The 54879-nt window shown below is 69.6% G+C and carries 54 protein-coding genes and 1 pseudogene; 20 read left to right on the top strand and 35 right to left on the bottom strand.

Going from position 1 to position 54879, the window contains the following annotated elements; translation table 11 throughout:
* Positions 1-4: 4 nt before the first annotated feature.
* The 8 genes from ACODSY_RS23895 to ACODSY_RS23860 all read right to left on the bottom strand — a co-directional run bounded on the left by ACODSY_RS23895 (position 5) and on the right by ACODSY_RS23860 (position 5292).
* Positions 5-598, bottom strand: coding sequence for a TetR/AcrR family transcriptional regulator (locus ACODSY_RS23895; RefSeq protein WP_488954408.1), 594 nt, complete (start codon positions 596-598; stop codon positions 5-7).
* On the bottom strand, positions 595-1014 hold the full coding sequence (locus tag ACODSY_RS23890; protein WP_488954407.1) for an ester cyclase: 420 nt from the start codon (positions 1012-1014) through the stop codon (positions 595-597). Before ACODSY_RS23890 ends, ACODSY_RS23895 begins: the two co-directional genes overlap by 4 nt.
* A 71-nt stretch (positions 1015-1085) precedes the next feature.
* Positions 1086-1829 carry a peptidylprolyl isomerase gene (locus ACODSY_RS23885; protein WP_488954406.1) on the bottom strand — a complete coding sequence of 248 codons (744 nt, stop codon included), beginning with the start codon at positions 1827-1829 and terminating at the stop codon, positions 1086-1088.
* Between the two features lie 8 nt (positions 1830-1837).
* Entirely contained in the window at positions 1838-2434 is a 597-nt protein-coding gene (locus ACODSY_RS23880) for a hypothetical protein (RefSeq protein WP_488954405.1), read from the bottom strand.
* Positions 2422-2883 carry a nuclear transport factor 2-like protein gene (locus ACODSY_RS23875; protein ID WP_488954404.1) on the bottom strand — a complete coding sequence of 154 codons (462 nt, stop codon included), beginning with the start codon at positions 2881-2883 and terminating at the stop codon, positions 2422-2424. The genes ACODSY_RS23880 and ACODSY_RS23875 overlap by 13 nt, the downstream gene beginning before the upstream one ends.
* Before the next feature lie 144 nt (positions 2884-3027).
* Positions 3028-3708: an EcsC family protein gene (locus tag ACODSY_RS23870; protein ID WP_488954403.1), complete on the bottom strand. Its 681-nt coding sequence runs from the start codon at positions 3706-3708 to the stop codon at positions 3028-3030.
* Positions 3709-3770: 62 nt separating this feature from the next.
* A complete protein-coding gene (locus ACODSY_RS23865; RefSeq protein ID WP_488954402.1) occupies positions 3771-3920 on the bottom strand; it encodes a hypothetical protein in 150 nt (49 codons plus the stop codon).
* 85 nt (positions 3921-4005) lie between these two features.
* Positions 4006-5292: an MBL fold metallo-hydrolase gene (locus tag ACODSY_RS23860; protein ID WP_488954401.1), complete on the bottom strand. Its 1287-nt coding sequence runs from the start codon at positions 5290-5292 to the stop codon at positions 4006-4008.
* Between the two features lie 133 nt (positions 5293-5425).
* Here ACODSY_RS23860 and ACODSY_RS23855 point away from each other — a divergent pair, with 133 nt between their 5' ends.
* The 3 genes from ACODSY_RS23855 to ACODSY_RS23845 are packed head-to-tail and all read left to right on the top strand — an operon-like array spanning position 5426 to position 6344.
* Positions 5426-5797 (top strand): hypothetical protein, encoded by a 372-nt coding sequence (locus tag ACODSY_RS23855; protein ID WP_488954400.1) that lies wholly within the window; start codon positions 5426-5428, stop codon positions 5795-5797.
* Positions 5797-6069: a DUF5985 family protein gene (locus tag ACODSY_RS23850; protein WP_488954399.1), complete on the top strand. Its 273-nt coding sequence runs from the start codon at positions 5797-5799 to the stop codon at positions 6067-6069. The genes ACODSY_RS23855 and ACODSY_RS23850 overlap by 1 nt, the downstream gene beginning before the upstream one ends.
* On the top strand, positions 6066-6344 hold the full coding sequence (locus tag ACODSY_RS23845) for a DUF5985 family protein (protein WP_488954398.1): 279 nt from the start codon (positions 6066-6068) through the stop codon (positions 6342-6344). The genes ACODSY_RS23850 and ACODSY_RS23845 overlap by 4 nt, the downstream gene beginning before the upstream one ends.
* Positions 6345-6381: 37 nt before the next feature.
* Here ACODSY_RS23845 and ACODSY_RS23840 read toward each other — a convergent pair whose 3' ends face one another.
* From ACODSY_RS23840 to ACODSY_RS23825, 4 genes are all read right to left on the bottom strand, one after another.
* Positions 6382-6864 carry an SRPBCC family protein gene (locus ACODSY_RS23840; RefSeq protein ID WP_488954397.1) on the bottom strand — a complete coding sequence of 161 codons (483 nt, stop codon included), beginning with the start codon at positions 6862-6864 and terminating at the stop codon, positions 6382-6384.
* Between the two features lie 63 nt (positions 6865-6927).
* A complete protein-coding gene (locus tag ACODSY_RS23835) occupies positions 6928-7629 on the bottom strand; it encodes an MgtC/SapB family protein (protein WP_488954396.1) in 702 nt (233 codons plus the stop codon).
* Positions 7630-7644: 15 nt separating this feature from the next.
* On the bottom strand, positions 7645-7845 hold the full coding sequence (locus ACODSY_RS23830) for a hypothetical protein (protein WP_488954395.1): 201 nt from the start codon (positions 7843-7845) through the stop codon (positions 7645-7647).
* Entirely contained in the window at positions 7845-8591 is a 747-nt protein-coding gene (locus ACODSY_RS23825) for a YebC/PmpR family DNA-binding transcriptional regulator (RefSeq protein WP_488954394.1), read from the bottom strand. The genes ACODSY_RS23830 and ACODSY_RS23825 overlap by 1 nt, the downstream gene beginning before the upstream one ends.
* A gap of 113 nt (positions 8592-8704) precedes the next feature.
* On the opposite strand from ACODSY_RS23825, the gene ACODSY_RS23820 reads away from it, so the two are divergent.
* Positions 8705-8935 (top strand): hypothetical protein, encoded by a 231-nt coding sequence (locus tag ACODSY_RS23820; RefSeq protein WP_488954393.1) that lies wholly within the window; start codon positions 8705-8707, stop codon positions 8933-8935.
* Between the two features lie 107 nt (positions 8936-9042).
* Here the strand turns inward: ACODSY_RS23820 and ACODSY_RS23815 are convergent, their stop codons facing one another.
* The 12 genes from ACODSY_RS23815 to ACODSY_RS23760 form a co-directional block, all read right to left on the bottom strand.
* A complete protein-coding gene (locus tag ACODSY_RS23815; RefSeq protein ID WP_488954392.1) occupies positions 9043-10209 on the bottom strand; it encodes a choice-of-anchor A family protein in 1167 nt (388 codons plus the stop codon).
* Between the two features lie 274 nt (positions 10210-10483).
* Complete coding sequence (locus ACODSY_RS23810; protein ID WP_488954391.1) at positions 10484-11074, bottom strand: histidine phosphatase family protein; 591 nt, start codon at positions 11072-11074, stop codon at positions 10484-10486.
* Positions 11071-11856: an SDR family NAD(P)-dependent oxidoreductase gene (locus ACODSY_RS23805; RefSeq protein ID WP_488954390.1), complete on the bottom strand. Its 786-nt coding sequence runs from the start codon at positions 11854-11856 to the stop codon at positions 11071-11073. The genes ACODSY_RS23810 and ACODSY_RS23805 overlap by 4 nt, the downstream gene beginning before the upstream one ends.
* 16 nt (positions 11857-11872) lie before the next feature.
* Positions 11873-12712, bottom strand: a complete 840-nt coding sequence (locus tag ACODSY_RS23800; RefSeq protein ID WP_488954389.1) for an alpha/beta fold hydrolase — start codon at positions 12710-12712, stop codon at positions 11873-11875.
* Between the two features lie 244 nt (positions 12713-12956).
* Complete coding sequence (locus ACODSY_RS23795) at positions 12957-13922, bottom strand: quinone oxidoreductase family protein (protein WP_488954388.1); 966 nt, start codon at positions 13920-13922, stop codon at positions 12957-12959.
* A 75-nt stretch (positions 13923-13997) separates the two neighbouring features.
* Positions 13998-15401: a cytochrome P450 gene (locus ACODSY_RS23790; RefSeq protein WP_488954387.1), complete on the bottom strand. Its 1404-nt coding sequence runs from the start codon at positions 15399-15401 to the stop codon at positions 13998-14000.
* Between the two features lie 70 nt (positions 15402-15471).
* A complete protein-coding gene (locus ACODSY_RS23785; protein WP_488954386.1) occupies positions 15472-16632 on the bottom strand; it encodes a DegT/DnrJ/EryC1/StrS family aminotransferase in 1161 nt (386 codons plus the stop codon).
* Between the two features lie 70 nt (positions 16633-16702).
* Positions 16703-17992 (bottom strand): metal-dependent hydrolase family protein, encoded by a 1290-nt coding sequence (locus ACODSY_RS23780; RefSeq protein WP_488954424.1) that lies wholly within the window; start codon positions 17990-17992, stop codon positions 16703-16705.
* Positions 17993-18082: 90 nt separating this feature from the next.
* Positions 18083-19666 (bottom strand): AMP-binding protein, encoded by a 1584-nt coding sequence (locus ACODSY_RS23775; RefSeq protein ID WP_488954385.1) that lies wholly within the window; start codon positions 19664-19666, stop codon positions 18083-18085.
* Between the two features lie 81 nt (positions 19667-19747).
* Positions 19748-20149, bottom strand: a complete 402-nt coding sequence (locus ACODSY_RS23770) for a DUF2177 family protein (protein WP_488954384.1) — start codon at positions 20147-20149, stop codon at positions 19748-19750.
* Positions 20150-20160: 11 nt separating this feature from the next.
* Positions 20161-21186 (bottom strand): SAM-dependent methyltransferase, encoded by a 1026-nt coding sequence (locus ACODSY_RS23765; protein WP_488954383.1) that lies wholly within the window; start codon positions 21184-21186, stop codon positions 20161-20163.
* Positions 21183-21983 carry a DUF1295 domain-containing protein gene (locus tag ACODSY_RS23760; protein ID WP_488954382.1) on the bottom strand — a complete coding sequence of 267 codons (801 nt, stop codon included), beginning with the start codon at positions 21981-21983 and terminating at the stop codon, positions 21183-21185. The genes ACODSY_RS23765 and ACODSY_RS23760 overlap by 4 nt, the downstream gene beginning before the upstream one ends.
* 139 nt (positions 21984-22122) lie before the next feature.
* On the opposite strand from ACODSY_RS23760, the gene ACODSY_RS23755 reads away from it, so the two are divergent.
* The 3 genes from ACODSY_RS23755 to ACODSY_RS23745 are packed head-to-tail and all read left to right on the top strand — an operon-like array spanning position 22123 to position 25049.
* Complete coding sequence (locus ACODSY_RS23755; RefSeq protein ID WP_488954381.1) at positions 22123-23460, top strand: NAD(P)/FAD-dependent oxidoreductase; 1338 nt, start codon at positions 22123-22125, stop codon at positions 23458-23460.
* A 2-nt stretch (positions 23461-23462) separates the two neighbouring features.
* Positions 23463-24236: a DUF1365 domain-containing protein gene (locus ACODSY_RS23750; RefSeq protein WP_488954380.1), complete on the top strand. Its 774-nt coding sequence runs from the start codon at positions 23463-23465 to the stop codon at positions 24234-24236.
* Positions 24237-24245: 9 nt separating this feature from the next.
* Positions 24246-25049 (top strand): arginase family protein, encoded by an 804-nt coding sequence (locus ACODSY_RS23745; RefSeq protein ID WP_488954379.1) that lies wholly within the window; start codon positions 24246-24248, stop codon positions 25047-25049.
* On the opposite strand, the gene ACODSY_RS23740 is transcribed toward ACODSY_RS23745, so the two are convergent.
* Positions 25046-25768 (bottom strand): DoxX family membrane protein, encoded by a 723-nt coding sequence (locus ACODSY_RS23740; protein WP_488954378.1) that lies wholly within the window; start codon positions 25766-25768, stop codon positions 25046-25048. The two genes, ACODSY_RS23745 and ACODSY_RS23740, sit on opposite strands and share 4 nt — an antisense overlap.
* 88 nt (positions 25769-25856) lie before the next feature.
* Here ACODSY_RS23740 and ACODSY_RS23735 point away from each other — a divergent pair, with 88 nt between their 5' ends.
* From ACODSY_RS23735 to hisG, 4 genes are all read left to right on the top strand, one after another.
* The gene (locus tag ACODSY_RS23735) at positions 25857-26684 is read left to right on the top strand and encodes a helix-turn-helix transcriptional regulator (protein ID WP_488954377.1); all 828 of its coding nucleotides are present in this window, start codon (positions 25857-25859) and stop codon (positions 26682-26684) included.
* Positions 26685-26949: 265 nt separating this feature from the next.
* Positions 26950-28416 carry a histidine--tRNA ligase gene (gene hisS / locus ACODSY_RS23730; RefSeq protein ID WP_488954376.1) on the top strand — a complete coding sequence of 489 codons (1467 nt, stop codon included), beginning with the start codon at positions 26950-26952 and terminating at the stop codon, positions 28414-28416.
* Positions 28416-29543, top strand: a complete 1128-nt coding sequence (locus ACODSY_RS23725) for an ATP phosphoribosyltransferase regulatory subunit (protein ID WP_488954375.1) — start codon at positions 28416-28418, stop codon at positions 29541-29543. Before hisS ends, ACODSY_RS23725 begins: the two co-directional genes overlap by 1 nt.
* 87 nt (positions 29544-29630) lie before the next feature.
* Positions 29631-30581 (top strand): ATP phosphoribosyltransferase, encoded by a 951-nt coding sequence (gene hisG / locus ACODSY_RS23720; protein WP_488954374.1) that lies wholly within the window; start codon positions 29631-29633, stop codon positions 30579-30581.
* A 433-nt stretch (positions 30582-31014) separates the two neighbouring features.
* Here hisG and ACODSY_RS23715 read toward each other — a convergent pair whose 3' ends face one another.
* The 6 genes and pseudogenes from ACODSY_RS23715 to ACODSY_RS23690 form a co-directional block, all read right to left on the bottom strand.
* On the bottom strand, positions 31015-33087 hold the full coding sequence (locus tag ACODSY_RS23715) for a M13 family metallopeptidase (protein ID WP_488954373.1): 2073 nt from the start codon (positions 33085-33087) through the stop codon (positions 31015-31017).
* Positions 33088-33280: 193 nt separating this feature from the next.
* Positions 33281-33721, bottom strand: coding sequence for a copper chaperone PCu(A)C (locus tag ACODSY_RS23710; protein WP_488954372.1), 441 nt, complete (start codon positions 33719-33721; stop codon positions 33281-33283).
* A 10-nt stretch (positions 33722-33731) separates the two neighbouring features.
* Positions 33732-33914, bottom strand: a complete 183-nt coding sequence (locus tag ACODSY_RS23705; RefSeq protein WP_488954423.1) for a DUF1775 domain-containing protein — start codon at positions 33912-33914, stop codon at positions 33732-33734.
* Positions 33915-33987: 73 nt separating this feature from the next.
* Positions 33988-34218, bottom strand: a pseudogene (locus tag ACODSY_RS23700) (DUF1775 domain-containing protein); the annotation flags it as partial.
* Positions 34206-36281, bottom strand: a complete 2076-nt coding sequence (locus ACODSY_RS23695) for a TonB-dependent receptor family protein (protein ID WP_488954371.1) — start codon at positions 36279-36281, stop codon at positions 34206-34208. The gene ACODSY_RS23695 and the pseudogene ACODSY_RS23700, both read right to left, overlap by 13 nt.
* Positions 36282-36341: 60 nt before the next feature.
* Positions 36342-36728, bottom strand: coding sequence for a DUF2946 family protein (locus ACODSY_RS23690; protein ID WP_488954370.1), 387 nt, complete (start codon positions 36726-36728; stop codon positions 36342-36344).
* Positions 36729-36812: 84 nt separating this feature from the next.
* Between ACODSY_RS23690 and ACODSY_RS23685 the strand changes: the two genes are divergently transcribed.
* The 3 genes from ACODSY_RS23685 (at position 36813) to ACODSY_RS23675 (ending at position 40902) form a co-directional block, all read left to right on the top strand.
* Positions 36813-38594 carry a cation:proton antiporter domain-containing protein gene (locus ACODSY_RS23685; protein ID WP_488954369.1) on the top strand — a complete coding sequence of 594 codons (1782 nt, stop codon included), beginning with the start codon at positions 36813-36815 and terminating at the stop codon, positions 38592-38594.
* Positions 38595-39115: 521 nt separating this feature from the next.
* Positions 39116-40315, top strand: a complete 1200-nt coding sequence (locus ACODSY_RS23680; RefSeq protein WP_488954368.1) for an OmpA family protein — start codon at positions 39116-39118, stop codon at positions 40313-40315.
* Between the two features lie 143 nt (positions 40316-40458).
* Entirely contained in the window at positions 40459-40902 is a 444-nt protein-coding gene (locus ACODSY_RS23675) for an endonuclease domain-containing protein (protein WP_488954367.1), read from the top strand.
* A 56-nt stretch (positions 40903-40958) separates the two neighbouring features.
* On the opposite strand, the gene ACODSY_RS23670 is transcribed toward ACODSY_RS23675, so the two are convergent.
* Positions 40959-41429, bottom strand: coding sequence for an Lrp/AsnC ligand binding domain-containing protein (locus tag ACODSY_RS23670; protein WP_488954366.1), 471 nt, complete (start codon positions 41427-41429; stop codon positions 40959-40961).
* 90 nt (positions 41430-41519) lie between these two features.
* Between ACODSY_RS23670 and putA the strand changes: the two genes are divergently transcribed.
* Positions 41520-44627, top strand: coding sequence for a bifunctional proline dehydrogenase/L-glutamate gamma-semialdehyde dehydrogenase PutA (putA, locus tag ACODSY_RS23665; protein WP_488954365.1), 3108 nt, complete (start codon positions 41520-41522; stop codon positions 44625-44627).
* A 46-nt stretch (positions 44628-44673) separates the two neighbouring features.
* A complete protein-coding gene (locus tag ACODSY_RS23660) occupies positions 44674-45837 on the top strand; it encodes a tetratricopeptide repeat protein (protein WP_488954364.1) in 1164 nt (387 codons plus the stop codon).
* A 97-nt stretch (positions 45838-45934) separates the two neighbouring features.
* Here the strand turns inward: ACODSY_RS23660 and ACODSY_RS23655 are convergent, their stop codons facing one another.
* Positions 45935-48859, bottom strand: a complete 2925-nt coding sequence (locus tag ACODSY_RS23655) for a TonB-dependent receptor plug domain-containing protein (RefSeq protein ID WP_488954363.1) — start codon at positions 48857-48859, stop codon at positions 45935-45937.
* Between the two features lie 275 nt (positions 48860-49134).
* Here ACODSY_RS23655 and ACODSY_RS23650 point away from each other — a divergent pair, with 275 nt between their 5' ends.
* Together ACODSY_RS23650 and ACODSY_RS23645 are read left to right on the top strand one after the other, a co-directional pair.
* Positions 49135-49854 carry a 2OG-Fe(II) oxygenase gene (locus ACODSY_RS23650; protein WP_488954362.1) on the top strand — a complete coding sequence of 240 codons (720 nt, stop codon included), beginning with the start codon at positions 49135-49137 and terminating at the stop codon, positions 49852-49854.
* 3 nt (positions 49855-49857) lie between these two features.
* On the top strand, positions 49858-50607 hold the full coding sequence (locus tag ACODSY_RS23645) for a 2OG-Fe(II) oxygenase (RefSeq protein WP_488954361.1): 750 nt from the start codon (positions 49858-49860) through the stop codon (positions 50605-50607).
* On the opposite strand, the gene ACODSY_RS23640 is transcribed toward ACODSY_RS23645, so the two are convergent.
* On the bottom strand, positions 50543-51148 hold the full coding sequence (locus ACODSY_RS23640) for a hypothetical protein (RefSeq protein WP_488954360.1): 606 nt from the start codon (positions 51146-51148) through the stop codon (positions 50543-50545). The genes ACODSY_RS23645 and ACODSY_RS23640 overlap by 65 nt on opposite strands.
* A gap of 157 nt (positions 51149-51305) precedes the next feature.
* On the opposite strand from ACODSY_RS23640, the gene ACODSY_RS23635 reads away from it, so the two are divergent.
* Together ACODSY_RS23635 and ACODSY_RS23630 are read left to right on the top strand one after the other, a co-directional pair.
* The gene (locus tag ACODSY_RS23635; protein WP_488954359.1) at positions 51306-51830 is read left to right on the top strand and encodes a hypothetical protein; all 525 of its coding nucleotides are present in this window, start codon (positions 51306-51308) and stop codon (positions 51828-51830) included.
* Positions 51831-51978: 148 nt separating this feature from the next.
* The gene (locus tag ACODSY_RS23630; protein WP_488954358.1) at positions 51979-54303 is read left to right on the top strand and encodes a TonB-dependent receptor; all 2325 of its coding nucleotides are present in this window, start codon (positions 51979-51981) and stop codon (positions 54301-54303) included.
* 68 nt (positions 54304-54371) lie between these two features.
* Here ACODSY_RS23630 and ACODSY_RS23625 read toward each other — a convergent pair.
* Positions 54372-54879: sulfatase/phosphatase domain-containing protein (locus ACODSY_RS23625; RefSeq protein ID WP_488954357.1), on the bottom strand; the 508-nt coding region annotated here is incomplete at its 5' end.

Here is a 54879-nt window from a genome sequence, read left to right as displayed (position 1 = left end):
GACGCTAGCCCTTCCGGGCGGCCTCCACCAGGGCGCGGATCATCCAGCGGCGGACGCGCGCGGCCTCGGCGTCGTCGAGCTGGAGCACGTCCTTGAACACCACGCGGGTCTCGATGCCGAGCAGCAGCGGCAGGGCCTTGGCGAGCAGGTCGTGCTGGGCGGGGGGGAGCGGCGGATCGGCCGCCGCCAGGGCTGCGGCGACGAGCGGGCTGCGGCGGTTCTGGCGGACGGGGGTCTCGCCGGGCGGCTGCTGGACGGTGCGGGCCAGCAGCGCGCGCAGGGGCGCCTCGTTGGCGAGGACCAGGGCCGACAGCGCCGTCTCGACCTTCTCCACGCGGGCCAGCACGTCGGTCGAACGGTCGCCGCCGAACAGGCTGTCGGGCGTGGGCGTGTCCATGTGGACCGCCGCCTCGGACATCAAGGCGTCCAGACCGGGGAAGTAGCGATAGGCGGTGGCGCGCGAGACCAGGGCGGCCTCGGCGATCTCCTCGAAGCTTGGGGAATGCCCGCCGCGGCTCAGTCGGATGGCCGCCTCGAGGAGATCCCTGCGCGTGCGCAGGCGGCGGTTCTGGCGCGGGCCTCCCGGCGCGGGGCTCACTGCGGCAGCTGTTGGAGAATGGAAGCCAGGTCGATCCACACGTTCTCGCGCTTCATCCGGCCGTCATCGGCGTATTCGACCACGTGCAGCAGGCGGAATTCCAGCGGCCGGTCACGGCCTTCCAGACCGAAGGGGCGGCCGGGCGCGCGGCCCTTCCACAGGCTTTCGTCGACCAGGAAGTCGTCGCCGTACAGGCGGCGCAGGGTGGTGATCTTGCCGTCCGTGAGGTCGGCGAACAGGCCCTCGTAGAAGCCGCGCGCGCCATCGGGGCCTACGGTGGGGCCGGTGGGCGAACCGACGATGTCGTGCTCGCAGTCGGGCGTCAGGGTGGCCAGCACGCCGGCCACGTCGTCGGCCTGCTCGTAGCCGAAGTGCTCGTCGATGCGGGCGTCCATCTGGGCGCGGGTGAGGGGCATGGGGCGGCGCTCCGTCGTTCGTACGGTCGCGCTTATATCTGAGACTAAAGTCTCAAATCAAGACGAATGTCTCATTTCGGTGGCGGAGAGGTCGTCGGTGCGGCGGACGCCGGCGCTGGCGTCGTCGCGGGCGGTGCGGCCTCGGTCGTCGGCGGAGGGGCCGGCGCGGGGGCGGGCGGCGTGGCGGCCACGCGCGAGACGCGGACGATGCGCACCGGCTTGACCAGCATCTCCCCTTTCATGGCGCCCTCGCCGCGATTGGGATCGGTGGGCATGACGATGATCTTGCGCACCACGTCCAGCCCGTCCACCACCTGGCCGAAGGCGGCGAAGCCCGGGTTGGCCTTGGGGTTCTTGGGGTCGGCGTCGAGGTAGCTCATGTCCCCGAGCGTGATCGACCAGTCGGCCTGGGCAGAGCCCGGTGCGTGGCGGCCCATGGAGATCGTCCCGTCCGTCTTGTGGGTCAGGCCGGTCTTGATCGTCGACTCGTGGGCGATGGGCGGCAGCACCTTCTTTGGGTCGTTCTGCAGGCCGCCCTGCACCAGGCCGTAGTCGTTGCCGGCATAGCCCGGCGGCTTGGAGGCCCGGTAGAAGCTGGCCCCGTTGAACAGGCCGCGGTCCACGTACTTGAGGTAGTTGGCCACGGTGATCGGCGCCTTGTCGGCATAGAGCTCGACCACGATGTTCCCCTGCGCGGTCTCGATCTTCACGCGGGGGTTGGGCTTGGCGGCGGGCGCGGGGGATGGCCCCGGCTGGGCGTGCGCGGCGGAAACGGCGAGGGCGGCGGCGAGGCCGAGGAGGGTGCGGCGGAGCATGCGCGAGACTAACCCTCCGGGACGCGGCTCCGCCAGTCGGCGTCGCGGGTGATCGTGATGCCGATCAGTTGGAGGAAGCTGACGGCCGGGATCGACTTGCCGGTCAGGGGCTGGCGCGCCTCGATATAGAGGGGGACGACGGTCCAAGCGGGCGGGAAGGCCTTGAGGTCCTTGTCGGGCATGGCGCCCAGGTGCGGACAGCGCTGCAGCGAGGCGTTGGCGCAGCGGAAGTGCAGGGGCGCGATGGCGCCGCAATCCAGCACGACGCGGTCGTCATCGAGGTCGGCGGGCAGGGCGTGGGCGAAGCCGCGGGCGCGCAGCACGCCGGCGGCCTGAAAGCGGCCGGTCTGGCTCCACCGGTCGTTGTCGGGGGTGGGTTGGCCGCACATGGGACAGAGCAGGGCGCGCACCGAATCGCGCTGCCGGCGCAGGTGGTTGCGGGAATACATCGGCTTGCCGACGCCGGGCTTCCACGCCTGCAGCGCCGCGATCTGGCCGTCGACCGTGGGGCAGGGCCCGATCCCGCCTGGCTGTTCCTCGGACCAGCTGGTGACCCAAGGGACGTCGACGCCGACTTTGAGCCGGGAGGGGACTACGGGCTGCATTTGAAGAAGGTATCCGTCTGACCGGTCGAGAGAATTCGTCCGCCCCGCAGCACTAGGGCCTGACCGCGCGAGGCGCAAAGGCGGCGTGCCTTGCCGCCCGTGCTGACGGTGGCCTCGATGCGCGAGACGACCTGCGCCGAACGGCCGTCGGCTCCGATGCGAACGCTAACGATGCGGCCCGTCTCGCGCGCCGCGCCTCTGGCCCGGGCCTTACGGCTCTGCGCGTGCGCCTCGGCCAGGGTGGACGTGCCGTACGGCACAGGGGGCTTGTCGCCGACGTAGGCCTGGTCGGTGAAGCGGGCGTCGGGGGTGAAGGCGCCGAAGAAGCGGTCGAGCGCCCCGGCGTTCCAGGCATCCTGCTGGCGGGCGACGAACGCGCGGGCGGAAGCGTCGGTGATGGCGGTGTCGGCGCGCGCGGGGGTGGCCGCCAGGAATAAGCACGCAAACAAGGCTGCTATCCCGGCCGAAGCGCCGGGACCTAGGAAGGTTTGCGGTGCGGTCGCTGTTTGTCCCGGCTCTGCGCTTGGCTGCGGCCGGGATGACAGGCGTTCTATGAACATGGGGATCCGGACCGGCGCTTGGCTATCGTTCCTCTAACGCGCCAGCCAGCGCATGCGGTAGCCGTTGATGGCGGTGTCGCCCAGGCGTTCCAGCAGGCGCCAGTTGACGAAGGCGCCGATGGGAGCGCCGACGACGGGGATCATCTGGGCGAGTTTCGCCAGGTCGATGTAGTCGCGGTACTCGCGCTGGAACGCGCGCCAGTCGAAGTGCTCGAAATCCGTGGGGTGTTCGCGGTCGTCCCAGCCCTCCAGGCCCTGGAACACCTGGGCGCGGTGGTCGGCGCCCGAGAAGGCGAGCTGGAACAGCGCGAGGATGTAGAGCCGTTCCTCGAACCGGTCGGCCTGGTGGCCGTAAATGGCCGACAGGTCGAACAGGAGCTTGATCTTGATGACCAGCAGGGCCGGGAAATCGGCGAGGGCCAGCCAGAAGCCGCCCGCGCCCGCGACCCCGCCTTCGACGGCGGCGGTCTTGCGGTAGGCGTCGAGCGCGGCGAGCGCCCGGCGGTCGCGCTGGGCCAGGGACTCCCCGATCACGGGCGGGGCGGTGGTGAGGTCGGCGCCGGTCAGGATGGTCCGCGTCAGGCCCTCGATCACGCTCGTGACGGCGGCGTGGACCTTTTCGGGAATGATGCGGTTTATGCGACCCTGGACGCCGCGCGCGGCCCGATCCAGCGGGCCGGGCGGTTTCAGGACGCCGGCGCGCCAATGGGTCACCTCGCCCCGCGCCCAGGTCTCATAGGCCTGGTCGGTGAGACCGGCGGGTGGCGCCGCGCGGGCTATCGGACGTTCACCAGCTGCACGATCCAGGCGGCGAGCGCCGTGAGGACGATGCCTGTGAGCAGGCCGCGGACGAACGCGCCGTTGCGCTCCCACCAGATCCGGCGCGCGCGCATGCGCTGGGCCCGATCGACCTTCCGTCTCTGCATGGCGTTCCGTTTCCCCCCGACTGGCGGCTGTTCTAGCTCACCGGGCGGCAGGCGGTCGAATCCGGAACTTCGGTCGGCGACCGCACTATCTGGCGGCGGCGTCGACCTGACGCAGGGCGGCGTTCAGCCAGCCGCTCTCGTTGGAATTGCCCGACTTCGCCAGCAGCGCCTTCAGGGCGTCGCGGCGGGCGGCGAGGGCGGCGGGGTTCGTCGGTTCGGCGGCCAGGGCGGCGCTGGTCAGGCGCAGCGCCAGGGCGGGCTGGCCCTGAGCGTTCAGCTCGGCGGCGCGGGCGGCGATGGGAGCCGCCCCGCCCGCCAGTTTCGCCAGCTCGCCCTGCGCCTCGGTGGGCGAGACCGGGTACATGGTGGCCGCGTCGCCGTCGAACCAGCCGGCGTAGCCCTCGTAGATGCCGCGCACCGACCAGGCGACCTGGCCGTAGCCCTCGCCGATGTCGAGCTGGGGCGGCAGCTTGATGGTCTTCATCAGCGTGAAGACGTCCTTGCCCTCGTTCATGCCCTTCACCGTCGCGTCGTGAACGAAGAGGATGGCGTCGCGGTACTTGGTGAGGGCGGCGCGCACGTTGTCGGCGCCGACCACGGGTTCGCCGTGGCTGGGGAAGACCACCTCGGGGTTCAGGGCCATCACCCTGTTCAGCGAGTCGACGTACTCCAGCGCCTTGCGCTGCTCGGTGCCGCGCAGGGTGTAGAGGTTGGGGAACGAGCCGTAGAAATTGTCGCCGATGAAGGCGGCCTTCAATTCCGGGACCCAGACGGTGAGGTGGTCGGGGGTCTCGCCCGGCGTGGCCATCAGCCGGAAGGTGAGGTCGCCCACCTTCAGGGTCATCTCCTTCTCGAACAGGATGTCGGCCAGCTTTGGCGCGGCGTGGTTGCCGGGGTTTGGGTTGGGGACCGCGCGCCCAGCGGAATTGTCGTACTGGGCGGCGTTGCGCAGGGCGTAGAAGCCGGCGAGGCGGGTCTGGTAGTCCAGGAACTCCACCTCGTGCGCCTGGCCCACCACCTTCGTGCCCGCGCCCTTCCAGAGCGGCACGCCGCCGGTGTGGTCGCCGTGGCCATGGGTGAGGATGATGTATTTCACCGGGGCGTTCGACACGGCGGTCAGCAGCCTGTGATGGCGCTGGGCGGGGCCGGGCATGGAAGTGTCGACGATGACGTTCCCGGCCTTGGTGGTGACCATGTAGGTGTTGCCGAAGCCGATCGCCTGGTGGACGCGACCGCCCGCGAAATGCAGCGCCTCGGTCTGCTCCGCCCCGGCGCGGGTCGGCTGGGCGGCCGTCAGCGGCTGGGCCTGCGAGGCCGTCGCCCACAGGGACGCGAGAAGCGAAGCGGCGGCGGCCAGGGCGAAGGTGCGCATTGCGGGAAGTCCTTGAATTCAGAGCCGCGCAAGCTCGACCGGCCAGGAACTTCGGTCAATCGCGCGTCAAGGGTTGATCCGATGGCCGAGGGCTATAGGTTCGCCGCGTCGGGGGGTCGTTCCGGAGCGTGTATTGGCGGACGACCAAGAGCTCGCTGCCTTCGCGCGCGAGCACATCAGATCCGTCTGGGCGGTCGAGCTTCTGCTGCTGCTGCGACGGGACGTCGAGCGCTGTTGGGCGCCGGACGAGCTTGTGCGCGAGCTGCGCGCCAGCACGACACTCGTGCGCGACAACCTGTCGAGGTTCGAGAAGAGCGGCCTGGCCGTCGAGGACGACACCGGCTGCTGGCGCTATGCCCCGGCGAATGGCGTGATGGATGATCTGGCCCGCCGGCTCGAGGCGGCCTACCGTGAGCGGCCCGTGGCGATCATCAACCTCATCTCGGCCCCGCCCGACCCCATCCAGGGCTTGGCCGACGCGTTCAAGTGGCGAGGGGAGAAGTGATGTCAGAGCTCGGCCCCTCCCTGGTCTATGCGCTGTGCCTGGTCGCCAGCCTGGCCTGCGCCGTCCTGCTGTTGAACGCGTGGCGGCACACCCGCTCCCGCCTGTTGTTCTGGACCGCCCTCGGCTTCGGCTTCCTGGCGGCGAACAACCTGTTCCTGGTGGGCGACCTGGTGCTGTTCCCGACGATCGACCTCTGGCTCTGGCGGCAGGCGGCGTCGGGCTGCGCGGTGGCGGTGCTGCTGTACGGCTTCGTCTGGGAGGCCGAACGGTGACGCACCCGGATCCGATCCTCGCCGCCTACGCCGCCGGCATCCTGACGCTGGGCTTCCTGGCGGTCGGGCTGTTCTTCCTGAAGTTCTGGCGACGTACGCGCGATGGGCTGTTCCTGGCCTTCTCGGTGGCCTTCGCCCTCCTTGCCTTGAACCAGGCGGCCCCGGTTCTGCTCGACATCCCGAGCGAGAACCAGGGCTATATCTACCTGCTCCGCCTCGCCGCCTTCGTGCTGATCATCGCGGCGATCCTGCGGAAGAACTTCGGGCGGCGCTAGCCTCCTCGCCCCTCTCGCTTCGCGGGGGGGAGGAGGGCTACTTCGCTTCGGCCTGGCCCTTCATCGTGGCCATGACTCCGGCGAACATCTGCTGGCGGCGGGTCTTGTTGGCGTCGCGCTGCTCGGCCGGCACCGTCGTCTGGTCGAAGAACAGGCTGTAGACGAGCTTCGAGGTCGTTTTGCTCACCGGGCGGATCTCGACCGTGCCGTGGTAGAAGATCTTCGGGTCGACGTCGGCGTAGGTGTAGGACAGCGGCGTCACCGCCACGATCACCTCCTCGATGCGGCCGGCGATCTTGCGCACCGCGCCCAGCTCGCCGTCCTTGCCCGAGGTGATCTCGCAGGTCGTCTTCAGCCAGGGGCCGATGTCGCAGTACTTGTTGAGCTTGGCCCAGGCGGTCTCGGCCGGGACGTTCAGCGCCGTCTCCTGGACGATCGAGACGTAGTCGCCGGCGGCGTGGGCCGCGCTGGACAGGCCGAGCGCGGCGGCGCAGGCCGCGAGGCCGGTGACGATCTTCATTCTGGGCTCCCCATTTGGTTTATGCGGGGACCATACCGAAGCTTCCGTTCCGGCGCCTATCGCTCAATCGTCACGCGACTCGATCGAGAAGCTGAGGACCCGCGGATCGGCGGCGAGTCGGCGGGCGAGCTCGTTGGCGCGGTCGCCGGGCGGCGCGCGCAAGGTGGCCCCGAACTCGATGCCATTTTCCCGCCCCTTCAGCCGGTGGTCGAGCCGGCTGGCCCGCAGGCCCACCTCCGCCAGGAGGTCATGGAACCCCTGTTCCGGAAATTCCCCTTCGCGCCGATAGCAGACGTCGACGTCCACGACGGTGAGGCGGGGCAGGTGCGAATCGACCCATCGAAGCGCGATGAGGACGAGCAGGGTCGCCACCGTTCCGCCGGCGGCGAGGCCATAGGCGCCGACGCCATAGAGGATGCCCAGCGAGGCCACCATCCAGAGGGAGGCCGCCGTGGTCAGGCCGTGCACGGAGAACCCCTGGCGGAAGATCACGCCGCCGCAGAGGAAGCCGATGCCGGTGAGGATGCCGTGCGCCATCCGGACGGGATCGAACCGGATCATGTCGCGCGGGATGTCTGCGGGGATCCAGTTGGCCTGGTGGGCGGCGCCCAGCATCAGCAGCGCGCACGACAGGCTGACCAGGGTGTGGGTGCGCAGCCCGGCGGGGTGGCCGCGCAGCTCGCGCTCCAGCCCCACCAGGGCGCCGGCGGCGGTCGCGGCCAGCGGCGGCAGGACGTACACGGTGAAGAGGTCGACCAGCGGCATGGCCCCGACCATAGCTCAGAGGAAGCGCGGACCGAGGTAGAGAAGCGCCAGGATCACCACCGCCGCCACCAGGATGAGGCCGGCCCTGGGGTTGGAGCCCAGGAGCGACTCGCGGGGCCGGTTGGGCTTGGGCGGCGGCGTCCTGGCGGCCTTCTCGCGCTCCTTGCGGTAGGCGCGAAGGTCGGTGACGCGCGGATCTTCCGGAGGCTTGGCCATCAGCCCGCGAGCTTCTCCAGGTCCTCGGCCGAGATGTCGGCGTTGGAGTAGACGTTCTGGACGTCGTCGTCGTCCTCCAGCGTCTCGATCAGCTTCATCAGCGTGGCGACCGCATCGCCGGACAGCGGGGTCAGCGCCTTGGGCTTCCAGGCCAGCTTGGTCGACTGGGCCGGGCCCAGGCTCGCCTCGAGGGCCGCCGAGACGTCGGAGAGCTGCTCGAAGGCGGTGTAGATGGTGTGACCGTCCTCGTCGGACTCCACGTCGTCGGCGCCGGCCTCGATCGCCGCCTCCATGACCTTGTCCTCGGAGCCGGCTTCGGCGCCGTAGACGATCTGGCCCACGCGGTCCCACATGAACGAGACCGAGCCGGTTTCGCCCAGGTTGCCGCCGCACTTGGTGAAGGTGGAGCGCACGGTGGAGGCCGAGCGGTTGCGGTTGTCGGTCAGCACCTCGACGATCACGCCGACGCCGCCCGGGCCGAAGCCCTCGTAGCGGATTTCATCGTAGGACTCTGCGTCGCCGCCGGAGGCCTTCTTGATCGCCCGGTCGATGACGTCCTTGGGCAGGGACTCACTCTTGGCGTTGTTCACCGCGAGCCGCAGCCGCGCGTTCATCGCGGGGTCGGGCAGGCCCATCTTGGCCGCGACCGTGATTTCGCGCGAGAGCTTGGAGAACAACTTGGACCGCACGCTGTCGGCGCGGCCCTTGCGGTGCATGATGTTCTTGAATTTTGAGTGTCCGGCCATGATCCCGCGCGGCAGTCGTGGAAAGCGAGCGCGCCTTCTACCCCACGCGGGGGGCGGCGCGGAACCCCTGGCGACGGTGCGGGTTAGGCTGCGTGGTGACCGGAGTGCATCCCATGACCCTGCCGACTGAGGATTTCGCGCCCGACGAGCCGCCGGGCGATCTGGTGCATTGGATGGAGCCCGGGCCGCTGCGGTTCGGGACCGCCGGCGTCTCGGCGGCCGCAGTGGCCGCCTTCGCCCTGGGCGTCGCCACGGCGTTCGGCGCGCTGGCGGCGTTCCGCTGGCTGGCCCCGCGGCGAGAGGGCCTGCCACCGTGGAAGTGGCGCCGCGGCGCCCTGCACTAGAGCCTGTCCGGTTCGGATGGCTTCATCTGAACCGGATAAACGGGCCCTAGCTCAAAAGTGTAGAGCGCGCCGGGCCGGTCAACCGGCTCAACCCTCACGAGCTTTCGCTAGAGCGCCACGGCCGTACGGCGGCGGCGCAGCAGCGTGCCCACGGCGCCGAAGCCCAGGATCATCATGGCCCAGGTGGCCGGTTCCGGCACGGCGGTGACGACCTCGGCGCCGAGCTTCGTCACGCCCGGGACCGTCAGGCCGCCGCCATAGCCGCCCATCTTCATGACGCCCTTCTGGTCCAGGGTGTCGAACACGGCGGAGCCCTGGATGAAGTTGCCGATCCGGGCGTCGGCGTTGGGCGCCAGCACCGAGCCGTAGAAGACCTTGCTGCCGAAATCGAGGGTCTCGGCCTCGTAGAAGTTCCATATGACCTTCGCGCCCAGGGCGGTGTTCTGCTGGAAGTTGATCGTGTTGCCGAGCGAGATGTTCGTGCCGGCGACATTCACGATGACGGTGTCGTAGGTCGAGGGCGTGGCGAACTCGAGCCGGCTGCGGTTCTTGAACAGCTGGTCGAGGTTCGAGAGGTTGAACACCGCGACGCCCGTGCCGGCGCCGGCGTTGAAGATCGCGGCCTGGCCGTCCGCCGAGTAGGTCATGGCGCTGGTGGCCGTCAGCGTGGACAGATAGGTCGACAGGTTGTCGAAGTCGGTGACGTAGCCGTCCGCCTGCGCCTGCAGGCTGGTCTGCAGCCCCGAGACGGTGTGGTCGCCCTTGACCACCTTGCCGTTCACGTAGCCCTTGGTCCCGCCGCCGACGTAGACCGTTCCGCCGTTCACGTTCTGGGCGTCGCCGTCGATATAGACCAGAGCGCCGCCGTTGATGTTCTTGCCGTTCCCGTCGACCTCGATCCGGCCACTGGCGTTGACGCCGCTGTCGAGATTGCCCCCGACCTGCACGCCGCCGCCGTTGCCGATGTTCTTCGCGCCGCTCGTGACGTTGCCGACGACGGTCAACGCCGTGCCGGTCTGGCCCTGCGGGTTGGTGAAGTAGTTGCTGGACCCGCCCGAGAGATTGCCGCCGACGAAGGCGCGGCCCTCGACCGTCTGGTTCGACTTCAGATCGCCCAGGGTGATCAGGTTGTAGGTCTGCATCGCCGCCAGCGCGCTGTTGATCGACGCGGCGTCGGAGGAGCCGGGCAGGATCTGCGCGGCGCCCGCGGGCGTGGCGGCGGCGATCAGCGCCAGGGCGCTCAGGGCGGTCGGGAGGCGGTGGAGCTTGTGCATCATCGGCCTTTACGCACGACAGGAGTTAAGGGACGCCTAGGCGATCCCCGCTGGCTTCGATCGGCCGGTCGTATGCCCGAGCCTTCTTGTGCGGTGCAGCATGCGCGGTGTCGCAGGGGCCACCGCAGCTACTCAATCTGGGGTATCCGGAAGGCGGCCGCCTGCGCCGCTGAGAGAGCGAGGCAGGCCCACCGCGGGTTGCAGTTCCCATGTCGAGGCGGCGTGCTCGGCATGGACTGCCACGCGCCCCAAATTGGGTAGCTGGCTAGCGAGGCTAGAGCACCGGCTCGCAGTCGAAGCGGTCGATCTGGCCGTTCAACAGGCGATAGACCGCGTCCTGCGGCACGTCCTGGTCGAGCGTCTGCTGGCGGCTCAGCCCCGCGTAGGCGCCGCGTGCGAGACGGCCCCACACGCCGTGGCTGACGGCGATCACTCGCCGCTCGGGTTCGGGTGGCAGCGAGGCCAGCCAGTCCGCCGCGCGGGCGGTGACGTCCTCGAAGGTCTCGCCGCCCGGCGCGCCGAAGAACCACTCCCGCGTCGCGAAGATATCGGGGTGATGGTGGGCGATGTCGGCGCGCAGCTTGCCCTCCCAGTCGCCGCAGCAGATCTCCGCCAGCCGGCCGTCGGTCTCGACGGCGAGGCCTGTGGCGTCGGCCACCATGCCGGCCGTGCGCTGGGCGCGGCCGATGGGGCTGGCCACCAGCCGCCAGCCGTCGCGGCCGTCACGCCGCACGAGATCCGCGGCGAGCTCCGCCATGGCGGCCGCCTGACGTTCGCCCAGCGGCGTCAGGTCGGACTCCATGTGTCCCTGTATGCGGGCCTCGCGGTTCCAGAAGGTCTCGCCGTGGCGCAGCAGGATGATCATTTCTTGCGGCGGACCACCGGGTGCGAGGTGGACAGGCCCCCGTCCACCGCCAGGGTCTGGCCGTTGACGTACGAGGCGTCGTCCGAGGCCAGGAACAGGGCCGCGGCGGCGATCTCTTCCGGCACGCCGTAGCGGGTGGTGGGGTTGAGCTGGCCGATCCTGTCCTCATTGCCGCGGGCCCGGGCGCCGTCGAAGATCGGCTTGGTCATGCCGGTCTCGATCAGGCCGGGGGCGATGGCGTTCACGCGCACGCCCGTCCCGTAGAGCTCGTTGCAGGCCGTCTGCACCAGGCTGATGACGCCGGCCTTCGATGCGGAATAGGCCGGGCCGCCGGCGCCCGAGCGGATGCCCGCCACCGAGGCCGTGCAGATGATGGAGCCCTTGCCGTTCGGGATCATGGCCTCGGACGCGTACTTCACGCCCAGGAACCCGCCGATCAGGTTGATGCGCAGGATCTCGGCCCAGTAGTCGGCGGTCTGCTCGTGCAGGGGCGTGAAGCCGCCCGAGATGCCGGCGTTGGCCCAGAAGATGTCCAGCCCGCCGAACTCCGACTTGGCCCGGTCCACCAGCGACTTCACGAAGGCGTCGTCGCCGGCGTCGCCCTTCAGGGCCACCACCTTGCCGCCCGCCGCGGTGATGGCGGCGGCGGTCTCGTCGACGGCGTCGGCGCGGTCGGCGATGACCAGGCTGGCCCCCTCGGCGGCGAACAGCTTGGCCGAGGCGCGGCCGATGCCGCTGGCCGCGCCGGTGATGACGGCCACGCGGCCGGAGAGACGTCCCATGGTGCTTCCTTAAGGTCTAGGCGGTGGTCTTGGCTTTCGTCGCGGCCGCCACGATGGCGTCGACGATCGTGTCGTAGAGGGCGGGCGGCAGGTCGTGGCCCATGCCCGGGATCAGCCGCAGCTCGGCGCCCGGGATCGCCGCGGCGGTCTCGCGGCCGCCCACGGGCTGCACCAGCGGGTCGTCCTCACCGTGCAGGACGACGGTGGGGACCTTGAGCTTGCGCAGTTCCTCGGTGCGGTCGCCGTCGGCGCCGATGGCCTGGCGCTGGCGGCCGACGCCGGCGGGGTTGAAGGCCCGCGCATGCTCGGCGACGACGCGAGCGCGGAGCTCCGCGTCGGTCCAGGGATAGGCAGGGCTGCCGATGGTGCGCGCGTTGCGCATCCCGTGCGCCACGAAGGCCTCGAAGTCGGCGGCCGGGTCCGGCGGCGGATTGCTGATCACCGCCATGGCCTCGGGCGTGGCGACCACGTCGCCCGAAGTGGCGGACATGATCGAGGTGAGGGACTTGACCCGCGCGGGGTAGTCGATGGCGATCCGCTGGACGATCATCCCGCCCATGGACACGCCCGCGATGTGGGCCTGCTTCACGCCGGCCGCGTCGAGCACGGCCATAGCGTCGGCCGCCATGTCCTTCAGCGTGTAGCGCTCACCGGCCTTGAACCAGGTGGAGAGGCCCGTATCTCGGTTGTCGAACCGGATCGCGCGGTAGCCGCGGGCGACCAGTTTCTCGCAGAAGGCCTCGGGCCAGCGGGTCATCTGCGAGCCCAGGCCGTTGACCAAGAGGACGGCTTCCGGGCGGTCGTCGCCGAACGTCTGGTATTCGAGTTCGACGGCGCCGTTACGGGCTTTTGGCATGGCTTATGTCTCCTTCGTCGTCCCCTGTCGGTTGCGCGACATAGGGTGTGACGATCCTGACGCGTGAATCGGCTGGTCTTCCCAGAACTTGTGGGCCAATCATGGCCCAAGAGTCGCCTTGGGGGAGGGGCCGAGCGAAGGTATGCGTGTGATCGTTCCCCTATTGCTGTCCCTGGCGATGTGGGCGTTCATCCTGCTCGGCCTCGCGGGCCTGTGGCTGAAGATCTTTGGCCGCGGCTGAGCCCTAGGGGATCAGCAGCACGCGGCCCACGGCCTGGCGGCTTTCGATATAGCGGTGGGCCTCCGCCGCCTGGGACAGCGGAAATTCCCGGTCGATCAACACCTTGAGCTCGCCCTTGGCCACGTCGGCGATGAGGCGCTCGATGTTCTTCTGAACGCGGTCCGTTCCGATCTCGGCGCCGAGGAAGACGCCCGACAGGCTGCGGTTGCCGCCCATCATGCTGCCCACGTCTACCTTCATTTCCTCGCGCCCGGCGGCGCCCACCATCGACACGCGGCCGCGATAGGCGAGGCTGAGGATCGAGGACTGCAGGGTGGGCCCGCCAACCGAATCGACGATCACGTCGCAACCCTTGCGGTCGGTGAGGCGCATGACCTCCTTCACCACGTCGTGGGTCTTGTAGTTGATGCCGTGGGTGAGGCCGTAGGCCTTCAGCTTCTCCAGCCGCTCGTCAGACGAGGCGGTGGCCAGCACCATCGAGGCCCCGGCGCGCGCCGCGAGCTGGATGGCCGCCACGCCCACGCCCGAGGCGCCGGCCTGGACCAGGACCACGTCGCCCTTCTTCATCCGGCCGAACTCGAACAGGCAGTCGTCGGCGGTGCCGAACGTGACCGGGATCACCGCCGCTTCCTTGGTGCTCAGGCCCTGCGGCACTTTCCAGGCGGTCATGGCGGGCACGGCGCGCAGCTCGGCGTGGCTGCCGAAGGCGCCGGTCGTGCACACCTTGTCGCCCACCTTGAACTTCGTGACCTCGGCGCCGACCTCGATCACCTCACCGGCGGCCTGGTAGCCCACCACGTGCGGGTTGGTCATCAGCGCGCCGCGGAAGCGGTTCAGGGTGTCGCCGCCTTCGATCGAGACCGCTTCGACGCGGATCACGATCCCCTTGGGGTGGCACTCGGGGTCGGGGAAATCCTCGTACTTGAGAACCTCGGGCGGACCGTTTTCGTAATAGACCGCGGCTTTCATCAGCCCCTCCCTCAAACGCTTGTTTGACGCAACCCATTCCATGGGTGCGGACGGGAGGCAAGCTGGAACCGGTGGCTACTCCGCCGCGACGGCGGCCAGGGGCCGCTGACGCCGACGGACCCGCATCGGCAGACCCCCGGCTGGCCGCAGGGTGACGTTGTGGCGCAGCTCGACCGGCGCGTCCGTCGCCAGATCCAGTTCGAACTGCTGGGCCAGGGTCGCTAGGATGAGCAGGATCTCGTTCACCGCCAGCGACTGCCCGATGCAGACCCGCGGCCCCGCCCCGAACGGCAGGGCGGCCAGGCGGTGGCGGCCCTGGCTCCGCTCGGGCAGGAACCGGTCCGGGTCGAAGCGCTCGGGCTCTTCCCAGTTCAGCCGGCTGCGGTGCAGCACCCAGGGCAGGATCAGCATGAAGGCGCCCTTGCGCACCGGCACGCCGCCCAGCACGTCGTCCTTGGCGGCGACGCGGGTGGAGATGCCGGGCGTCGGCGGCAGGACGCGCAGCGCCTCGTCCACGAAGCGGCGGGCGTAGGCGAGCCGCGGCAGGTCGTCCTGGGTGGGCGTGCGACCGCCGAGAACGGCGTCCAGCTCGGCGCGGAGGCGCGCCGCCTCGACGGGCTGCCGGGCCAGCAGGTACCAGATCCAGGTCATGGCCGTGGCGGTGGTCTCGTGGCCGGCCACGAAGATGGTCACCACCTCGTCGCGGACCTCCTGGGGCGTGAGGCCGACTCCCGTCTCGGCGTCGCGCGCCGCCATCAATCGCGACAGCAGGTCGTCGGGCGGATTGGCCGACGCCTCGCGGGTCGCGGCCATCCGGGCGATCGCTTCGTCCAGCGGGCGGAAGATGGCGGCGAAGCGCTTGATCCGCGCGCGCATGCGCAGCTGGGCGGCTCCCGGCACGAGGTCCAGCAGGTTGATGTCGTTCAGGTCGCCCGCCGCCTGCATTGCCTGAGCGACGGCGGGCTCGGCGGCGGCGCCGTCCTCCGAGAACATGGTGCGGGCGATGATGGTAAGGGTCAGCCCGTTCATCGCCTCGGACACGTCCACCACCGCGTGCTCGGGCAGCCGGCGCCAGCCGTCGGCGAAGGCTTCCGACGCGGCGGCCATGGCCGCCGCGTAGCTGGCCACGCTGGACGGCGTGAAAGTGGCCGCCATGGTGCGGCGGTGCTTGCGCCAGAGGTCGCCGTCGATGCCCACCAGACCCTGGCCGAACAGCGCCTGGAAGAGCTGCAACTCGAGCGCCGCCTTCGGATAGTCGGACGCGTGGTCGACCAGTACGTGCTTGGCGAGGGCAGGGTCGGCGATCCAGAACAGGTCGCCGACGACGGACCGCTGTTTCAGAAGCGGCTGGTGGAGCGCCGCGTCCGGGATCGCCCAGGGCATCCGCAAGCGCTTGCCGCGCAGGCGGTCGGTCAGGCTGAGCGTCGGCTTGTCGGCCAGGGCGCCGGGGAGAGCGGGGTAAGCGTCACGGTCGGGCATTGCAGCCTCCAGGGACGATGGCTCAGCGTCACCATACCCTAGTCGCCGCCGAACGGCCTATCGGTTGCGCTTAGCCGTTCCGCTTCACGTAGTTGCGGATCGCCGAGACGATGCGGTCCTGGTCGGGCTCGGTCAGGTAGGCGTGCATAGGCAGCGCCAGCACCTTGTGCGCGGCCGCCTCGGTGACCGGCAGGCCGCCCGGCTGCGGGTAGTGCTTGTAGGGCGCCTGCTGGTGCAGCGGGACGGGGTAGTAGACGGCGGTCGGCACGCCCTCGCCCTTCAGGTGGGCGGCCAGGCCGTCGCGGTCGTCGGTCTCGATGACGTACTGGGCCCAGACCGAGACGCTGTCCGCGATCACCGGCGGGGCGCGGACCACGTCGCCCAGGCCCTCGGCATAGCGGGCGGCGACCTTGTTCCGGGCCGCGATCTCATCGGCGAAGATGGTCAGCTTCTGCAGCAGGACGGCGGCCTGGAGGGTGTCCATCCGGCTGTTCATGCCGACGCGCATGTTCAGGTACTTGGGGTCGTGGTCGAAGGTGCGGCCTTCCAGGTCGGACTTCACCGCCTGGCCGTGGACGCGCAGGCTGACCAGCAGGTCGTGGAAGCGCGCATCCTTGGAAAGCACCGCCCCGCCGTCGCCGTAGCAGCCCAAGGGCTTGGCCGGGAAGAACGAGGTGGTGGTGACATCGGCCCAGTGGATCGGGTGCTGGCCGCCCAGCGTGCAGCCGAAGCCCTGGGCGGAATCCGAGATCAGCTTCAGGCCGTGCTTCGCGCAGATCGCGGCGATGGCGGGGTAATCGGCGGGCTGGCCGAACAGGTCGACGGCGATGACCGCGCGCGGCGTGAGCTTGCCATCGGCCTTCACGGCCTGGATCGCGGCTTCGAGCTTCGCGGGGTCGAGGTTATAGGTGTCGGGCAGCACGTCGACGAACACCGGCGAGGCGCCCACCAGCGGCATGGCCTCCGCGGTCGCGGCGAAGGTGAAGGAGGGGCAGAAGACTGCGTCGCCCGGCCCGATCCCCCAGGCCATCAGCGGCAGCACCAGGGCCTCGGTCCCCGACCCGCACGACAGGGCGTAGGGCGCCTGGCCGAAGGCGGCGAGCTCGGCCTCGAACTGGGCGATCTCGGGGCCCATGACGTAGGCGCCCGACCGCACCACCTTGAGGATCGCGTCCTCGAGAGGCTGGCCCAGGCGCTGGCGCTGCGACTGCAGGTCGATGAAGGGGATCATGGCGGCGGCTTATGCCCTGCGTCGGCGGGCGGGGCCAAACACGCTTGGTTTCCCTTCTTTTCCCGTCCGATCAGGGGCGGGAGGCATCCTTGTAGACGGCGCCCCCCTTCATCACGAAGCCCACCTTCTCCAGGACCGCGACGTCCTTCAGCGGGTCGCCCTGGACCGCGATCAGGTCGGCGGCGTGGCCGGGGGTCAGGCTGCCCGCGACGGCTGAGATCTGCAGGTGGTCGGCGGCGTTGACCGTGGCGGCCTGGATCGCCTCCAGCGGACTGAGGCCCGCCTTCACCAGCAAGCCGAACTCGCCGGCGTTGTCGCCGTGGGCCGATACGCCGGTGTCGGTGCCGAAGGCGATCTTCACGCCGGCGTCATGGGCGCGGCGCGCCATGGCCAGCATCTTGGGGCCGGCCTCCAGCGCCTTGGCCGACTGGGCGGGCGTCAGGAAGTTGTTCGGCCCCGAGGCCACGCGATAGACGAAGTCGCCGGCCATCAGGGTGGGGACCAGATAGGCGCCGTTCTTCTTCATCAGGGCGATGCCCTCGGCGTCCAGATAGGTGCCGTGCTCGATGGAATCGCCGCCGGCCTTCAGGAAGCTATCAATGCCGTCGGCGCCGTGGGCATGGGCGGTGACGCGGCGGCCCATGCGGTGGGCGCTCTCCACGATCGCCTTCAGCTCCTCGTCCGAGAACTGCTGGGCCAGGCCCGCGGCGGTGTTGGACAGCACGCCGCCCGTCGCGGTGATCTTGATGACGTCGGCGCCCTTCCAGACCTGCTCGCGCACGGCGCGGCTACAGTCGGCGGGGCCCGAGCAGACCGAGCCCGGCCGCAGCACGTGCATCACGTCCTCGCGGAAGCCGTTGACGTCGCCGTGGCCGCCGTGGACCGAGATGGCCGAGCCGGCGGCGACGATGCGCGGGCCGGGGACATCGCCGAGCGCCGTCGCCTTGCGCAGGGCGAAGACGGCGTCGTTGTCGCCGCCCAGGTCGGCGACCGTGGTGAAGCCGGCCATCAGGGTGCGCTTCGCATAGCGCGCGCCGATCAGGGCCTGTTCGGCCGAGGACTCGGTCACTTCGTCGAGGCGCGAGGTGGGGCCCTGCTGGCTGGTGATGTGAACGTGGCTGTCGATCAGGCCGGGCAGGACGAAGGCGTTCTTGAGGTCGACGACCTGGCCGCCCGGCTCGGAGACGAAGCCATCGGCGATGCGGACGACCTTCCCCGCCTGGACCACCAGCGTCTTGTTGGTCTCGACCTTGCCCGAAGCGGGGTCGACCAGCACGCGCCCGGCCTGGACGAAGGTGGTGGCGGGCTGCTGCGCCAGCGCGGGCGCGACGAGGGCGGCGGCGAGCGCCGCGCCGAGGATGAAGGCCTTCACGGATGTCCCCCAGAAACACAACTGGCGGGACCGTAGGTTCGAAGGCCGGAAAGCGCCAGTGCGGAACCGGCGCCTTCGTCAGATCTGGCGGGCGCGGCCTTCCCAGTAGGGGGCGCGCACCTTGCCACGCTGGATCTTGCCGGCTTCCGAGCGGGGCAGGCTGGTGACGAAGTCCAGGCTGCGGGGCACCTTGAAGCTGGGCAGGCTGTCACGGGCGAAGGCGAGGATCTCCTGCGCCAGCAGGTCGGACGGCTCGTAACCGGGCTTGAGCAGGATCACCGCCTTGACCTGTTCGCCCCACTCGTCGTGCGGCACGCCGACGGTGGAACTGTCGGCCACGGCCTCATGCTTGATCAGCTCGTTGTCGATCTCCTGCGGGTAGATGTTCACCCCGCCCGAGATGATCGTCTCGGCGCTGCGGCCGGTGAGGAACAGGTAGCCGTCCTCGTCGAAGTAGCCCATGTCGCCCATGGTGAAGTAGTCGCCGACGCGCGAGGCCTGGGTCTTCTTCTCGTCCTTGTAGTAGGTGAAGCCGCCGCCGGGCGGCAGCTGGTGGTAGATGGTCCCCGAGACGTTGGGCGGACACTCGTTCCCCGCCTCGTCGAGGATCTTGGAGCCTAGCAGCTCGGGCTTCTTGCCCACCGAGCCCGGCTTGCGCAGCCATTCCTCGGAATTGATCATGAAGCCCGCGCCGCCTTCCGAGCCGGCGTAGTACTCGCTGAGCACCGGGCCGAACCACTCGATCATCGCGTGCTTCACTTCGGGCGGGCAGGGCGCCGCGCCGTGGACGATGTACTTCACGCTGGAGATGTCGTGGCGGGCCTTCACCTCGGGCGACAGCGCCAGCAGCCGCTGGAACATGATCGGCACCAGGTGCATGTGGGTAACCCGGTGCGCGGCGATGGTGCGCAGGGTGTGCTCGCTGTCCCACTTGTCGAGGAACACCAGGGTGGCGCCGGCCCCCATGGCGGCGCGGACGTCGAACGCCAGCGGAGCGGCGTGATAGGCCGGACCCGCGCAAAGCTGCACCGAGTCCGCATCGTAGCCGCGCAGGGCGTACATGGCCTGGGGCGTGACGACCGGCGTCGGACGGAAGACGCCCTTGGGTCGGCCCGTGGTGCCCGAGGTGTAGAGCATCTGGTTGCCGAGCACCGGGTCGTCGATGTCGGACGGATCCACGCCCGCCAGCGCCTGGTCGTAGTTCACGAAGCCGTCGATATCCCCGCCGACCGCCACCTTGATCTTGAGGCTGGGTGCAAGGGCCGCGGCCTGGACGCCGGCGCCGATGCGGGCCTCGACGAACACGGCCTGAGCCTCGCAGTCGTTGAGGATGTAGGCGATCTCGTCGACGGTGAGGTGCCAGTTGATCGGCGTGATGCGGAAGCCGGCCCGAAGCGTCGCCGACTGGATTTCGAGGAACTCGTGACGGTTCGACATCGCCAGCGCCACCGCGTCGCCGGCCTTCAGTCCCGCGCCGCGCAGCAGCCGCACGAGCCGGTTGGCGTTGGCGTTCACCTCGGCGAAGGAACGGCTGGTCCCGTCGGGATCGACGACCGCGGCCTTGTTCGGCTGGGCGTCGGCCCATACCGCCATGGTCATCCCGTTGAGCGACGCCGCTTCCAGGCGCGCCGACAGGTCCTGCCGTTCGAGCACCGCATCCATCCCGTGTCCTCCGCGTACAGATTTACACTGTATCGTGATCTATCTTCGAAAACGACAATGGCACGCGGAGGCGGGGCGCGACTAGGCCTTCATGCGTCGGATCACCAGTCCGCCGACGGTTGCGCCCACCGCGGTAAGGAACGTGCCCCAAGTGATGTCGATCAGGGTGATCTGGGTGGACCAGACCTTCAGCGTCGCCTGGTTGGTGAGGTCGTAGGTGGCGTAGCAGAGCCCGCCCAGCATGGCGCCCGTCACCGTCGTAGCCCGGAGCGGCTTGTCGCGGGTAGGCCAGACGGCCAGCGCCAGGATGCCGGCGATGTAGATGAAGTAGAACACCGCGGCGGGTGCGATCCGCGCCATGGGCATGGCGACGGGATCCAGGGTCGGGAAATAGACCTTCGGCCCGAACTGGGTGAGCCAGACGATGTCCAGCGCCAGGACGGCCAGCGCCGTGGCGACGTAGGTGGCGATCAGTCGGATCATTCTTCCCCCGTTCAGGCCGGCTTCAAGCGATAGTGGCTCACGCCCCATTCCGTGCCGCCACGGTGGCCGAAGAGGCCGGCGGTGGCGAGGAAGAACAGGCGCCAGCGCCTGTGCCAGAGCGTGGCGTCGGCGCCGTAGGTCGCCTCCAGCACCGGCCGGATCTTCGGCAGGTTGCGGTCGTAGGCGTCGAGCCAGTGCAGCGCGGTCTTCTCGTAGTGGGTCCCGCTCCAGCGCCAATCCTGCTCGACGGTGAACAGGTCGGGGAACTGGGCCATCAGGCCATGGCTGGGCATGACGCCGCCCGAGAAGAAGTATTTCCCGATCCAGTCCGCGTCGTCGTTGAGGTCGAACCGGTAGGGCGTGGTCTTGTGCGTGAAGACGTGGATGAAGAGGCGGCCATCCGGCTTCAGCCACGTCTTCACCCGGCCCAGCAGGGCGCGCCAGTTCGACATGTGCTCGAACATCTCGACCGAGACCACGCGGTCGAATTCGCCGGGCGCCTCGAAGTCGTTCATGTCGCAGGTGATGACCTCGAGGTTCGACAGGCCGCGTTCCTGGGCGCGGGCCATGATGAAGGCCTTCTGGCTGGCCGAGTTCGAAACCGAGGTGATCCTCGCGTCGGGATAGGCCTTGGCCATCCACAGCGACAGCGAGCCCCAGCCGCAGCCCAGTTCCAGGATCCGCTGGCCGTCCCGAAGGTCGGCGTGCTCGGCCGTCTCTTTCAGCGCGTGCTCCTCGGCCTCGGCGATGGTGTCGCCGGGGTTCCGGTAGAGGCAGGACGAATATTTCAGCTGCGGGCCGAGGCAGTTGAGGAAGAACTCCGCCGGCACCTCGTAGTGCTGGGCGTTGGCCGCGTCGGTGTGAGCGGCGATCGGGTGCTCGGCCATGTCGCGGGCGAAGGCGGCCTCGGTCCCCGGACCCGCCTTGGAATGCTCCCGCCGCGCATTGGCCACCAGCAGGTGGATCGCGGTCTTGCGGACGGTGTCGGGAAGCGGCGCGCCTTCGAACGTATCGATGATGGCGGAGGTGAAGCTCATGCGGACTCAGGATGCTTGGGTGGCAGGGGGAAGAAGACGCTGACGCGCTTCTGGTAGGCGCGGAATGCGTCGCCGCGCGATTTCAGCATGGCTTCCTCCAGGGGCGGGACGCCGGAGACGTAGCGAAGCAGGCCATACATGACCGCCGGCGCGACGAGGGTGAGGAAGGCGACCGGGCGGGAAGGATCCAGGGCCATGATGGGATAGGCCATCCAGCCCAGCCACTGGAAGAAGTAGTTCGGGTGGCGCGACCAGGCCCAGAGGCCGGTCTCGATGACCTTGCCCTTGTTGGCCGGGTCGGCGCGGAAGCGCTTCATCTGGGAGTCGGAGACCGTCTCGCCGATGATGGCTGCGAGGTAGACCAGCGCGGCCAGGGCGTCGCGGACGTCGAGGTCCGGCGCCGGACGCTGGGCGGCGGTTACGACGGAGAGCGCCAGCAGGGCGGTGGCGGGCGCCTGGGGCAGGCTCACCCACAGCATGGTCAGCGGATAGTTCTTCGCCGACCTCCGGAACGCGGCGTAGCGCGGATCCTCGGGATGGCCGGCCACGCGCGGCGCCAGGTAGAGGCCGAGGCGCAGGCCCCAGACCAGCATGAAGGCCACGATCAGCCATCGGCGCGCCGGGCTGGCGTCGACGCCGGTGGAGACGAAGGCGGCGCCTGCCAGCAGCAGGCCGGTCCCGAAGCTCCAGAACACGTCGGTCCAGCCGCCGTTCTTCGCGGCAAGCCCGAAGGCCCACGCCGCGACCATCACCGCGAGCATGGCGACCAGGACGCCCAGGACAATTTGCAGCAGCATCGCGCGAACCCCCTGCTCATACGATCATGATCCGGCCGGAGACGCATCCGGCGCTGTGAGGAGGCCGTAGCATTTGCTAAGCACTCCAGGCGCCGCGCGGGCCGGGGGTCGCGCGCGCAGACAGAGGTTGGGAGTCCAGATGAGCAGCGTCGAGCGGCTGAGCGTAGCCGTGGTCGGAGGGGGCATAGCCGGGCTTTCGGCGGCCTGGCTGCTATCGGAGACGCACGACGTCACCCTGTTCGAGGCCGACCCGCGGGTCGGCGGCCATGCCAACACCGCCGAAGCGCCCGGCCATCACGGTCCGGTGCCGGTGGACACCGGCTTCATCGTCTACAACGAAGGCAACTATCCGAACTTCACGGCGCTGCTGAAGCACCTGGGCGTGCCGAGCCTGAACGCCGACATGAGCCTGTCGGTGAGCCTGGACGACGGCGACTTCGAATATTCCAGCTACGGCGCGCTCGGCGTGTTCGCCCAGAAGCGCAACCTGTTCTCGGCGCGGTTCTGGGGAATGCTGCGGGACATCACCCGCTTCTACCGGCACGCGCCGAAGGATCTGGCTCGGCTGGAGACGCCGCTGACCTCGCTCGAGGCCTATCTGGAAGAGAAGGGCTACTGCCAGGCGTTCCGCGACGACCATCTGCTGCCGCAGGCGGCCGCCATCTGGTCGACGCCGCTGAAGGAGATCGGCCAGTACCCCGCCGCCTCGCTGATCCGGTTCTTCCTGAACCACGGCATGATGAGCATCGTGGGGCGCGGCCTTTGGCGGACCGTGAAGGGCGGCTCGCGCGAATACGTCGAGAAGCTGACGGCGGCGTTCCGGGGCGAGGTGCGCAAGGGCGTGCGGGTCGCCGGCGTGCGCCGCGACGCCAACGGAGCCGAGGTGCGGCTGGCCGGCGGTGGTCGCGAACGGTTCGACCAGGTGGTGATCGCCACCCACGGCGACACGGCGCTCGGCCTGCTGGAGGATCCGACCCCGGAGGAGAAGCGGCTGCTGGGCTGCTTCCGCTACAGCCGCAACCTCGTGGCGCTGCACACCGACCCGGTGCTGATGCCCAAGCGCCGGCGCGCCTGGTGCAGCTGGAACCACATCGGCCACCGGAACGCCCCGGGCGAGGGGGCGGTCAGCTACTGGATGAACCGGCTGCAAAGCCTGAAGGACGCGCCGGACCTGTTCGTGACCCTGAACCCGAACAAGGAAATCGCCGCGGACAAGCTGATCCGCACCGAGATCTACGAGCACCCGCTGTTCGACGCCGGCGCGATCGCCGCGCAGACCGAGTTCTGGGACATCCAGGGCGTGCGGCGCACCTGGTTCTGCGGATCGTACCTGGGCCACGGCTTCCACGAGGACGCCCTGCAATCGGGCCTGGCCGTCGCCGAGCAGCTGGGCGGCGTGCGCCGGCCCTGGACGGTGGCGGACGAGAACGGCCGCATCCATGTGCGCGAGCCGCTGCTGGCGGACGAGGCCGCCTGACCATGCGCTCCGGGCTCTATCCCGGGATCGTCTCCCACACGCGGATGAAGCCCCGGCGCCATGCGCTGCGCTATCGGATCTTCATGTTGCTGCTGGACCTGGACGAGCTGGACGCGCTCGACCGCGGCCTGAAGCTGTTTTCCCTCCGGCGCTTCAACCTGACCGGCTTCGACCCGCGCCGGCATGGCGACGGTTCGGCGACGCCGCTGAAACAGCAGGTGGAGGCCCAACTCGCCGCGGCGGGGATCGCCCATGGCGGGCCGGTGCGGATGCTGGCCATGCCGCGCATCCTGGGCATGGGGTTCAACCCGCTGACGGTCTATTTCTGCTACGCGGCCGACGGGGCGCTGAGCGCCATCCTCTACGAGGTCAACAACACCTTCGGCGAACGGCACAGCTACCTGATCCCGGCGGAAGACGCCCCGATCGTGAAACAGGCCTGCGAGAAGGGGTTTTACGTCTCGCCCTTCATGGACATGGATCTCTCGTACGCCTTCCGGGTGCGGCCGCCCGGCGACCAGGTGCAGGTGCTGGTGGACGTCGACGACGCCGAGGGGCGGGTGCTGGCGACGGGGTTCGCCGCCGAACGGCAGGCGCTGACCGACCGCAATCTGCTGCGCGCCTGGCTGACCCATCCCTGGATGACCGTGGGCGTCATGGGCGCCATCCACTGGGAGGCGCTGTTCATCTGGCTGAAGGGCGAGAAGATCCGCCGCCGGCCGGCGAAGCCCGGATGGGCGGTGACGGTGGTGACGCCGGCGAAGCTGGCGGCGTAGCTTCGCCGCATGACTCGCGTCTCCCTCCTGGGTCTCCCCACAGACCAGCATTCCTCCTTCCTGCGCGGCCCGGCCAAGGCGCCGTCGGCGATCCGCGAGGCGCTGAATTCCCCGCACGCGCACCTGACAGCCACCAACGGGATGGTGCTGGACGAGGGCCTGCTCAACGACCTCGGCGACGCGCCCCTGCGCGAGGACGACGGCGATTTCGACAGGATGGTCGAGGCCGTGCGCGCGGCGTTTGCGGCGGGCCCGGCGGTGGTGCTGGGCGGCGACCATGCGGTGACCTATCCGGTTCTCGCCGGGCTGGCCGCGGCCGGGATTTCTCCGCCGCAGATCGTGCACATCGACGCCCATTCCGACCTCTATGAGAACTTCGAGGGCGACCCGCTGAGCCACGCCTCGCCCTTCGCGCGGATCATGGAGAACGGCTTGGCGGCCGGGATCACCCAGCTCGGCATCCGAACGCCGAACGCCCACCTGGTCGCCCAGGCGAAACGCTACGGCGTGAAGGTGTTCGCCCCGCACGAGCATGACGCGGGCCTGGCGGCCCTGCCGGCCGGGTCGACCTACATCTCCATCGACCTGGACGGGCTGGACCCGGCCTATGCGCCGGGCGTCTCGCACCACGAGCCGGGTGGCAAGACGACCCGCGAGGTGCTGGACGTGATCTGGCAGACGCCAGGTCCGGTGATCGGCGGCGACATCGTCGAGCTGAACCCCGACCGCGATGTAAACGGCATGACCGCGGTGGTGGCGGCGAAGCTGCTGAAGGAACTGGTGGCCAGGATCGCCGCCGACGCGGGGATTTAGGCCTCCCGGGCCGCGCGCAGGTTGCAGGCGGCGCCGGCGAGCGACAGGGCGATGAACAGCATGGTCCACTCGATGCGCTGGTCCGGCGCGGCGATCACGCGCGGCAGGTGCAGGATCAGGGCGAACAGGCCGTACATCGCCGCCAGCAGGCTCGCGGCGAGGCGCGGAACGACGCCGGCGATCAAGGCCAGGCCGCCGGCCAGGTGGCAGGCGCCGGTGAAATACGCCCAGAACAGCGGCGCGGGCAGCCAGCCAGGCACCATCGAGGCGGTGAACTTCGCGTAGCCGAAGTGGGCTAGGGCGAAGATCACGGCGCACAGGCCGAACAGCCGCCGGCCCGCTGGCGCGAGGTCCGGCCGCCGCATCGCCGCCCAGGCGACCAGGCCGCCCAGGCTGAGGGCGAGGGCCTCTGCGACCGCGTTCCACGATCCGATGTCGCTCGTCTTGCCGGCGAGCGCGACGGGCAGGTGGAGTACGACAACCCAGACGCCGTACATCGCGCCAAGGCCCAGGGCGCCCCAGGCCGCGACGGGCCGCCAGATCGTCGCCAAGCCGCCCGCGATGAGGAGGAAGGCGCTGAGGTAGGCCAGCGCCTCGCGGGCGGGAACGTCCTTGGGCACGGGCTGCCACTGGAGGGCGAAGTCGCCGACGACCAGCCCCAGCACGCCCAGACCCACGGCGCCCAGGCCGTATGGCAACGTCTTGCGGTTCAACCCCATTCGCGGGGTAGGTTACGCCCCGGAGCACGCCGGGACTTGGGGTTTATTGCTGTTGCCAAGCCGGCGGCGCCCGCCGCACGATCGGGGCATGCGCGCGCCTGTGTCGGCATTCCGGATCGAGGTGGCGGGGCCCGAGTTGCCGTCGCACGCGGGCCTCTATGGCGCGGGCGACGCGCGGTGCCACAGCGCGCCCTTCGAAGGGCGGCGCGAGAGCCAGTACGCCTGCCCGTCCATCGGCGTGATCGTGTCGGGCCAGTTCGATTATCGATCGCCGATCGGGGTCGCCGAGGCGCGGCCCGGCAGCCTGCTGTTCGGCAATGCTGGCGAGGAGTTCACCTACAGCTATCTCGACACCCGCGACGTGCGGCGCTCGGTGGTCGCGCTGGACGAGGGTTTGCTGGCCGAGGTGGCCAACGACGTCGGCTGCGATCTGGCCGCCTTCCCGGTCGCGGGGTTGGCGGCGGGGCGGACGACGGCGCCGCTCTACGCCGCCGTTCGCCGCCTGGCATCGGTCGGCCGGCCGGACGAGGAAGCGGTGGTGCGCCTGACGGGCGCGGCGCTGCGGCCGGGCCGCGGGGTGAGGCCGATCTCCAACGGCGAACGCCATAGGGTGCGCGACGTGGCCGCCCTGATCGACGCCGACTATGCCGAGCCGCTGGGCCTGTCGGAGATGGCGGGGCTCGCCGGACTCAGCCGATACCACTTCATCCGCGCCTTCCGGTCGGTCACCGGCGAGACGCCGCGCCAGTACCTGATCGGCGCCCGTCTGCGCGCCGCCGCCGACCGGCTGCTGGACACCCGCGAGAGCGTGACCGAAATCGCGTTCGGCGTCGGCTTCAACGACGTCTCCCACTTCAACGCGACCTTCCGCACGGCCTTCGGCGCCTCGCCGCGGAGCTTCCGCCGGGCGGCGTGAGCGTTCGTGACTCGGTCACGAAGTTCCGCTAAGAGCCCCGCCGTCATGACGCGGTTCGCGCACCATCACGGCCATCACCATCCGACCCAAGCGGGATCGGCTGGCGGGCTCGTGGCTTAAGCGAACCCCCTCCGAGCCCCGCACCAGCGGACGGGGCTCGAACCTTCTCAGCTTCGTCCGTCGACCTCCTTCCGAGAGACGACCGATGAGCCTTTCCCAAAGCACTTCCTTGAGTGATGTTCCCTCAGCCGCTAATCGCGCGGCCATGAGCAGCGACCAGACCCGCCCCGAAGCCCGCGCCCCCCGTGGGTTCAACGACCGCCGCGCGCGGGATGTCGTGTCGGAGCGGGCGATCCTCGCCGCCGTCAGCGGCGTCTACGAGCGCTGGGGTTTCGAGCCGCTGGAGACCGGAGCGTTCGAATACGCCGACGCCCTGGGCAAGTTCCTGCCCGACGCCGACCGTCCGAACGAGGGCGTCTTCGCCCTGCAGGACGACGACGAGCAGTGGATGGCGCTGCGCTACGACCTGACCGCGCCGCTGGCCCGGTTCGCGGCGCAAAATTGGGAGACCCTGCCCAAGCCGTTCCGCCGCTACGCCTTCGGGCCGGTGTGGCGTAACGAGAAGCCGGGGCCGGGCCGTTTCCGCGAGTTCGTGCAGTGCGACGCCGACACGGTGGGCTCGGCCCGGCCGGAGGCGGACGCGGAGATCATCGCCATGGCGGTGGAGGGGCTGGAAGCCGCGGGCCTGCCGGCCGGCGCGGCGCTGATCAAGATAAACAACCGCAAGCTCCTGAACGGGCTGATGACCGCCGCCGGGGTGGCCGACGAGGGCCAGAAGCTGGCCGTTCTGCGGGCCGTGGACAAGCTGGACCGACTGGGCCCGGACGGCGTGCGCCTGTTGCTGGGCGAGGGCCGCAAGGACGAGAGCGGCGACTTCACCAAGGGCGCGGGGCTGAACGCGGCGGCCGCCGAGCGGGTGCTGGCTTTCACGGCGGCGGGGGCGGGCGACCGGGCTTCGACCCTGGCGAAACTGTCGGACGTGGTCGGCGGCTCGGCCGAGGGCGACGAAGGACTGGCGGAACTGGCCGCCATCGACGCGGCCCTGACCGGACTGGGCGTCGCGGCCGACCGCGCCACCTTCGACCCGTCGGTGGTGCGGGGCCTTGAGTACTACACCGGCGCGGTCTTCGAGGCCGAACTCCTGCTCTCCACCCTGGACGAGAAGGGCCAGCCGATGCGCTTTGGCTCCATCGGCGGGGGCGGGCGCTATGACGACCTGGTGGCGCGGTTCACCGGCGAGCGGACGCCGGCCACGGGCTTTTCGTTTGGGGTGTCGCGATTGGCGGCGGCGCTGCGCGCGGCGGGCCGGGCCCAGGCGGCGGCGCGGGGGCCGGTGGTGGTGATCGCCTTCGACCAGACTCGCATGGCCGACTATTTCGCCGTCGCCCGGGAAATCCGCGCGGCGGGCATCCCGGCCGAAGTCTACCTCGGCTCGTCCGGCATGAAGGCCCAGATGAAGTACGCCGACCGCCGCCTGTCGCCTGCCGCGGTGATCGTGGGCGAGGACGAGCTGGCGGCCGGGACCGTCACCGTGAAGGACCTGGACCTGGGCCGCGAGCTGGCGGGCAAGGTGACCGACAACGCCGAGTGGCGCGAGCAACGGCCGGGCCAGCAGACGATCCCGCGTGGCGAGCTGACGTCCGCCCTGCGCCGCATCCTGGACGCCGGCTGATGCGCGTCGAACCGGCTGTTTCCGCTGAAGCGCTGGCCTCCATCCGGGCGCCGCTGGAGGCCTCCGGCGCCGAGCGCGCCGACGCGCCGCTGCTGCAGCCGCTGAACCTGTTGCTGGACCTGGCCGGCGAGGCCATGCGTGCGCGCCTGTTCGTGGTTCAGGCCGAGGGCGGGACCGAGAGCTGCCTGCGGCCCGACTTCACCGTCGCCATCGCGCGCCAGCACATCGAGAGCGCGCGGGCGGCGGGGCTCTACTGGTACCAAGGCGCTGCGTTCCGCTCGGCCGGCGGCGACGACCGGCCCGAGGAGTTCGTGCAACTGGGCCTGGAGATGTTCTCGCCCGGCGGCGGAGCCGTCGAGGCCGCCGACGCCGAGATCGCCGCTCTGGCGTGGCGCGCGGCCGAGGCGGGCGGACGCAAGGACCTTTCGCTTTGGCTGGGCGACGTGGCGCTGTTCGGCGCCTTCATCGAAAGCCTGGACCTGCCGGAGACGCTGGCGGGGCGGCTGAAGCGGGTGGCGGGCCGGCCCCGCCTGCTGTGGGCCGAGCTGTCGCGCACCGGCGAGACGGCCGCGGCCGGGGGCACGCTGGCCGGGCTGTTGGCCGGGCTATCGGAGGCTCAGGCGGCGGCGTTGCTGGAAGAGGTCTGGGCGCTGGCGGGCGTGGAGCCGGTGGGCGGGCGCGGGCCGGCCGAGATCGCCGCGCGCCTCGTGCGCAAGGCGGAGGCGGCGCACGCGCCGTCGCTGACCGAGGCCCAGGCCGAGGCGATCCGCGCCTTCATGGCGATCGACGACACGCCGGCCTACGCCTTCGCCCGCATGCGCGACCTGGCGGGCGCCAATGACGGCGCGCTGAAGGCGGCGCTGGCGGGATGGGAGACGCGGCTGCTGGAGCTGACGCGCACCGCCCCGGCCGACCGGATGCGGTTCACCCCCGCCCTGGGGCACGCCTTCGACTACTACGACGGCGTCACCTTCGAGGTGCGCAGCGACGCGCTGGGCCCCGACCGGGCCGTGGCGGTGGGCGGACGTTACGATGGCCTGCTGGCCCGCCTCGGCGGTCAGAGCGACGCGCGCGCGGTGGGCTGCATGGTCCGGCCCTGGCGGGCCTGGACGGGAGGCGAGCAATGATCCTCGTTCGCGAAGGCTTCGGAGGATGCGCCCTCCTTTCAGTAACCGCAGGCTCGATCCTGCGAAGCTCCGAAGGAGCATAGGAGGATGAGCGGTCTCATCATCGCGGTCCCCTCGAAAGGACGGCTGAAGGAGCAGGTCGAGGGCTGGCTGGCCGACAGCGGGCTGAAGCTGGAGGTCACCGGCGGGGCGCGCGGCTACATGGCCAGCCTGAAGGGTGTGGCCGGCGCGCAGGTGCGGCTGCTCTCGGCCGCCGACATCGCCGACGCGCTCGACGCGGGCGAGGTGCACCTGGGGGTCACCGGCGAGGACCTGCTGCGCGAGCGGGGCGAGGACCTGGATTCGCGCGTCCTGCTGCTGCGCGCCCTGGGCTTCGGCCGCGCCGACCTGGTCACCGCCGTGCCGAAGAGCTGGCTGGACGTCGACTCGATGGCCGACCTCGAGGAGGTGGCGCACGACTACCTGCGGCGCACCGGCCGGCGGATGCGCGTGGCCACCAAATACCTCACCCAGACGCGCAGCTTCTTCGCGCGGCACGGGATCGCCGACTACCGGATCGCCGAGTCGGGCGGCGCCACGGAGGGCGCGCCGGCGGCCGGCTCCGCGGAACTGGTGGTCGACATCACGACGACCGGGGCGACCCTGCAGGCCAACGGGCTGAAGGTGCTGGCCGACGGCGTCATGCTGAAGAGCCAGGCACAGCTCGCGGCGTCGCTGCGCGCCAGTTGGGACGCTGCGGCCATCGCACAGGCGGAACGGTTGCTGCGGATCGTCGAGGCGCGGGCCGCGGCGCTGCGCAGTTCGACCCTGACCTGGCCCGTCGGCGGCGACGCGGTGGAGGTTGCGACGGTGAATTCCCTGGTCGCGGCCGGCGCGACACGACGGCCCAACGGCCTGCTGGTCGATTCGGCGAAGGTGGCCGATGCGTCCCTGGCGTTGACCGCCGCGGGCGTGGGACCGGTAACGGCATCCAAGCCCGATTTCGTCTTCGATGTCAGGTGCCCGCCATTCGAAACGCTCAAAGCACAGGTTATTTGACGCTGGCGTCAAAAGACGCCGTAAATTTCCTGCGTGCTCGCGATTTTCTGATCAGGACGCCCCGTTTCAGGGGGTTTCGCCCGTTGACTCGGGTAGAAAATTGCCGTTCTGTCATCAGGCGAGAGACATGAAGGCGCTAGTCCCGAGGTCTCCGGCGTTTCGGGGAGGAAACGCCCGCTCAATCAGAGCGACTGCTCAAGGCGGCCCGCAGCGACTATCCCCCGCTGCGGGCCGATTCTTTTTCCGGACATCGGTATTTTTGACGAGAGCGTCAAAACCTGGTTGCTCCCCTGGCGGGGGAGCTGTCAGCGAAGCTGACTGAGGGGGCTTCCACTCAAACGCTTCAGCTTGGCGATAGCCAAACCGTGCGGGAGGAAACCCCCTCCGTCGCCTATGGCGACACCTCCCCCGACGGGGGAGGAACTTCAGCGCCCTACCAGATCCGCACCCGCTGTTCCGGCGGGACGTACATCGGGTCGCCGGGCTTGATGCCGAAGGCGTCGTAGAAGGCGTCGATGTTGCGCATCGGCACGTCGACGCGGGCGACCGGCGGCGAGTGCGGGTCGCTAACCAGGATCTGCTTCATGAAATCGTCGCGGTACTTGCCGCGCCAAACCTGGGCCCAGCCCAGGAAGACGCGCTGGTCGCCGGTCAGCCCCTCGATCACCGGCGCGGGCTGGCCGTTCAGCGACAGGTGGTAGGCGTCGAGCGCCAGCAGCAGGCCGCCGAGGTCGGCGATGTTCTCGCCCATGGTCAGTTCGCCGTTGATCTTCGCCCCCGGCAGGATCTCCGTGGCCGAGTACTGCTGGCCCAGCCGCTCGGCCTGGACGTTGAACTTCTCCTCGTCGGACTTGGTCCACCACTCGGACAGCCGGCCGTCGCCGTCCGACTTGCGGCCCTGGTCGTCGAAGCCGTGGGTGATCTCGTGGCCGATCACGCCGCCGATCCCGCCATAGTTCACGGCCGGGTCGCCCTCGGGATCGAAGAACGGGGGCTGCAGGATCGCGGCCGGGAAGACGATCTCGTTCTTGGTGGACGAGTAGTAGGCGTTGATGGTGGCGGGCGTCATCTCCCACTCGGTGCGATCCACCGGCTGGTTCAGGCGCGCGACGCGGAAATTCCAGTCGAAGGCCGCCGCCCGCTCCACGTTGCCGTAGAGATCTCCGTCGACGATCCGCAGGGCGGAGTAGTCGCGCCACTTGTCGGGATAGCCGATCTTGACGGTGAACTTGCCGAGCTTCTCCAGCGCCTTGGTCTTGGTCTCGGGGCTCATCCATTCGAGCTTCTGGATGCGCGCCCTCAGCGCCGTCTGGATGTTGGCCACCAGGGCCTCCATCCGCGCCTTGTTCTCGGGCGGGAAATAGGCGTCGACGTAGAGCTTCCCGACCGCCTCGCCGAGGTTGCCGTCCACGAGGTTCACGCCGCGCTTCCAGCGCGGCGGCTGGGCCTGGACGCCCGACAGGGTCTTGGAGCGGAAGTCGAACCGGGCCTGGTCGAAGTCCTTGGAAAGGTAGCTGGCCGCCTGGTCGATCGTCGTGAAGGCGAGCCAGGCCTTCAGGGTCTCGACGTCGGTCTTGCCGTAGATCGCGGCGATCTTCGGGAAGGCGGTGTTCTCGGCCACGATCACGCGCTTGGCGGCGGTGAGCTGCGCGCCGGCCAGGAAGGCCTTCCAGTCGAAGCCCGGCGCGAAGGCCGCCAGATTCGCGGTCTCGACGGGGTTGTAGGTCTTGTCGTCGTCTCGCCGCTCGGCGCGGGTCCAGGAAACCTTGGCGACCTCGGTCTCCATGGCGACGATGGCCTTGGCCTTGGCTTCGGGGTTGGCCCAGCCGGCCAGGCCGAGCATCTTGGCGACGTAGGCCTCGTAGGCCTTGCGCTGGGGTTCGAACTTGGCGTCGAGGTAGTAGTCGCGGTCGGGCAGGGTGAGGCCGCCCTGGCTGAGGTAGACCGCGTACTTCAGCGGATCCTTGGCGTCGTCATAGACCTGCGGGTTGAAGAAGCTCTGGCCGAAGCCGGCGGCGGTGGCGCCCATCAACCTGGCCACGTCGGCGCGGGTCCTGGCGCCGCGCACGCGGTCGAGGTCGGCCTGCAGCGGCTTCGCGCCCAGCGCCTCGACCTTCGCCTCGTCCATGAAGCTGCGGTACAGCGCGCCGACCTGGGCCGAAGGGCCCGCCGCGGACGTGTCGGCGGCCGCCTTGTCGACGACGGCGCGCATCCGATCCTTGGACAGTTCGTCCAGCACGTTGAAGGCGCCGTAGGTCGAGCGGTCGGCCGGGATGGTCAGCTTCTGCATGTACGCGCCGTTGGCGTATTCGAAGAAGCTCTTGCCGGGCGGCGTGGCGGTGTCGCGGCCGGCCATGTCGAAGCCCCAGGGTCCCATGCGAGGGGCCTTGGTCAGGTCGCGCGTCGGGCTCGCGGAGACGGTGGCGGCGCTGTCGGCGGCGAAGGCGGCCGGGGTGGCGGCGAGCAGGGCGGCCACGGCGGCGGCGGCGAGCCAGACGGTCTTCATCGGTACGGAGTCTCTTGGTGGGTGAGGTGTCGGCGCGGACCATGCTCCGGGCCCGCGCCGTTACGCTCGTTACATTTCTGTCAGGAACGCGGGACTTCGGGCGTCGTGGAAGCCGGTTCGCCGCCCGGAGGACCCGCCAGCCAAAGATCGCGCCGCCCGGGCGCAAAACCGGCCTCCGCTTTTGCTGACGGCGCTAGTGGTGGTCGTGGGGCGCTGCGGGCGGGCCCATGCCCGCGACGAACGACGCCTTCACCTTCGCGCCGCTGGAGAACGTCAGCGTCGCGGGGATCGTGTCGCCCATCTTCACCGCCTTGCTGAGCTTCAGGAACATTAGGTGGTATCCGCCGGGCGCGAAGGTGACGGCGCCGCCAGCCGGCAGGGGCAGCGTGTTGAGCTGCTTCATCGAGGCCATGCCGCCGGCCATGCTTGACTGGTGGATCTGGACCTCCCCGGCAAGCGGGCTCTGGACCGAGACCAGGGCGTCGGCCTTCGCGTCGGGGTTCTTGAGGATCATGAAACCGGCGCCCGTCTGGCCCTGGGGGGCCGGGCGCGTCCAGGCGGCCTCGACCTTGGGAGCGGCCTGGGCGGCGGTGGCGAGGGTAAGCGCCGCGACGGCGGCGAGGGCGAGTTTCATCGCGGATATCCTAGTGATGATCGTGGCCGGCTTCGGGCGCGGCGGGGATAACGGTGACGACGGGTGCGGGGAACTTCGGCCGCGCACCGCCAGGGGGCGGCGTCTCGGTCCAGCGGTTCTCCTCCGCGCCGCAGGACTGGATCGCCGGGAACGCCAGCGGACCCCCTTCGGCCGGCAGCTTCGTGAGGATCACGAACTCCGAACTGGTCGGGCGGCAGGGCGCCGCGCCAGACGATGGCCGAGACGGCGTCGCCGGCGCGGACGATCTCCAGCTTCCAGCCGGGCTTCGGCTGGGGCCGCGCGACGGTGACGCCGGCGGGGATCTCGATGCGCAGGGCCGTGGTGGCGGCCTTGTCGCCGCAGCCGTGGCCGACGCCGAACCGCAGCACCTGGTAGGCGCCGGTGGTCGCGGTCGACGGCTGCACGGTGACGTGGGCCGCGGCAGGCGCCGCGGCGGCCAGCACGGCGATGGCGGAAAGGGTTCTCAGAACGACCATTGCAGGCCTCCGAAGACAGAGCGCCCGTCGCCGGGCCAGTAGGCGGCGCTGGCGGCCGTGGCGCGGGTCTGCGCCTGGACGTTGGAGATATAGTCCTTGTCCGTGAGGTTGCGGATGTCGAGGAACACCGTGGTCCGCGCATTGACCGCGTAGCCGGCGCCCAGGTTCAGCACCGCATAGGATGGGGCCCGGGTGGTGTTGGCGAAATCCACCCAGACGTCCGAGGCCTGCCAGTCCAGAGAGGGCGCCACGAACCAGCCCGAGGGATGCTGGTAGCGCAACTCGGCGCGGTAGAAGTGCTTGGGGGCGATCGGCAGGCGGTTGTCGCGGTACTGAATGTCGCCGTCGAAGCGGAAGTCCGAGAAGGTATAGGTCTGGCGCAGGCGCAGGCCCTTGGCGATCTCCCAGTCCAGCGCCGCCTCGACGCCCTGGTGGATCGTCGTGTCCGCGTTGAAGGTGGCGGCCGGCACGCTGCCGCCGCCCGGCCCGGGGATGTTCGGCGTGTACTGCAGCAGCTCCTTGTCGAGTCGGGCGCGGTAGGCGGTGAGGTCCCAGGTGAACGGACCGCGCCGGCCGCGGGTCCCGATCTCGGCCGTCCAGGCTTCCTGGGCGGCGATGTCGGTGAAGCCCAGGCCGGTGGGCGAGAGCGAGCCGTGGTTCGGCGGCTCCACCGACTTCGTCACGTTGGCGAACACCTGGACGCCGCCCGCGCCTTCCCAGAGCAGGCCGACCCGCGGGGCGATCCAGTCGTAATCCTTGGAGGCCACCAGATCGAAGGTCGCGGGTGCGCCGGCCACCTTGTACTGCTGATAGTCGCGCGTCGTCCGGCCCCAGGTCGCGCCGGCCACGAGGGCCAGGTGGCTGGTCACGAACAGCCGCCCCTCGCCGAAAACGTCCACCGCCTCGGCGTTCTGGCGGGTGCGCGAGGTGGGCGCGCCGCGGGCGCCCTTCACATTGGCGTAGAAGTTGGAGTCGAGGTCGCCGGCGCGCAGCCAGACGCCCGCGTAGGCGTCGGCGACCTTGCCGCCCAGCGCGCCCTGCCAGTCCAGCCGGCCGAAGGCGCCGTAATTGCGGCTCTCCTGGTCGATCACCTGGAAGATCGGATGGTCCAGGTCCTTCCAGACCCCATAGACGGCGCCTTCGAAGACCGTGCTGTCGTTCAGGCGCCACGTGGTGCGGAGCGAGGTGCGCACGCCCCGCTGGTTCCGGCCCTGGTCGTTGGCGTAGTTGCCGGGCGCGGCCTGGCGCGGGTCGGCGTCGAACTGGGCGCGGGTCAGGGCGCCCGGGATTTCCTGGTTGATGTTCGAGCCGTTGACGATCAGCCGGACCTCGCGGTCTTCACCGAAGCTCCGGCCCAGGTTCAGGGTCGCGAACTGGATGTTCTGCTGGCTCTGCGGCCGCCAGCCCTGGCCGGTCTGGTTCGTGCCCGAAACATAGAGGTCCCAGTCCCCGACCCGGCGGGCCAGCGCCACGTGCTCCCGGATCATGCCGAAGCTGCCGCCGTCGATCCGCACGAGATTGTCGAAGCCGGCGGTCTTCCCGGTCGGCGTCACCATGTTGATCGCCCCGCCCAGCAGCGCGCCGCCGAAGCGCAAGGCGTTGCCGCCGCGGTAGACCTCGGTGAAGCGGGTGTTGAGCGGGTCGGCGATCTGGCTGTCGCCAAAGCCGTCGGCCTCGTTCAGCGGCACGCCGTCCTGGGCGATGAGCAGGCCGCGGTTGTGGTTGGCGTTGCCCAGGCCCGAGCCGCGGATCGAGATGCGGATGTCGCCGCCCCACTTCTTCTGGGCGAACACGCCGGGAGCGTCGCGCAGGATGTCGTCCAGCGCCAGGGCGAACCGGTTTTGATAGGATTCCTGGGAGATCACCGAGACCGCGCCGGGGGTTTCCGAGAGGCGCTTGCGCGCGTCCTGGACCACGGGCGGGTCCTCCGGGTTTCGCGCGCCGGTCACGATGACGCTGTCGACGATGGTGGGCGCGGAATCTTCCGCCGCGCAGGCGAGGGCGGGCCAGGCGCACGCGCCCAGCAGGAACGCGCGGCCGAGCGCGCGGGATTTGAGAGACATGTTGGATGTTTCCGATACGCAGGATGACGGGCGCGCGGGGACGCGCGCCGGCGAGGTCAATCAGGCGTTCGGAAGCGGTGGACCTTGCCCCGGTGGGCGGGGCGGCGCGCGGGCCGGAGGAATGCGGATCTGCGGCGCCGGATGCGGTTGGGCGACTTCCGCCACATAGGCGACTCGCGCGACCGAGACGATCGGGGGCGGAGCGTTCGCCGGGGCCGGGCAGAGGCAGTGCTTGCACGAATGGCTGACCGGCGGCGCGCCCGGCGCGTCGGGCGCAGTCTGCAGGCCCATCTGGGTGCAGATCAACAACTCGCCAGCCGCCCCCGGGCTCGCGGCGGCGAGGCTGGGGATCAGCGCCTGCACCAGCAAGGCGAACGTCGCCACCAGGGCGATCATCGCCCGGCGTTCGGTGCGCTCGGCGTGCGTTCTGTTGGTCAGGAACCCCACAAACCGGCGGTCTAAACCGATCGCGGGATTCCGCAAGTGCCGGCTGTGCTGCATAGTGGGTTCATCGATAAAATCGGAGACCTGATGGAAGGCCACGTCGAGCCCGGCGCGTACAAGGATGTCGTCCTGTTCCTGGCCACGGCCGGGGTTGTGGTCCCGCTTTTCCGTCAATGGCGCATCAGCCCCATCCTGGGGTTCCTCGGCGCGGGCGTTGTGCTGGGCCCGTACGGCCTGGGCAGCTTGGCCCACGAGGTCAAGTGGCTGAACGCCTTCACTATCGACAACCCGGGCGAGCTGGCCCAGCTCGCCGAGCTCGGTGTGGTCTTCCTGCTCTTCACCATCGGCCTCGAGCTTTCGTGGGAGCGCCTGCGCTCGCTGCGGCGCTATGTGTTCGGGCTGGGCGCGCTGCAGGTCGGGCTTTGCCTGACGGCCACCGCTGTCGCGGCGATGCTGGTCGGCCAGCCGCCCGCTGCCGCCATCGCCATCGGCGCCGCGCTGGCGCTGTCGTCGACCGCCATCGTCATGCCGATCCTGGCCGAGCAGAAGCGCCAGCACGCGGTCGCGGGCAGGGCCACGTTCTCCGTGCTGCTGTTCCAGGACCTGGCCGTGGCGCCGATCCTGGTCACGCTGACGCTGATGAGCCGGCGGACGGACGAGGCCTTTTCGCCGGCCATGCTGCTCTCCTTCGTGCCGGCCATCATCGGCATCGCCGCGCTGTTCATGTTCGGCCGCCTGCTGCTGCGCCCGATGCTGCGTTCGGTGGCCAAGGCCAAGAGCGAGGAGCTGTTCCTTGCCGCTTCGCTGCTGGTGGTCGTCGGTGCGGGGCTGGTGAGCGCGCTCGCCGGCCTGTCGATGGCCCTGGGCGCGTTCGTCGCCGGACTGCTGCTGGCCGAGACCGAGTTCCGCCACGAGGTCGAGGTGCGGGTCGAACCGTTCAAGGGCCTGCTGCTGGGCATGTTCTTCATCTCGGTGGGCATCGGGCTCAACGTGCCCCTGCTGCTGGACCGGCCGCTGGTCATCGTCGGCTCGGCCCTGGGGCTGGTGATGATGAATTGCGCGGTGGTCTTCGCGCTCGCCAAGGCCTTCGGGCTGAAGACCCGCAGCGCCATCGAGGCGGCGCTGCTGCTGGCGGGCGCGGGCGAGTTCGCGTTCGTGATCCTGGGCCAGGCCATGGACCAGGGGCTGGTGGAGCGGACGATCGGCCAGACGGTGCTGGTCGCCGCCACGCTGTCGATGTTCTCCATCCCGTTCCTGGCGCAGCTCGGCCTGCGGCTGGGCGGCCGCCAGATCGTGCCCAGCGAGCTGCCGCCCGAACCCGAGGGCGACGGCGACGGGGATCCCCGGGTGCTGGTGGTGGGCTATGGCCGCGTCGGACGCCTGGTGGGCGACATGCTGCGGCGGCACGACATCGGCTGGGTGGGAGCCGAGCTGGACCCGCGCCTCGTGGAACAGGGGCGCCGCGCCGGGGAAGCCATCTACTTCGGCGACGCCGCCCGGGCGGAGTTCCTGATGCGCTGCGGATTGGCCGATGCGCCGGCCCTCGTCGTGACGATGGACAACCCCGAGGGGGCCGAGGCCATCGTCGCGGTGGCCCGCGAGTTGCGGCCGGACCTGACCATCGTGGCCCGCGCGCGCGACGCGCGCCACGCCCAGCGGCTCTACGACCTGGGCGCTACCGATGCCGTGCCGGAGACCGTCGAGGCCAGCCTGCAACTCTCCGAGGCGGTGCTCGTGGAGATCGGTGTTCCGATGGGCTTGATCATCGCCTCGATCCACGAGCGGCGCGATGAATTCCGCAAGGCCTTGAATCGGCCGGAGTCCCTGGGCGGAAGGGCCCGCAGGTTTCAACGCGAGCGCGATGGCTGAACGGCGCCGGCATTGCGGCGCCGAAAAAATTTCATCTCCGGTTCATCCGGCGGGAACCAAGCGTGACCTTGATCCGTTTGGGCGGTCAGACAGGGACACCTGCGTCGGGGATAGGCATGAATTCGGAACGCTCGGAGGCGAACGGCGCCGCGGACATTCGTCCGGCGGGCCCTTCTGCGTCGCCGATGCGTCTTTACAAACAAAGCCAAGGACTTCGGTCAGAACTCGACGGACGACGCGCGGTGCGCCGTGCAGAACGGCGGAGGTTCTGGAGATGAGGTTGGGGTCCGTACGAACTAAGCTGTATGGGCCGCATGGGGCGATTGTGCTGGCGAACCTCTGCAAATTCGATCATTTGCGAGCGGACCAGCCGGCCGGCGTCCTGCTAGAGCTTGGGAAAGGCTGACGATATTGCGGTCCGAGTGTGGCCCTGGCGACACTTTCGCAATGATTGCGGCTTGGTATAACGGCGGCTGGGTCAAACGGCCGCACCACCTGAGGGCAACGAGAGGGCTCTGATTATGAAGTTGAAACTCCTGGCTGGGGCCGCAATGGCTGCGGTGTTCGCCGCATCCGGCGCGGCTGCGCAAGAGGGCTGGTATGGCGCCGTGGATCTCGGCTACCACTGGCCGGACTCGCTTGAGGCCACGTCCTCGAACAACGCCGCGAACGGCGCCCCGTACAACTGGGACTTCAACCAGAAGGACGACTGGGCCGGCTTCGCCCGTCTCGGCTACCAGCTGAACGATCACTGGCGCGTCGAACTGGAAGTTGGCTACCGCTCGGGCGATATCGAATCGGTTCGCGGCGGCAGCAACCAGGCCGTCATCGGCCTCTGCACCCCCGGCGTGACGCGTACGGCCGCTGCGCCGGGCTGCGGTTCGCCCGACGGCGACGTGTCCGCCTGGACCGTCATGGGCAACGTGATCTACGACATCCTGCCGGGTTCGGCGCTCAACCCCTACATCGGCGCGGGTCTCGGCGCGAACCACGTCAAGATGGACGTGCTCGGCCAGTTCTCGAACATCCCCGGCACGGTGACGGCGGCCAACGCCATCCAGAACCTGACGGTCGACGATTCGGACACGGCGTTCGCTTACCAACTGATCGCCGGTGTGGCCTGGAAGGCCACCGACCAGCTGTCGGTCGACCTGACCTACCGCTACCTGGGCGGCTCGGACCTCGACTTCACGTCGACGGGCAGCCTGGCCACCGGCCTGCAACCCGGCGTCTTCTCGGGCGAATACAAGGACCAGTCGGTGACGCTGGGCCTGCGGTACCTGTTCGCGGCTCCGCCGCCGCCGCCGCCCCCGCCCCCGCCGCCGCCGCCTCCGCCCCCGCCGCCGCCTCCTCCGCCCCCGCCGCCTCCGCCGGCGCCGGCCTATGAGGCCAAGCAGTTCATCGTCTACTTCCCGTTCGATCAGTACGTGATCACGCCGGAAGCCCAGGCGGTGATCACCGACGCGGCCAACTACGCCAAGGGCGGCAACGCCACCCGCGTGGTCGTCGTGGGCCACGCCGACACCTCGGGCTCGGCGAACTACAACGTCCGCCTGTCGGAACGCCGTGCGAAGGCCGTGGCCGACGCGCTGGTCGGCGCCGGGGTCGGCCAGACCTCGCTGTCGGTCGACTGGAAGGGCGAGACCATGCCCGCGGTCGCCACCGGCGACGGCGTGAAGGAACCGCTGAACCGCCGCTCGACGATCGACATCAACTTCTAAGTCGATCGAAGACTGCGACTGAAGATCGGGGCCCGGCGGAAACGCCGGGCCCTTTTCTTTTTCCCTCCCTTGATGGGAGGGACAGGCCGCGCAGCGGCCAGGGTGAGGGAGTGCGGCGCGCGATGAGAGGCCTTCCATCGTCCATGTTGACGACGGAACAAAAGAAGAACAATTTATTGCTCATGAGGTCCGAAATTCGACGCGCGCGCGAACTGCGGCGGAACATGAGCGAGCCTGAGGTGATCCTCTGGAGGCGCTTGAAACACCTGCGCGCGCGAGGCTTCGCCTTCCGCCGGCAGTTCCCGTTCCGGGGCTATTTTCTCGACTTCGCCTGCCTGTCCTACCGATTGGTCATCGAGGTCGACGGCGGTCAGCACAACGACGACCGACAGGCAGAGCACGACGCCGTCCGAGATCGGATCCTGCAGCGGCACGGGTTTCAGGTGCTTCGCTTCTCCGCGAGCGACGTACGGTGGAACCTCGGCGGCGTGATGGACCGCATCATCGGGGCGCTGGACGGGAGACCGCGGGCGAAAGGGGCGGGCCGGTCCGAAACGCCCAGCTTGAACCCTTCTCCCTCACCCTGACCGCTTCGCGGTCTGTCCCTCCCCATCAAGGGAGGGAAGGGAGTCGCGCCTTTCATTCAGATCGGCAGCTGGGTCGTTGACTTCACCTCTTCCAGAACCGCGTAGGTGCGGGTCTCCCGTACGCCGGGAATGCGCACCAGCACGTCTTCCAGGAACTTGCGCCAGGCGGCGAGGTCGCGGACCCGCGACTTGATCAGGTAGTCGAAGCCGCCGGCGACCATGTGGCACTCCAGCACGTCGGGCGCGCGGCGGGCCGCCGCGGCGAAGGTGTCGAAGACCTCGGGCGTCGTCCGGTCCAGCACCACCTCCACGAAGATCAGCACGCCGCGCTCGACCATCTGCGGATCCACCAGCGCTGCGAAGCCGGTGATGTAGCCGCTCTCGCGCAGCCGCCGAACGCGGTCGGAGCAGGCCGAGGGCGACAGGTTGCACCGCTCGGCCAGTTCGGCGTTGCTGATCCGCCCGTCGGCCTGCAACGTGCGGAGCAGCCGGCGATCCGTGTCATCCAGCCGTAGATTATTCGACATCGCTTGCTCCCGCCCGACGTTCTTCGGCGAACGCTCCTATCTATCGTAGCACATTCGGCGAAGCAGCGATTATCCCGGAGCGCCTCAGCGATGGAGATGCAGATGGCGTTCGATCACCTGGACGACGGCAAGTTCGCCGACGAACGTACGACGCTGGCCGCCATCCTGGCCGCCAAGCCGCTGTCCGCCCAGGACCGCGAAGCCGTCCGCGCCGAGGCCGAGTCGCTGGTCCGCGCCGCGCGCAAGAACGCCAACCGCCAGGGGGTGGTGGAAAGCTTCCTGCAGGAGTTCAGCCTCTCGACCCGCGAGGGCCTTGCGCTGATGTGCCTGGCCGAGGCGCTGCTGCGCACGCCCGACGAGCAGACACGTGACAGGTTGATCGCCGAGAAGATCGCCTCGGCCGACTGGGCCAGCCACGCGGGGCAGTCCGACTCCATGCTGGTCAACGCCTCGACCTGGAGCCTGATGCTCACGGGCAAGATCATCGACCCCGACCAGGAGGCTCGGTCGGACCTGCCCGGCTTCATCAAGCGGCTGGCCGGCCGGCTGGGCGAGCCGGTGATCCGCCGGGCGGTGGGCGCCGCCGTGCGGATCATGGGCGAGCAGTTCGTGCTGGGCGCCACCATCGACAAGGCGATCAAGCGCGCCGCCGCCGACGGCTTCGTGTGCTCGTTCGACATGCTGGGCGAGGGCGCGCGCACCGAAGCCGACGCCGACCGCTACGAGAAGGCCTATGCCGACGCCATCCGCGTGGTCGCTAAGTCGGCCAAAGGCCAGGGTCCCGAGCGCGGCCACGGGGTCTCGGTGAAGCTGTCGGCGCTGTCGCCGCGCTATGAGGCGCGCCAGGCCGAGCGGGTGTTCAAGGACCTTTATCCCCGCATCCTTCGGCTGGCGCAGATCGCCGCCGATGCCGACATCAACTTCACCCTCGACGCCGAGGAGGCCGACCGCTTGGCCATCTCGCTGGAGCTGCTGGACAAGCTGGCGCGCGAACCGTCCTTGGCCGCCTGGCGCGGGCTGGGCCTGGCGGTGCAGGCCTACCAGAAGCGCGGACCCCGGACGATCGAGGCCGTGGCCGGTATCGCGCGGTCCAGCGGCCGACGGCTGATGGTTCGGCTGGTGAAGGGCGCCTACTGGGACAGCGAGATCAAGCGCGCCCAGGTGGCCGGCCTCGAAGGCTATCCGGTCTACACGACCAAGGCGGCCACCGACGTGAGCTACCTGGTCTGCGCGCGGGCCATGCTGGGCGCCGCTCCGCACCTGTACGGCCAGTTCGCCACCCACAATGCCCACACCCTGGCGGCCGTGCGGCTGATGGCCAGCCAGATGAGCCTTTCGCCCGAGTTCCAGCGCCTGCACGGCATGGGCGAGGCGCTCTACGCGGCGGCCAAGGACCGCTACGGCGACTTCCCGCTCCGGGTCTATGCCCCGGTGGGAAGCCATGAGGACCTGCTGCCTTACCTGGTCCGCCGCCTGCTGGAGAACGGGGCGAACACCTCGTTCGTGCACGCGTTGCTGGACGAGAAGACGCCGGTGTCGAAGGTGGTGGTCGATCCGATCACGGCGGTGGAGGCGGCTGGGGCCGGCCCGCACCCCCGCATCCCGCTGCCGCGCGACCTCTACGGACCGAGCCGCCGCAACTCCGCCGGGCTGGACCTGTCCATCCAGGCCGTGCGCGACGGGCTGACCGCTGCGATCGCCAAGCTGGACGACGAGGTGCTGGAAGCCGCGCCGATCGTCGCCGGCAAGCTGGTGAAGGACGGCCCGGGCCAGCCCGTCGTCTCGCCCGCGACCCTGGCGCTCAAGATCGGTCACAGCTGGCAGGCCTCGACGGCAGACGTGGATATGGCGTTCAAGGCCGCGCACGGCGCCCAGAAGGCCTGGGACCTGCGCGGGGGCGAGGGCCGGGCCAAGGTGCTGCGGGCGATGGGCGACGCCCTGGAGGCCGAGCGCGACCGCCTGATCGCCATCTGCGTCCGCGAGGCCGGCAAGACGCTGTCCGACGCCATCGCCGAGGTGCGCGAGGCCGCCGACTTCTGCCGCTACTACGCCTACCTGGCCGAGCAGCAGTTCGCCCAGCCCGACACGATGCGCGGCCCGGTCGGTGAGACGAACCAGCTCAGCCTGCACGGGCGCGGCGTGTTCGTCTGCATCAGCCCCTGGAACTTCCCGCTGGCCATCTTCACCGGTCAGATCGCCGCGGCGCTCGCCGCAGGGAACGGCGTGCTGGCAAAGCCCGCGGAACAGACTCCCATCATCGCCACCGAGGCGGTGAAGCTGTTCCATGCGGCGGGCGCGCCCGCTGATCTCCTTCATCTTCTTCCTGGTGACGGCGCCACCGTGGGGGCGGCCCTGACCGCTCACCCCGGATGTGACGGCGTGGCGTTCACGGGGGGCACCGACACCGCCTGGGCTATCAATCGCACCCTGGCCGCGCGCCAGGGGCCGATCGTGCCGTTCATCGCCGAGACCGGCGGGCTCAACGCCATGTTCGTCGACACCACGGCGCTGCGCGAACAGGTGCTGGACGACGTGCTGCTCTCGGGCTTCGGCTCGGCCGGCCAGCGCTGCTCGGCCCTGCGGCTGGTGTTCGTGCCGCACGACACCGCCGACCTGATCATCGAGGGGCTGAAGGGCGCCATGCAGACCCTGGTGGTCGCCGACCCGTCGGACCCGCGCACCGACATCGGCCCGGTGATCGACGCCGAGGCCCAGGCCGCGCTCGAGGCCCATGTCGAGAAACTGCAGAGGGAGGCCAAGGTGCTGGGAAGGCTCTCCGTGCCGGACGGGGGCCACTTCTTCGCCCCGACCCTGGCCGAGATCCCCGATGCGTCCTTCCTGCAGAAGGAGGTGTTCGGGCCTATCCTGCACGTGGTGCGTTACGATCCGGCGAAGCTGGAGCAGGCGGCCGCCCCGCTGGTCCAGGCGCGCTACGGCCTGACCCTGGGCGTGCACAGTCGCATCGAGGCCTTCGCCGAGGAGGTCCAGCGCACGGTCCCGGCCGGCAACGCCTACGTGAACCGCTCGATGATCGGCGCCGTGGTCGGCGTGCAGCCGTTCGGCGGCGAGGGCCTGTCGGGCACGGGCCCCAAGGCCGGCGGGCCGCACGCGCTGCTGCGCTATGCCGTCGAGCGCGCGGTGAGCGTCAACATCACCGCCCAGGGCGGCGACCCGGCGCTGTTGAATCTGGACGCCTAGGCGCGAACGAGGCTTCCTCGCCCTGATGGGAATCGGCGGGGAAAACTTGGATCTCAGGGCGGCCTGGGCGCGGGCGGCCGCGCTGCAGTCGGCGGGCGACGCGGTCCGGGCGGCCGAGCTCTGGGCGCGCATCGCCGCGGCGGCGCCGGCCAGCGCCGCGGCCAGGTTCAATCTCGGCGCGACGCTCCTGCCGCAGCACCGGTTCGCCGACGCGGAGCGGGCCTTCCGCGCCGGGCTCGCGCTGGACCCCGCCAACGCCGCCATCCACCATCGGCTGGGCAATCTGCTGCAGGCCACCGGTCGCTGGGACGAGGTCGAGCCCTTCTACCTCGCGGCGCTGCGGCTCGATCCCGGCCTTCTGCGCGCTCGCATCGACCTGGCCCACCTCTACATGGGGCAGGGCGACTTCGCGCGCGGCTGGCCGCTGTTCGAGGCCCGGCGCGGACTGGGCGACGACCATTTCCGCCCGCCGCCGCTCCCGAACGAATGGCAGGGCGAACCGCTCGCCGGCCGCCGCCTCCTGGTCTGGCCCGAGCAGGGGTTTGGCGACCAGATCCAGTTCGCGCGTTGGGCGCCGGAGCTGGCGCGACAGGGCGCCGACGTGACGCTCGTGACCCGGCCCGAGCTCGCCCGCCTGTTCGAGAGCCTGGGCGTCCGCGTCGTGGCCGAGGCGGAGCGGCTGGAGATCGCCGAGCCGGACTATTGGACGCCGATCGCCTCCCTTCCGCTGCGCCTCGGCGCATGGGCTGACGCCCTGCCGTGCGGGCCGTACCTCGCCCCGCCGGAGGCGGCGCGCAAGCGCTGGGCCGGATCGGCGAGGGGAGCGGTGGGGGTCATGTGGCAAGGCCGCGCCACGCCGAACCCGCACCGGTCGCTGCCTTCGCGCGACGTGCTCGCGCCGCTCGCGCAGGCCGGCGCGACCCTGGTCGACCTCGACCCCGCGCCTGGGACGGACTTCGCGGACACCGCCGCCATCGTCGAGCAGCTGGACCTGGTGGTGACGGTGGACACGGCTGTGGCCCACCTGGCGGGCGCGCTGGGCAAGCCCTGCTGGGTGCTGCTGCCCTGGCTGAATTCGGACTGGCGCTGGATGCAGGGGCGTGCGGATTCCCCATGGTACGGCTCGGTTCGGCTGTTTCGTCAGCCCTCGCACGGGGACTGGGACAGCGTCATGGCCGAGGTGGTCCAGGCCTGGCGCGAGCGGCGCTGAGGACCTCCAGACGGCAGAAGGGGCGCTGCGTCGCCGCAGCGCCCCTTCCTTCCGATCGGGCCCCGGGTCGCGCCGGGGCCGGACCGTCTCCCCTAGGCTAGTAGCGCAGCGAGGCGTTCACGAAGAACACCCGGCCGAGCACGTCGTAGGTGTTCGGATAGCCGCTGTTCGACGGCGAGGCGTTGCCGCCCAGCACCGGGTACGATTCCTGGGTCAGGTTCCGGACGCCGGCCGTGAAGGACATGCTCTCGGTCGCGGCCCAGTCAGCCGAGACGTTGAAGTAGTTCTTCGCGCCGATCTTCTCGACCGTGAACTTGCTCGACGGGTTGTCGTCGGTCACGTCGTCCAGGTGGTTCCAGACCAGGTTGACCCCGAAGTCTTTGTATTTCCAAACGATCGTCGTGTTGACCTTGTGGCGCGGCGTGATGCCGGTGCCGCCGCCGTTGCAGTTCGGACCGAACTTGTCGGCGCACTTCAGCGGAGCCGAGATCTCGTCCGGCGTGAAGGTCAGCTTCCAGGTGTTGGTGTAGAGGCTGCGGATCGCGATCGAGCCCCAATCCGGCATGCCGACGTCCTGCAGGTCGAACTGGTAGCTGACCTGGATGTCGAGGCCTTCGGTCTCCTGGCTGGCGACGTTCTGCAGCTGCAGCGACACGAAGTCGATGCTGCCGTTGCCGAGGCGCTTGACCGCCGAGCAGTACGGCGAGGCCGGGTTCCCGTTCACCGTGGCGTTGCGATAGCAGACGCTCAGCACGTTGGCCGTCGAACCGCCGAACGAGGCGATGTAGTCGTCGATCTTGATGTTGAAGTAATCGACGGTGACCGACAGGCCATCCACGAACGACGGGGTCCAGACGGCGCCGAACGTGTAGGTGTCGGCGACTTCCGGCTCGAGGTTGGGATTGCCGCCCGTCAGGGTCTGGGTCTGCTGGTTGGCCTGGATCACGCCGACCAGGTTCGCCGGGACGCCCGAGTTGATGCAGGCCTGGCGGACCGCAGCGTTCGGCGCGCCCTGCGCGGAGCAGGGGTCGGTGGCGGTCGGGAAGCCGTTGCCCACCGGCGCGAACAGTTCGCCCACCGACGGCGCCCGGACGGCGCGGTTGTAGGAACCCCGCACGCGGACGTCGTCGTTGATCTTCCAGTCGCCGGCGATCTTGTAGGTCTTGGTCGTCTTGTCCTGCGACGAGTAGTCGGACAGACGGCCGGCGGCTTCGAGGGCCAGTTCGTCGATGAACGGCAGGTCCTTCAGCAGGGGGACGCGCAGTTCGCCCGACAGTTCATAGACGTCGATGTAGCCGCTGACCGGCGGCGAGGCGTTGAAGCCCGTCAGGTTGCCGACCGCGAGGTCCTGGCTGGGGCGGAAGGCGAATTCGTCCGAGCGGTATTCCGCGCCGACGGAGAAGCCGATCGCGCCGGCCGGCAGGTTGAAGAAGTTCGCCGTGTCGCCGCTGATGAACGCCTGGGCGATGATTTCCTCGAAGTCCTGCGACGAGTTGATCCGCGTGCCGATGAAGCTGGCGGCGGCGGCGCTGAGGCGGCCTTGGCCGAACAGGTTCACCGGCACGCAGCCGTTCGACGGATCCTGGCAGGCGGTGCCGGCCGCGTTCAGCAGCAGGCCCTGCTGGATGCGCTGCAGGCTGGTGTCGCCCAGCAGCGAGTTCGAGCCGTGGGTGTTGCCGTACTGCAGGCCCAGTTCCCACCGGCCGTTGATGGCGTCGATGGCGCCGGTCAGGCCGCCCTGCACCTGGAAGCCGTAGAAATTGAAGTTGGAAACCCGCGGACCGACTTCCGTCAGGCGCCGGTTGAACACGCCGGTCACCGTGTCGAAGATGCCGTCACCGTCGGTGTCCACGTCGGTGAAGGTCCCGGCGGTCCAGGGCGAAGACGAGGGGATGGTGTAGGAGGTCGTCGAACCCAGGGTGTTCAGCGACTGCTTGGCCGCCGCGGTCAGGAACGGGTTGTTGTCGAGCGTGAAGCGGAACGTGCGGTTGCCGATCGGGGTCGGCGCCAGCTGGGTGGTGATCCGGCTGTTGACGAAGTTGCCCTTCAGGGTGGCTTCGATGTTGTCGGTGATGTCGTAGCGGCCGACGGCCGTCACCGAGTAGCGTTCCTGCGGGGTCTGCTCGTAGTTGACCGGCGCGAAGTTGTAGGTGTCAGGCGCGCCGCGATAGAGGCGAACGTTGCCATCCGTCAGGAACAGCGCCGAATTGGCGCCCAGGTTCGGCTGGCCGGGCAGCGTCACGAAGCGGCCGCCCACGAACGGGTTCACCCGACCGAACTCTTCAGAGCCTGAGCCCGAGAAGATCAGGGTGCCGGGGGCCGCGCCACCGGTGGGCTCGCCCAGCGAGACGAGCAGCTTGTCCTGCGGGGAGTCGCCCTGGAAGAAGGGCTCGCGCTTGTTGTAGCCCAGGCTCAGCATCACGTTGCCGCGCTCGAAGCTGGCGCCCATCGTGGCCGAGGCGTCGTAGGTCTTGGCGTCGCCTTCGTCGGTCATCGACGCGCCGGCGCGGAACTCGAAGCCTTCGAAGTTGCGCTTCAGGATGAAGTTCACGACGCCCGAGATGGCGTCCGAGCCGTACACGGCCGAGGCGCCGCCGGTCATGACTTCGATCCGGTCGATCATCGCCGGCGGGATCAGGTTGATGTCGACGGTGCCGACCGAGGTGGTCGGGATCTGCCGCTTGCCGTCCACCAGCACCAGCGTCCGGTTGGAGCCGAGGCCACGCAGGTTGACGGTGGACACGCCGCCGTTGCCGTTGTTCACCGTGCCGGTCACGCCCGGAGCGGCCTGCGGCAGGGTGGCCAGCAGGTTCTCGGTGTTGACCACGCCCTGGGCCTGCATCTCGGCCTGGCCGACGGTCGCGACCGGGCTCACCGACGTCAGGTCCTGGCGGGCAATGCGCGAACCGGTGACGACGATCTCTTCAACGGCTTCCTGCGCGAAGGCCGGCGCCGACACGAGCATGGCGCCGAGTACGGTGGACGCCATCAGGCGGCCGCGTACGGTCGAATTCATTGACATCGATAGCTCCAGACATAGGTCTGCGATCAGCGACACGCGTCTTCCGCGCGGCTGTTCGAATTCCCCCCCGCCAACCCCTTTGGCGAGCTCTGCCTTAACGGCTGAGGTCAAGCGTATGGCGCGTCAAGGCGCGGCATGTCACAACCGACACGTGACGTGTCGATGGCGGGTTACTGTTACATCCAGGCCACGTTTTCGTAATGATCACAGGTAGTTACGAGGGTGTAACTGGTTACCGAGGTTACGCGCTCTCGCCTTGATTTCCGGAGTTTTCGTTGAGCTTGGCCGATATTCGAATCCGTTCTGGGCTCGGTCTCGAAGCCTTTGCCGACACCTATCGCGACACCGGCGTCACCCAGGTCGCGGACTTCCTGGATCCTGTCGCGGCGACAGAGGTCGCTGACCTGCTCCGCACCCTGCCTTACGTGCTGGTGGCGCCCGACGAGCGGGGCGAGACGCTGGTCATCTCGGACGAGGTCATGCGTCGCTTCGGCGAGGACCAGGTCCGGTCGTTCCTGCAGGACACGCTGAAGCGGGCCGCGCGCGGTTTCGCCTTTATCCACCAGTCCTATCCGCTGCAGGACGAGTACGCGCGAGCGCCCGACCTGCCGGTCGGCCGGGTGACCGAATTCCTCCAGAGCCGGGCGTTTCTCGATGTCGGCGAGACCGTGACCGGAAGCCGGATCGACGGTGTGCGGGTCCAGGCGTCCCACTACCGGCGCGGCGACTTCCTGACCCTGCACGACGACAGCCATGCGAAGGACGATCGGGTCGCGGCGTTCACCCTGGGCTTCACCCGCGGTTGGCGTCCGGACTGGGGCGGCCAGCTGGTGTTCCACGACGCCCACGGCGACATCGAGCGGGGCTTCGCGCCGCGCTTCAACGTGCTGACGATCTTCCAGGTGCCGCGGGCTCATTCGGTCGCCCCGGTGGCCGCCTATGCGGCCGAGCCCCGGCTGTCGCTGACGGGCTGGTTCATCCGGGATCGGGCCTGAGCCTTGGCCGGGGCCTTCGCCCTTCGCGCCGGTCTGCGCGGCGACGCCTACGCCGAGGTTTATGCGCGCGATGGTGTGGTGCAGATCGAGGGCCTGTTCCCGCCGGCCGTGGCCGACGATCTCTCGGCCGTGCTGGAGCGGGCGACGCCCTGGTCGCTTGTCCATTCAGGGCCGGCGGGTGAGCACCAGATTCTGACGCCGGCGCAGATGGCCCACATCCCGCAGGCGGACCTCGCGGCGCGGCTGAAGGCGGTGGTGCAGCGCGCCGGCCAAGGCTTCGCCTACCTCTACCTCGTCTTCCCCATGATCGACGCCTACCTGGAAGGCCGCCATCCCGACCACCCGCTGCATCGGCTGACCGAATTCCTGAACACTGCTGAGTTCATGGACTTCGTGCGGGCGGTCACAGGCGAGACCGTGACCAAGGTGGACGCCCAGGCGACCTGCTACCGCCCCGGCCACTTCCTGACGCAGCACGACGATCGCGGGGTCGGGGAGCGACGCGCGGCCTATACGATCGGGCTGACACGGATCTGGCGGCCCGATTGGGGTGGTCAGCTCCTGTTCCACGGCGAGGATGGCGACGTGTGGCGCGGTCATGCGCCCCGTCACAATGTGCTGACGTTGTTCCGGGTGCCCATGCAGCACTCGGTGGCGCCCGTCGCGCCCTACGCGCTCGGGCCTCGACTCACGATCGCGGGGTGGCTTCGGGACGATCCTCCGTACGCCCCTGGGGCCTCGCCGCCTGGATGAGAGCCTGGATCTCAAGCAATTCCGCCAGGGCGTCGGCGCTGCCGAGTTGCACGCGCTCAAGCAGGTTCTGCACGGCCGCCAGCGCCTGCCGGCTCCGCGGGCCGTGACGGCGTCCGCCGCGCACCCCGCCGAGCGCCTGCGCGCGCGCCTGGGTCACCTCGCGCACATTGACGCCCTGCAGCGTGGCGGTGATCTCCTGCAGCAGATGCGCCGCCGACTCCGGGGCCGGCGGCTCGAAGCCTTGGGGCGGAAGGCCGAATTGCATGATCGCGCGCGCTTCCGACACGGCCTTCTTGAGCCCGCCGGGCGTGCTGCCCAGGTGGCTGGCGAGGCCGCCGGTGGCCGCCTGGAGGGCCAGGTCCGTTTCGAGACCGCAGACCGATTTGATGTAGAGCGCGAGCGCGGCGATGCGCTTGGGCGCGCTCAGGATCCCCGCGCTGGGCAGCGGCGTGAGCTCGTCGAGCTGGCGCAGCAGTGCGTCCACACGCACCTCCGCCAAAGCGATGTCCCGCCGCCGCTCGGCGGGTCCGGAGCCGTCCAACACTCTCGTCCCCCGGAGCGCACCCGCGCTCCAATTCCCGGTCCACCGTAACATTGATACGGGGTTCGGAAACAAGCCAAAGCTGCGCCCTAGTGGCGCAGATCCAGGATTTTCGCCGCCGCGGCAGGTCGCGGCGCCAGCACGAGGAAGCCGAGACGTGACGACGATGTGGACGAGACTGGCCGGCGGGCTCGGCATGGCCGCCGGAATCGCCAGCGCGGCCTGGGGTGCGGAGCCGGCGCATCCGGCCCTGAGCGGACTGAACGCATGCGGCGAGGTCGCGGACGCCGCCCAGCGGGCGACCTGCTACGACGGGGCGCTGGCGGCATTCACCGCGGCGGTCCGCAGCGGCGACGTGATCATCGTCCAGAAGAAGGAGGCCCAGGCGGCGCAACGCAGCGCGTTCGGCCTCAATCTGCCGGCCCTGAACATCTTCGACCGGTCAGGCGACGCCGCGCCGCTGGAGAGCGTCACCGGCGAGATCGCCCGCGCCTATCGGGACCAGTTCTCCAGGTGGGTGGTCGTGCTGACCGACGGGGCCACCTGGCGCCAGATCGACAACGAGGTCATTTCGCCGGCCCCCCGCGCCGGTTCCCCGGTCGAGATCCGCAAAGCCGCGCTTGGGAGCTACTTCATGAAGGTCGATGGCCAACGCGGGGTGCGGGCGAGACGGGGCGACTAGCGCGCCGCCGATGCGACGAATTTCGATACGAAGTATTTTCGATACTAGATCGTTGACATATTTTCCCTTCGCCGCGAAGTTCGCGGGCAGCGGTCACCGGCGACGGTTCTAAGGCCGCGCGAGAAGGCCGCGAGCCAGAGGGGGAGACATGGATCGGAACACGGGCCGGTGGTGCGCCACCGCGGTCGGGCGGGTGCTTGCGGGCGCCCTTGCGGCGAGTCTCGCGACGGCTGGCGCCGCCGCCGCTCAGTCGGGCGGGGACGCTGGAGGCGACAACACCCTGGGCGAGATCGTGGTGACCGCTCAGAAGCGCGCGGAGCGCCTGCAGGACGTGCCGGTCTCGGTCAATGTGGTCTCGGCCGAGACTCTGGAGGACAGCCACATCTCCGGGCTGCAGCAGCTCCAGCAGATCTCGCCGTCGCTGACCTTCACGCCCTCGGCCAACACGCGCGGGCAGGGGCTGTCGGTGCGCGGCATCGGCACCCTGAATTTCTCGGACGGGGTCGAGCCCTCGGTCTCGGTGGTCGTCGACGGGGTGGTGATCGGGCGCAGCGCCGCGTCGTTCTTCGACTTCAACGATATCTCGCGGATCGAGGTGTTGCGCGGGCCGCAGGGCATGCTGTTCGGAAAGAACGCCGCCGCCGGCGTGATCAACATCGTCACGTCGCGCCCCGACCTCAACGAGGCCGAGACCGACCTGTCGCTGAGCTACGCCACCTTCGACGAGGTCAGGGCCAAGGGCTCGGTGTCGGTTCCGATCAAGACGGGCGAACTCGCCGCCCGCTTGTCCGGCTTCTACAACCACTCGGACGGGCTGATCACCAACGTCCTCAACGGCAAGAAATACAACGGTCTCAATTCCTGGGGCGTCAGGGGCAAACTGGCGTGGCAGCCGGACGACAGCCTCGATGTCTTCGCCACCCTCGACTACACCCGCGCCGACCAGGATTGCTGCGTGGGCACGATCCGCTCGATCCTGCCGACGACGCGCTACCTCGGCGCCTCCGGTCCCACCCGCGCCTCGCTGTTCACCGACGTCGAGCTTGGCCGCTACAGCCGAGAGGCCAAGTTCGACGGCCGCGCCTTCAACGACCAGAGGACCTGGGGCGCGTCGGTCGAAGCGAACAAGGAGCTGCCGGGCCTGACGCTGACCTCGATCACCGCCTATCGGGAGTTCCACGTCCGCGACAACAACGACGCCGACGGCTCATCGCTCTCGCTGCTCAACATCAACAACGCCGACCAGAAGCAGCAGCAGTTCACCCAGGAGCTGCGCATCGCCTCGCCGACGGGCCAGCGGCTCGAATATGTGGCCGGCCTGTTCTACTTCGACCAGGACGTGGACACCGTCACCGAGGTCCGTGGCAACTTCGCCCAGGCGCTGCCCGCGGGCGCCTACTTCCAGAACCTGATTGACCGCGCCATCAGCACGCGCAACTGGGCCGCCTTCGGACAGGCGACCCTGAACGTCACCGACCAGCTGCGTCTGATCGGCGGGCTGCGCTACACCGACGAGCGGCTGAAGGCGCGGTTCCGCCGCGACATTCCGGTCGGCGCGGTCGGCGCCGTGCCTGGGCTCGGCGGGCCGGTGCTCAACGCGCCCGACCTGCGCGCAAAGGACGACGACCTCTCGTACAAGGCCGGCCTGCAGTACCGGGTCGACCCGGACCTGATGGTCTATGCGACCTATTCGCGGGGCTACAAGGGCAAGGCCATCAACCTGCTGAACGGCCTGAACGCCGCCACGGTGAACTCCGGCCAGTACGTGCTGGAGCCCGAGAAGGTGCGCAACTACGAAGCCGGCCTGCGCTCCACCGCGCTCGAGCGGCGGCTCACGCTGAACCTGACGGTCTTCCACACGGAGTTCCGCAATTTCCAGGCCCAGACCTTCAACGCCCTGACGACCAGCTTCGCGCTCTCCAACGCCGGCAAGCTGCGCTCGCGCGGCGCCGAACTGGAGACGCAGTTCGCGGCCGGCCACGGCCTGCGGCTCTCGGCGAACCTGGCCTATGCCGACACCGACGTGCAGGATTTCGCTCCGGCCTGCTACCCGGGCCAGACCGCGGTGCTGGGCTGCGTCGGGGGACGTCAGGAGGTGAGCGGCAGTCCGCTGCCGAACGCGCCGAAATGGTCCTACACCGTGGCGGCCAGCTACAGCCGCGCGCTCGACAACGCGCCCTTCGACCTGACGGCCGACGTCTCCTACAGCTACCGGTCGTCGGTCTTCTTCACGTTCCGCGACCCGAACGCGATCCAGCCGGAGTACGGCCTGCTGAACGCCAACCTGGGCCTCGTGACCAAGGACGGCCGCTGGGAGGTCACGGCCTTCGCGCGCAACCTGCTGGACAAGCATTTCGTGTCCGGGATCGGGACCGGGTTCCTGGACACCAGCGCCGCCGGCGCCGGCTACACCCAGACCCTCACCCCCGACGCATTCCGCCGCGTGGGCGTGGAGGTGCGGGCTCACTTCTGAGCCAGCGCCTGAACGTCGCAAGACGCCGCCTGGCTCGCGCCGGGCGGCGTCCGCTTTTGTGGAAGACCTCAGTCGCGGCTGGCGAGGGCGCAGATCCAGCTGGACGGTTGCGCCAGCGGGTGGGGGCTGTAGCGCGCCCATTCCTGCGTCCAGAGACCCTTGAGCCGCGCCAGCACCTGCGGATGCTTCGCCGCAAGATCGTTGCTCTCGGTGGGGTCGGCATGCAGGTCGAACAGCTCCCAGCGATCGGCCTCGAAATCGGCGTCGCAGTCGTGCATCGCCACAGCGCGCCACTTGTCGGCGCGGATTGCGCGGGCCCCCCGCAGCTCGAAATACTGGACCGCGCGCGGCGACGGCGCCTTGGGGTCGGTCAACGAGGCCGCGAAGGACCGCCCGGCCACCGGCAACTGGGCCTGGCCGTGGACCGTCTCGGCGAAGCGGGTCCCCGCCGCCTCCAACAGCATCGGGCCGATGTCCACCACATCCACGGCCTGCCGGCGGATGGCGCCGCCGTCGCGGATGGCGGCCGGCCAGCCGACCACCAGCGGCGTGCGGACGCCGCCCCGGTAGGGCCAG

Source organism: Phenylobacterium sp. FG114, assembly GCF_057809855.1.
The sequence above is the reverse complement of the archived record's forward strand: the minus strand, read 5'-3'. Positions and strand labels throughout refer to the sequence as shown.

Excerpts from the sequence above, each read along its gene's own strand:
- ACODSY_RS23680 (WP_488954368.1), top strand. The coding sequence starts at position 39,116 with ATGAAGTTGAAACTCCTGGCTGGGGCCGCAATGGCTGCGGTGTTCGCC.
- ACODSY_RS23750 (WP_488954380.1), top strand. The coding sequence starts at position 23,463 with ATGCGCTCCGGGCTCTATCCCGGGATCGTCTCCCACACGCGGATGAAG.
- hisG (WP_488954374.1), top strand. The coding sequence starts at position 29,631 with ATGAGCGGTCTCATCATCGCGGTCCCCTCGAAAGGACGGCTGAAGGAG.
- ACODSY_RS23710 (WP_488954372.1), bottom strand. The coding sequence starts at position 33,721 with ATGAAACTCGCCCTCGCCGCCGTCGCGGCGCTTACCCTCGCCACCGCC.
- ACODSY_RS23630 (WP_488954358.1), top strand. The coding sequence starts at position 51,979 with ATGGATCGGAACACGGGCCGGTGGTGCGCCACCGCGGTCGGGCGGGTG.
- putA (WP_488954365.1), top strand. The coding sequence starts at position 41,520 with ATGGAGATGCAGATGGCGTTCGATCACCTGGACGACGGCAAGTTCGCC.
- ACODSY_RS23800 (WP_488954389.1), bottom strand. The coding sequence starts at position 12,712 with ATGCCAAAAGCCCGTAACGGCGCCGTCGAACTCGAATACCAGACGTTC.
- ACODSY_RS23795 (WP_488954388.1), bottom strand. The coding sequence starts at position 13,922 with ATGAAAGCCGCGGTCTATTACGAAAACGGTCCGCCCGAGGTTCTCAAG.
- ACODSY_RS23655 (WP_488954363.1), bottom strand. The coding sequence starts at position 48,859 with ATGTCAATGAATTCGACCGTACGCGGCCGCCTGATGGCGTCCACCGTA.
- ACODSY_RS23810 (WP_488954391.1), bottom strand. The coding sequence starts at position 11,074 with ATGATCATCCTGCTGCGCCACGGCGAGACCTTCTGGAACCGCGAGGCC.
- ACODSY_RS23770 (WP_488954384.1), bottom strand. The coding sequence starts at position 20,149 with ATGATCCGACTGATCGCCACCTACGTCGCCACGGCGCTGGCCGTCCTG.
- ACODSY_RS23740 (WP_488954378.1), bottom strand. The coding sequence starts at position 25,768 with ATGGGGTTGAACCGCAAGACGTTGCCATACGGCCTGGGCGCCGTGGGT.
- ACODSY_RS23805 (WP_488954390.1), bottom strand. The coding sequence starts at position 11,856 with ATGGGACGTCTCTCCGGCCGCGTGGCCGTCATCACCGGCGCGGCCAGC.
- ACODSY_RS23765 (WP_488954383.1), bottom strand. The coding sequence starts at position 21,186 with ATGAGCTTCACCTCCGCCATCATCGATACGTTCGAAGGCGCGCCGCTT.
- ACODSY_RS23695 (WP_488954371.1), bottom strand. The coding sequence starts at position 36,281 with ATGTCTCTCAAATCCCGCGCGCTCGGCCGCGCGTTCCTGCTGGGCGCG.
- ACODSY_RS23880 (WP_488954405.1), bottom strand. The coding sequence starts at position 2,434 with ATGCAGCCCGTAGTCCCCTCCCGGCTCAAAGTCGGCGTCGACGTCCCT.
- ACODSY_RS23685 (WP_488954369.1), top strand. The coding sequence starts at position 36,813 with ATGGAAGGCCACGTCGAGCCCGGCGCGTACAAGGATGTCGTCCTGTTC.
- ACODSY_RS23885 (WP_488954406.1), bottom strand. The coding sequence starts at position 1,829 with ATGCTCCGCCGCACCCTCCTCGGCCTCGCCGCCGCCCTCGCCGTTTCC.
- ACODSY_RS23670 (WP_488954366.1), bottom strand. The coding sequence starts at position 41,429 with ATGTCGAATAATCTACGGCTGGATGACACGGATCGCCGGCTGCTCCGC.
- ACODSY_RS23735 (WP_488954377.1), top strand. The coding sequence starts at position 25,857 with ATGCGCGCGCCTGTGTCGGCATTCCGGATCGAGGTGGCGGGGCCCGAG.
- ACODSY_RS23860 (WP_488954401.1), bottom strand. The coding sequence starts at position 5,292 with ATGCGCACCTTCGCCCTGGCCGCCGCCGCTTCGCTTCTCGCGTCCCTG.
- ACODSY_RS23850 (WP_488954399.1), top strand. The coding sequence starts at position 5,797 with ATGTCAGAGCTCGGCCCCTCCCTGGTCTATGCGCTGTGCCTGGTCGCC.
- ACODSY_RS23815 (WP_488954392.1), bottom strand. The coding sequence starts at position 10,209 with ATGCACAAGCTCCACCGCCTCCCGACCGCCCTGAGCGCCCTGGCGCTG.
- ACODSY_RS23725 (WP_488954375.1), top strand. The coding sequence starts at position 28,416 with ATGCGCGTCGAACCGGCTGTTTCCGCTGAAGCGCTGGCCTCCATCCGG.
- ACODSY_RS23785 (WP_488954386.1), bottom strand. The coding sequence starts at position 16,632 with ATGATCCCCTTCATCGACCTGCAGTCGCAGCGCCAGCGCCTGGGCCAG.
- ACODSY_RS23790 (WP_488954387.1), bottom strand. The coding sequence starts at position 15,401 with ATGCCCGACCGTGACGCTTACCCCGCTCTCCCCGGCGCCCTGGCCGAC.
- ACODSY_RS23830 (WP_488954395.1), bottom strand. The coding sequence starts at position 7,845 with ATGGCCAAGCCTCCGGAAGATCCGCGCGTCACCGACCTTCGCGCCTAC.
- ACODSY_RS23760 (WP_488954382.1), bottom strand. The coding sequence starts at position 21,983 with ATGCTGCTGCAAATTGTCCTGGGCGTCCTGGTCGCCATGCTCGCGGTG.
- ACODSY_RS23715 (WP_488954373.1), bottom strand. The coding sequence starts at position 33,087 with ATGAAGACCGTCTGGCTCGCCGCCGCCGCCGTGGCCGCCCTGCTCGCC.
- ACODSY_RS23745 (WP_488954379.1), top strand. The coding sequence starts at position 24,246 with ATGACTCGCGTCTCCCTCCTGGGTCTCCCCACAGACCAGCATTCCTCC.
- ACODSY_RS23835 (WP_488954396.1), bottom strand. The coding sequence starts at position 7,629 with ATGCCGCTGGTCGACCTCTTCACCGTGTACGTCCTGCCGCCGCTGGCC.
- ACODSY_RS23820 (WP_488954393.1), top strand. The coding sequence starts at position 8,705 with ATGACCCTGCCGACTGAGGATTTCGCGCCCGACGAGCCGCCGGGCGAT.
- ACODSY_RS23675 (WP_488954367.1), top strand. The coding sequence starts at position 40,459 with ATGTTGACGACGGAACAAAAGAAGAACAATTTATTGCTCATGAGGTCC.
- ACODSY_RS23865 (WP_488954402.1), bottom strand. The coding sequence starts at position 3,920 with ATGCAGAGACGGAAGGTCGATCGGGCCCAGCGCATGCGCGCGCGCCGG.
- hisS (WP_488954376.1), top strand. The coding sequence starts at position 26,950 with ATGAGCAGCGACCAGACCCGCCCCGAAGCCCGCGCCCCCCGTGGGTTC.
- ACODSY_RS23890 (WP_488954407.1), bottom strand. The coding sequence starts at position 1,014 with ATGCCCCTCACCCGCGCCCAGATGGACGCCCGCATCGACGAGCACTTC.
- ACODSY_RS23840 (WP_488954397.1), bottom strand. The coding sequence starts at position 6,864 with ATGAAGATCGTCACCGGCCTCGCGGCCTGCGCCGCCGCGCTCGGCCTG.
- ACODSY_RS23825 (WP_488954394.1), bottom strand. The coding sequence starts at position 8,591 with ATGGCCGGACACTCAAAATTCAAGAACATCATGCACCGCAAGGGCCGC.
- ACODSY_RS23755 (WP_488954381.1), top strand. The coding sequence starts at position 22,123 with ATGAGCAGCGTCGAGCGGCTGAGCGTAGCCGTGGTCGGAGGGGGCATA.
- ACODSY_RS23775 (WP_488954385.1), bottom strand. The coding sequence starts at position 19,666 with ATGGATGCGGTGCTCGAACGGCAGGACCTGTCGGCGCGCCTGGAAGCG.